This is a genomic window from Streptomyces griseoruber, from assembly GCF_001514205.1.
Classification (GTDB): Bacteria; Actinomycetota; Actinomycetes; order Streptomycetales; family Streptomycetaceae; genus Streptomyces; species Streptomyces griseoruber.
Map to the genome: position 1 here is coordinate 591,300 of NZ_KQ948763.1, position 57,671 is coordinate 648,970.

44 protein-coding genes and 1 pseudogene (1 of these 45 only partly in view) are annotated in these 57,671 nt (G+C 72.8%); 27 read left to right on the top strand and 18 right to left on the bottom strand.

Features of this window, described 5'->3' with window-relative positions; all coding sequences use genetic code 11:
• The first annotated feature begins 13 nt into the window (after nucleotides 1-13).
• From AQJ64_RS02495 to AQJ64_RS02520, 6 genes are all read left to right on the top strand, one after another.
• The gene (locus AQJ64_RS02495) at nucleotides 14-607 is read left to right on the top strand and encodes a hypothetical protein (protein ID WP_059202365.1); all 594 of its coding nucleotides are present in this window, start codon (nucleotides 14-16) and stop codon (nucleotides 605-607) included.
• Nucleotides 608-803: 196 nt separating this feature from the next.
• Nucleotides 804-3,578, top strand: a complete 2,775-nt coding sequence (locus AQJ64_RS02500; protein WP_425315608.1) for a DEAD/DEAH box helicase — start codon at nucleotides 804-806, stop codon at nucleotides 3,576-3,578.
• A complete protein-coding gene (locus AQJ64_RS02505; protein WP_059202367.1) occupies nucleotides 3,578-5,728 on the top strand; it encodes an SWIM zinc finger family protein in 2,151 nt (716 codons plus the stop codon). Before AQJ64_RS02500 ends, AQJ64_RS02505 begins: the two co-directional genes overlap by 1 nt.
• A 171-nt stretch (nucleotides 5,729-5,899) precedes the next feature.
• On the top strand, nucleotides 5,900-7,222 hold the full coding sequence (gene pcaDC, locus AQJ64_RS02510) for a bifunctional 3-oxoadipate enol-lactonase/4-carboxymuconolactone decarboxylase PcaDC (protein WP_055634557.1): 1,323 nt from the start codon (nucleotides 5,900-5,902) through the stop codon (nucleotides 7,220-7,222).
• A 52-nt stretch (nucleotides 7,223-7,274) separates the two neighbouring features.
• Nucleotides 7,275-7,910, top strand: a complete 636-nt coding sequence (locus AQJ64_RS02515) for an MBL fold metallo-hydrolase (RefSeq protein ID WP_055634567.1) — start codon at nucleotides 7,275-7,277, stop codon at nucleotides 7,908-7,910.
• Nucleotides 7,911-7,940: 30 nt separating this feature from the next.
• On the top strand, nucleotides 7,941-8,720 hold the full coding sequence (locus AQJ64_RS02520; protein WP_055634558.1) for an exodeoxyribonuclease III: 780 nt from the start codon (nucleotides 7,941-7,943) through the stop codon (nucleotides 8,718-8,720).
• On the opposite strand, the gene AQJ64_RS02525 is transcribed toward AQJ64_RS02520, so the two are convergent.
• Both AQJ64_RS02525 and AQJ64_RS45200 read right to left on the bottom strand, forming a co-directional pair.
• Nucleotides 8,717-8,953, bottom strand: a complete 237-nt coding sequence (locus AQJ64_RS02525; protein ID WP_055634559.1) for an SGNH/GDSL hydrolase family protein — start codon at nucleotides 8,951-8,953, stop codon at nucleotides 8,717-8,719. The two genes, AQJ64_RS02520 and AQJ64_RS02525, sit on opposite strands and share 4 nt — an antisense overlap.
• A 218-nt stretch (nucleotides 8,954-9,171) precedes the next feature.
• Nucleotides 9,172-9,550: pseudogene (locus AQJ64_RS45200) on the bottom strand (GDSL-type esterase/lipase family protein); the annotation flags it as partial.
• Nucleotides 9,551-9,792: 242 nt separating this feature from the next.
• Between AQJ64_RS45200 and AQJ64_RS02535 the strand changes: the two are divergent.
• Nucleotides 9,793-10,212, top strand: a complete 420-nt coding sequence (locus AQJ64_RS02535) for a DUF6278 family protein (protein WP_055634561.1) — start codon at nucleotides 9,793-9,795, stop codon at nucleotides 10,210-10,212.
• Between the two features lie 280 nt (nucleotides 10,213-10,492).
• Here the strand turns inward: AQJ64_RS02535 and AQJ64_RS02540 are convergent, their stop codons facing one another.
• The gene (locus AQJ64_RS02540; RefSeq protein ID WP_055634562.1) at nucleotides 10,493-12,067 is read right to left on the bottom strand and encodes a CocE/NonD family hydrolase; all 1,575 of its coding nucleotides are present in this window, start codon (nucleotides 12,065-12,067) and stop codon (nucleotides 10,493-10,495) included.
• Nucleotides 12,068-12,147: 80 nt separating this feature from the next.
• Complete coding sequence (locus AQJ64_RS02545; protein ID WP_055634563.1) at nucleotides 12,148-12,894, bottom strand: hypothetical protein; 747 nt, start codon at nucleotides 12,892-12,894, stop codon at nucleotides 12,148-12,150.
• A 143-nt stretch (nucleotides 12,895-13,037) separates the two neighbouring features.
• On the opposite strand from AQJ64_RS02545, the gene ggt reads away from it, so the two are divergent.
• Nucleotides 13,038-14,849: a gamma-glutamyltransferase gene (gene ggt / locus AQJ64_RS02550; RefSeq protein ID WP_206189720.1), complete on the top strand. Its 1,812-nt coding sequence runs from the start codon at nucleotides 13,038-13,040 to the stop codon at nucleotides 14,847-14,849.
• Here ggt and AQJ64_RS02555 read toward each other — a convergent pair.
• Entirely contained in the window at nucleotides 14,844-17,381 is a 2,538-nt protein-coding gene (locus AQJ64_RS02555) for an ATP-dependent Clp protease ATP-binding subunit (RefSeq protein ID WP_055634564.1), read from the bottom strand. The two genes, ggt and AQJ64_RS02555, sit on opposite strands and share 6 nt — an antisense overlap.
• Before the next feature lie 204 nt (nucleotides 17,382-17,585).
• The gene (map, locus tag AQJ64_RS02560) at nucleotides 17,586-18,356 is read right to left on the bottom strand and encodes a type I methionyl aminopeptidase (RefSeq protein ID WP_055634565.1); all 771 of its coding nucleotides are present in this window, start codon (nucleotides 18,354-18,356) and stop codon (nucleotides 17,586-17,588) included.
• Between the two features lie 32 nt (nucleotides 18,357-18,388).
• Between map and AQJ64_RS02565 the strand changes: the two genes are divergently transcribed.
• From AQJ64_RS02565 to AQJ64_RS02605, 9 genes are all read left to right on the top strand, one after another.
• A complete protein-coding gene (locus AQJ64_RS02565; protein ID WP_055634566.1) occupies nucleotides 18,389-18,640 on the top strand; it encodes a helix-turn-helix domain-containing protein in 252 nt (83 codons plus the stop codon).
• 158 nt (nucleotides 18,641-18,798) lie between these two features.
• Nucleotides 18,799-20,412 (top strand): hypothetical protein, encoded by a 1,614-nt coding sequence (locus AQJ64_RS02570; protein ID WP_059202368.1) that lies wholly within the window; start codon nucleotides 18,799-18,801, stop codon nucleotides 20,410-20,412.
• Between the two features lie 179 nt (nucleotides 20,413-20,591).
• Nucleotides 20,592-21,434, top strand: a complete 843-nt coding sequence (locus tag AQJ64_RS02575; RefSeq protein WP_055638343.1) for a nitrilase-related carbon-nitrogen hydrolase — start codon at nucleotides 20,592-20,594, stop codon at nucleotides 21,432-21,434.
• Complete coding sequence (locus tag AQJ64_RS02580; RefSeq protein WP_055638344.1) at nucleotides 21,431-22,714, top strand: aspartate aminotransferase family protein; 1,284 nt, start codon at nucleotides 21,431-21,433, stop codon at nucleotides 22,712-22,714. The genes AQJ64_RS02575 and AQJ64_RS02580 overlap by 4 nt, the downstream gene beginning before the upstream one ends.
• A gap of 57 nt (nucleotides 22,715-22,771) precedes the next feature.
• Nucleotides 22,772-24,355, top strand: coding sequence for a PucR family transcriptional regulator (locus AQJ64_RS02585; RefSeq protein WP_055638345.1), 1,584 nt, complete (start codon nucleotides 22,772-22,774; stop codon nucleotides 24,353-24,355).
• A 191-nt stretch (nucleotides 24,356-24,546) separates the two neighbouring features.
• The gene (locus AQJ64_RS02590) at nucleotides 24,547-25,389 is read left to right on the top strand and encodes a nitrilase-related carbon-nitrogen hydrolase (protein WP_055638346.1); all 843 of its coding nucleotides are present in this window, start codon (nucleotides 24,547-24,549) and stop codon (nucleotides 25,387-25,389) included.
• Between the two features lie 103 nt (nucleotides 25,390-25,492).
• Nucleotides 25,493-26,896 (top strand): dihydropyrimidinase, encoded by a 1,404-nt coding sequence (gene hydA / locus AQJ64_RS02595; RefSeq protein WP_055638347.1) that lies wholly within the window; start codon nucleotides 25,493-25,495, stop codon nucleotides 26,894-26,896.
• An 11-nt stretch (nucleotides 26,897-26,907) separates the two neighbouring features.
• Nucleotides 26,908-27,927, top strand: a complete 1,020-nt coding sequence (locus AQJ64_RS02600) for a TIGR03842 family LLM class F420-dependent oxidoreductase (protein WP_059202369.1) — start codon at nucleotides 26,908-26,910, stop codon at nucleotides 27,925-27,927.
• Between the two features lie 123 nt (nucleotides 27,928-28,050).
• Entirely contained in the window at nucleotides 28,051-29,580 is a 1,530-nt protein-coding gene (locus AQJ64_RS02605; RefSeq protein ID WP_055637072.1) for an NCS1 family nucleobase:cation symporter-1, read from the top strand.
• 95 nt (nucleotides 29,581-29,675) lie between these two features.
• Here AQJ64_RS02605 and AQJ64_RS02610 read toward each other — a convergent pair whose 3' ends face one another.
• Complete coding sequence (locus tag AQJ64_RS02610) at nucleotides 29,676-30,350, bottom strand: hypothetical protein (RefSeq protein ID WP_055637071.1); 675 nt, start codon at nucleotides 30,348-30,350, stop codon at nucleotides 29,676-29,678.
• Nucleotides 30,351-30,565: 215 nt separating this feature from the next.
• Here AQJ64_RS02610 and AQJ64_RS02615 point away from each other — a divergent pair, with 215 nt between their 5' ends.
• From AQJ64_RS02615 to AQJ64_RS02650, 8 genes are all read left to right on the top strand, one after another.
• Nucleotides 30,566-31,831: a DUF3533 domain-containing protein gene (locus tag AQJ64_RS02615; RefSeq protein ID WP_055637070.1), complete on the top strand. Its 1,266-nt coding sequence runs from the start codon at nucleotides 30,566-30,568 to the stop codon at nucleotides 31,829-31,831.
• 29 nt (nucleotides 31,832-31,860) lie between these two features.
• Complete coding sequence (locus AQJ64_RS02620; protein ID WP_059202370.1) at nucleotides 31,861-33,648, top strand: gamma-glutamyltransferase family protein; 1,788 nt, start codon at nucleotides 31,861-31,863, stop codon at nucleotides 33,646-33,648.
• A gap of 106 nt (nucleotides 33,649-33,754) precedes the next feature.
• Entirely contained in the window at nucleotides 33,755-34,630 is an 876-nt protein-coding gene (locus AQJ64_RS02625) for an inositol monophosphatase family protein (RefSeq protein ID WP_055639030.1), read from the top strand.
• 145 nt (nucleotides 34,631-34,775) lie between these two features.
• On the top strand, nucleotides 34,776-36,188 hold the full coding sequence (locus AQJ64_RS02630; protein WP_059202410.1) for a phytoene desaturase family protein: 1,413 nt from the start codon (nucleotides 34,776-34,778) through the stop codon (nucleotides 36,186-36,188).
• Nucleotides 36,189-36,240: 52 nt separating this feature from the next.
• Nucleotides 36,241-36,750: an O-acetyl-ADP-ribose deacetylase gene (locus tag AQJ64_RS02635; protein WP_055637465.1), complete on the top strand. Its 510-nt coding sequence runs from the start codon at nucleotides 36,241-36,243 to the stop codon at nucleotides 36,748-36,750.
• Nucleotides 36,751-36,792: 42 nt separating this feature from the next.
• Complete coding sequence (locus AQJ64_RS02640; protein WP_055637466.1) at nucleotides 36,793-37,065, top strand: helix-turn-helix domain-containing protein; 273 nt, start codon at nucleotides 36,793-36,795, stop codon at nucleotides 37,063-37,065.
• Nucleotides 37,066-37,129: 64 nt separating this feature from the next.
• On the top strand, nucleotides 37,130-38,203 hold the full coding sequence (locus AQJ64_RS02645; RefSeq protein ID WP_055637467.1) for a right-handed parallel beta-helix repeat-containing protein: 1,074 nt from the start codon (nucleotides 37,130-37,132) through the stop codon (nucleotides 38,201-38,203).
• 55 nt (nucleotides 38,204-38,258) lie between these two features.
• Complete coding sequence (locus AQJ64_RS02650) at nucleotides 38,259-39,287, top strand: methyltransferase (protein ID WP_055637468.1); 1,029 nt, start codon at nucleotides 38,259-38,261, stop codon at nucleotides 39,285-39,287.
• Nucleotides 39,288-39,356: 69 nt separating this feature from the next.
• On the opposite strand, the gene AQJ64_RS02655 is transcribed toward AQJ64_RS02650, so the two are convergent.
• The 11 genes from AQJ64_RS02655 to AQJ64_RS02705 form a co-directional block, all read right to left on the bottom strand.
• Nucleotides 39,357-39,689 (bottom strand): TcmI family type II polyketide cyclase, encoded by a 333-nt coding sequence (locus AQJ64_RS02655; RefSeq protein WP_055637469.1) that lies wholly within the window; start codon nucleotides 39,687-39,689, stop codon nucleotides 39,357-39,359.
• 22 nt (nucleotides 39,690-39,711) lie between these two features.
• Complete coding sequence (locus tag AQJ64_RS02660) at nucleotides 39,712-40,191, bottom strand: SRPBCC family protein (RefSeq protein ID WP_055637470.1); 480 nt, start codon at nucleotides 40,189-40,191, stop codon at nucleotides 39,712-39,714.
• 4 nt (nucleotides 40,192-40,195) lie between these two features.
• The gene (locus tag AQJ64_RS02665; protein ID WP_055637471.1) at nucleotides 40,196-40,453 is read right to left on the bottom strand and encodes an acyl carrier protein; all 258 of its coding nucleotides are present in this window, start codon (nucleotides 40,451-40,453) and stop codon (nucleotides 40,196-40,198) included.
• A 34-nt stretch (nucleotides 40,454-40,487) separates the two neighbouring features.
• On the bottom strand, nucleotides 40,488-41,738 hold the full coding sequence (locus AQJ64_RS02670; RefSeq protein ID WP_055637472.1) for a ketosynthase chain-length factor: 1,251 nt from the start codon (nucleotides 41,736-41,738) through the stop codon (nucleotides 40,488-40,490).
• A complete protein-coding gene (locus tag AQJ64_RS02675; RefSeq protein WP_055637473.1) occupies nucleotides 41,738-43,003 on the bottom strand; it encodes a beta-ketoacyl-[acyl-carrier-protein] synthase family protein in 1,266 nt (421 codons plus the stop codon). Before AQJ64_RS02675 ends, AQJ64_RS02670 begins: the two co-directional genes overlap by 1 nt.
• Nucleotides 43,000-43,401, bottom strand: a complete 402-nt coding sequence (locus AQJ64_RS02680; protein ID WP_055637474.1) for a cupin domain-containing protein — start codon at nucleotides 43,399-43,401, stop codon at nucleotides 43,000-43,002. Before AQJ64_RS02680 ends, AQJ64_RS02675 begins: the two co-directional genes overlap by 4 nt.
• Nucleotides 43,402-43,455: 54 nt before the next feature.
• Entirely contained in the window at nucleotides 43,456-44,553 is a 1,098-nt protein-coding gene (locus tag AQJ64_RS02685; protein WP_055637475.1) for a SchA/CurD-like domain-containing protein, read from the bottom strand.
• A 122-nt stretch (nucleotides 44,554-44,675) separates the two neighbouring features.
• The gene (locus AQJ64_RS02690; RefSeq protein WP_055637476.1) at nucleotides 44,676-45,389 is read right to left on the bottom strand and encodes a class F sortase; all 714 of its coding nucleotides are present in this window, start codon (nucleotides 45,387-45,389) and stop codon (nucleotides 44,676-44,678) included.
• Between the two features lie 118 nt (nucleotides 45,390-45,507).
• Nucleotides 45,508-46,077 carry a hypothetical protein gene (locus tag AQJ64_RS02695; RefSeq protein ID WP_055637477.1) on the bottom strand — a complete coding sequence of 190 codons (570 nt, stop codon included), beginning with the start codon at nucleotides 46,075-46,077 and terminating at the stop codon, nucleotides 45,508-45,510.
• A 198-nt stretch (nucleotides 46,078-46,275) separates the two neighbouring features.
• A complete protein-coding gene (locus AQJ64_RS02700; RefSeq protein ID WP_055637478.1) occupies nucleotides 46,276-47,964 on the bottom strand; it encodes an FAD-dependent oxidoreductase in 1,689 nt (562 codons plus the stop codon).
• 219 nt (nucleotides 47,965-48,183) lie between these two features.
• On the bottom strand, nucleotides 48,184-50,034 hold the full coding sequence (locus AQJ64_RS02705) for a M1 family aminopeptidase (protein WP_059202371.1): 1,851 nt from the start codon (nucleotides 50,032-50,034) through the stop codon (nucleotides 48,184-48,186).
• A gap of 313 nt (nucleotides 50,035-50,347) precedes the next feature.
• Between AQJ64_RS02705 and AQJ64_RS02710 the strand changes: the two genes are divergently transcribed.
• Complete coding sequence (locus AQJ64_RS02710) at nucleotides 50,348-54,472, top strand: bifunctional nitrate reductase/sulfite reductase flavoprotein subunit alpha (RefSeq protein ID WP_059202372.1); 4,125 nt, start codon at nucleotides 50,348-50,350, stop codon at nucleotides 54,470-54,472.
• A 118-nt stretch (nucleotides 54,473-54,590) separates the two neighbouring features.
• Nucleotides 54,591-57,671, top strand: partial view of a glycoside hydrolase family 2 TIM barrel-domain containing protein gene (locus tag AQJ64_RS02715; RefSeq protein WP_059202373.1) — the 5' portion only. 834 nt of this gene lie beyond the right edge of the window; the window shows 3,081 of its 3,915 coding nt (coding positions 1-3,081); its start codon is at nucleotides 54,591-54,593; its stop codon lies off the right edge, out of view.

Genomic DNA, 57,671 nt, shown 5'->3' on the forward strand with positions numbered 1-57,671 from the left:
CCAGGGACACCGCATGACCGCCTCGCTGCCCCGCCAGGCGGCGCCGCCCGACGAGCCGCCCCGGCCGCCGGAGGACCGCCGCCATGTGATCCGGCGCAGGGCGCTCACCCTGCTGATCATCGTGCTGCTCATCGGCGTCCCGGCCGGGTACCTGGTGATCTCCGCCAACCAGAGCCGTGACAGCGGCAAGGACAAGGAGGCCAAGTACTCGGCGACCGGCCTGACCGCCGGCTGGCCCTCCAAGGTCCAGCGCCGCCTCTACCAGGTGCCGGTCCCGCACCCGTCCAACCAGGTCGCCTACTACGAGACGAACAACTGGAAGACCAGCCGGCTCTACGTGCAGTTCCAGACCACGCACGCCGGCCTCGACCAGTTCCTCCGGCAGATCGGTGCCGACCGGACCGACCTCGAACAGGGCGACATCACCATCAGCGCCCGCGACCAGGGCATCACGGGCTGGCGGTTCAAGGGGCCGGGCGCCCGCACGGGCCGGTTCTACGGCATGGTCGTCGAGAAGAAGGACCCCACGCCCACCCTCGACGTCGTCGTGAACTACGGCAACCCCGTCTACCCCTTCGTGTACGTCGTCTCGCGCACGGTTCCCTAGGGCCTGCACGCCGCACCCGGTCCCGGCGCCGGGACCGATTGTCAGACCCCGCCCGTAGAGTCGAAGACGAGTGATCCGGGTTGCGGGCGGGAGGTGGACAGTGCGTACGGGCGACAGGGCTCCGGCGGAACAGGCGGGCGTCCCGGTGCGCCTCGCCGCGGTCTTCCTGCCCGCCCCGCTCCCGCGCGAGGGCCGGATGGTCTTCTGGGACCCCACGGCGCCCCCGGACGGCCAGGACGGCTCGGACGGCCAGATCGGCTCGGGCGGCGGGGGAGCGGCCGAGCGGACCGAGCTGACCGTCGTCCGCCCGCACGGCACCACCGTCCGCCGCAAGCAGGTCCCCGCCCTGACCCTGCCGCTGGACCGGGCGCTCCCGCTGCTGGTGCGCGCCCGCCGCGACCCCGCCGCCCACCCCGCCACCGCCTGCTGGGGCGCGGCCGCGCTGCACGCGCTGCGGCTCACCGCCCGGGGCCGTCTGCTCCCCGGTCTGACCCCCTCCGGCCATGACGCCTGGCGGGCCGGCCCCCTGGACCCGGAGGACATCGCGCACCTGCGCGCGATCGCCGCCGCCCTGCCCCACGAGGGGCACGCCGTCCCCCTGCCCGGCCCCGGACCGCTGCGGCTGCCGCAGCCGGAAGCCCTGCTGCGGGCCTTCCTGGACGCCGTCGCCGACACCCTGCCCCGCACCCCGGCAGCGCCGCACGCCGCCGGGAAACCCTTCGCCGACCGCCGGCCCCAGCGGCTGCCCGGAGCACACGACTGGGCGGCGGAGGTCGCCGCCGGCATGGACGCGGGCGTGCGCGTCTCGCTCCGCCTCGACCTGTCCGCGTACGACATGTTCGACGCGTCCGACGACGCCGGGCGGGGGCGTGCCGCCGGTGCCGCGATCGTCCAGGTGCACAGCCTCGCCGACCCCACCCTGGTGACCGACGCGGCGGCCCTGTGGGCGGGCGAGGCGGACACGGCCTTCGGACCCCGCGCGCGTGTGGACGCCGCCCTCGCCGTGCGGCGCGCGGCGCGGGTGTGGCCGCCGCTGGCCCGGCTCGCCGAACAGGACACGCCGGACGTACTGGCCCTGTCCGAGGACGAGTTGGGCGATCTGCTCGGCGTGGCGGCCACCCGGCTCGCGGCGGCCGGGGTCGCCGTGCACTGGCCGAGGGACCTGGCGCAGGACCTCAGCGCGACGGCGGTGGTCCGGCCCGCGCCGGGCTCGGCGACCGACGGCACCGGCTTCTTCGACAGCGAGGAACTGCTTCGGTTCCGCTGGCAGCTGGCGCTCGGCGGCGATCCGCTCAGCGAGGCCGAGATGGACGCGCTGGCCGAGGCCCACCGCCCGGTGGTGCGGCTGCGCGACCAGTGGGTCCTGGTCGACCCGGCGCTGGTCCGCAAGGCCCGCAAACGCGAACTGGGCCTGCTGGACCCGGTGGACGCCCTGTCCGCCGCCCTCACCGGCACCGCCGAGGTCGACGGCGAGAGCGTCGAGGTGGTGCCCGTGGGCGCCCTCGCGGCCCTGCGCGACCGCCTCACGGCCGGGGTGCACCCGGCGGCCCCGCCCCCCGGCCTGCGCGCCACCCTCCGCGACTACCAGCTCCGCGGCCTGGCCTGGCTGGACCTCATGACCTCCCTCGGCCTCGGCGGCTGCCTCGCCGACGACATGGGCCTCGGCAAGACGATCACCGTGATCGCCCTGCATCTGCGACGGGACCGCACCGAACCCACCCTCGTGGTCTGCCCGGCCTCCCTCCTGGGCAACTGGCAGCGCGAGATCACCCGCTTCGCACCCGGCGTCCCCGTCCGCCGCTTCCACGGCCCCGACCGCTCCCTGGCCGACCTGACCGGCGGTTTCGTCCTCACCACGTACGGCACCATGCGCTCCACCGCCGCGGCACTGGCCGCCCAACCGTGGGGCATGGTCGTCGCCGACGAGGCGCAGCACGTGAAGAACCCCTACTCGGCGACGGCGAAGGCGCTGCGCACGATCCCGTCCCCCGCGCGCGTGGCCCTCACCGGTACCCCCGTCGAGAACAACCTCTCCGAACTGTGGGCCCTGCTGGACTGGACGACCCCCGGCCTCCTCGGCCCCCTGAAATCCTTCCGCGCCCGGCACGCGCGCGCGGTGGAGAACGGCGAGGACGCACAGGCGGTGGAGCGGCTCGCCCGCCTGGTCCGCCCGTTCCTCCTGCGCCGCAAGAAGTCCGATCCCGGGATCGTCCCCGAGCTGCCGCCCAAGACCGAGACCGACCATCCGGTGCCGCTCACCCGTGAACAGGCCTCCCTCTACGAGGCGGTGGTGCGCGAGTCGCTGCTCGCCATCGAGACGGCGCAGGGGATCGCGCGCCGGGGTCTGGTGCTGAAGCTGCTGGGCGCGCTGAAGCAGATCTGCGACCACCCCGCGCTGTACCTGAAGGAGGAGACCACCTCCGTCGGTGAACGTCTGGCGGCCCGCTCCGGCAAGCTCGCCCTCCTCGACGAACTGCTGGACACCGTCCTCGCCGAGGACGGCTCGGTGCTCGTCTTCACGCAGTACGTCGGCATGGCCCGGCTGATCACCGCCCACCTCGCCGACCGGGCGATCCCCGTGGACCTGCTCCACGGCGGCACACCGGTCCCGGAGCGCGAGCACATGGTGGACCGCTTCCAGGCCAGCGCCACCCCCGTCCTCGTCCTCTCCCTCAAGGCCGCCGGCACCGGCCTGAACCTCACCCGCGCGGGCCATGTCGTCCACTTCGACCGCTGGTGGAACCCCGCGGTGGAGGAACAGGCCACCGACCGCGCGTACCGTATCGGCCAGACCCAGCCCGTCCAGGTCCACCGCCTCATCACCGAGGGCACGGTCGAGGACCGCATCGCCGAGATGCTCGAGTCCAAGCGGGCGCTGGCCGACGCGGTCCTGGGCTCCGGCGAGTCCGCCCTCACCGAGCTGACCCACCGCGAGCTGACCGACCTGGTGCGACTGCGGAGGGAGGCGTGATGAGCGAGCGAGAGGGCCGAGGGGAGCCGGCGGAGACGTCCGGGGCGGGCGACACGGAGGCCGGGCGGCCGGCCGACGCCGCACGTCGTGCCCTGCGGGCGGCGCGGGAGCGGGGCAGCCGGAGCGAGGCACCGGCGACGGCCACCGCACAGCCGACCGCGGAGCGACCGGCACGGACCCCGGCCGCCCCCCTCGGCCGACCGGCACGCGAGGCCGCCACCCCGGAGGCCACCGAAGCCGGGCCGAGCCCGGCCGCCTCCGCCCCGGCCGCCGTCCCTGCCCCGGGCGTCGGCTCCGGCGTGGGCCCCGGCCCCGTCACGGGCACGGGCACGGCGCATGCGCCCAAGCAGGCCGCCCGTCCCGGGGACATCGCGCGGGAGGCGTTGCGGGCCGCCCGGGCTCAGGCCCGGCGCAACGCGGTCGACCCGGGGGAGACCGACGCCGGGCGGGCTCGGCCGTCGGCCAGGGGCGCCGAACGGCCCGCCACCTCCGACGCCCCGCGACGCCCGAGCCGGCCGAGGGACCTCACCGGCGGTGACGGCAAGGCCCGCGAACGGGCCCGGCTGGTACGGGAGTCGCTCGCCGACGCCTTCCGGATGCCCTCCGACGACCTGCCCCCGTCCACCGCACCGGACCCCCACCCCACCGCCGACCCCCACCCCACCCCGGCAGGCGCCGATGCGTCCCGCCCCGTCCCTGCGCACGAGCCGTCCCCGCCCCCTCCCGCCCCGTCTGCCCCTCCCGCCCCGTCTGCCCCTCCCGCCCCGTCTGCCCCTCCTGTCTCTTCAGCCCTTCCCGCCCCCCTCACCTCGCCCGCCCTCCCCGACCCCCCTCACCCGGCGCCCGCCCCCGTCGCCCCCCGCTCCATGGCCGCCCCCTCCCGTGACGGTGACCACCGGCGTACCTTTCCCGCCTTCCCGCCGCTCCCCGGGCCCGGAGAGGAGGAGTCCCGGTTCGCCGAGACCTGGTGGGGACATGCCTGGGTGGGCGCGCTGGAGGAAGGAGCGCTGGACGTCAAGCGGCTGGCGCGGGGCCGGGGTTACGCCCGGCAGGGGCATGTGGACGCCATCACCGTCACCCCCGGACTCGTCCTCGCGTACGTGCAGGGCAGCCGCCCCCGCCCGTACCGCGTGCAGGTGCGGCTGCGCACCCTCGGGGAGGAGGACTGGGAGCGGTTCCTGGCCGCCGCGGTGGACCGCCCCGCGCACATCGCCGCGCTGCTCGACAAGAAGATGCCGGAGTCCCTCGCCGACTGCGGGGTGCCGCTGCTCCCCGGCCCCGGTGACCTCGAACCGCAGTGCAGCTGCCCCGACCGCGCCCACCCCTGCAAACACGCCGCCGCCCTCTGCTACCAGACCGCGCGTCTGCTGGACGCCGACCCCTTCGTCCTGCTCCTGCTGCGCGGCCGGGGCGAACGCGAGCTGCTGGACGCGCTGTCCCGCCGTAACGCCACCCGCGCGGCCCGGGCCGCCCAGGAGCAGGAACCGGCCATCCTGCCGGGCGTCCGCGCCACGGAGGCGGTGACCCCGGGCGGCCCGGGACGTCACCTGCCGCCGCTGCCCGCCCCCTTGCCCGTCCCACCGCACCCCGAGCAGCCCCCGGCCTACCCCTCCGCGCCGCACGGCCCCGACTCCCTCGCCCTGGACCAGCTCGCCACCGACGCCGCGGCCCGTGCCCACGCCCTGCTCGTCACCGGCCACGACGAGATCGGCGAACTGACCCTGTGGCAGGACGCCGTACGGCTCGCCGCCGCCCGCCCCGGCTCCGGGCTCACCGTCGCCACCCGCGCCCTGTACGCCTCGCTCGCCTCCGCCGCCGGACGCACGCCGTCCGAACTGGCGCGCGCGGTCGCCGCCTGGCGGCAGGGCGGACCGGACGGCCTCACCGTCCTGGAGGAGCCCTGGGACCCGCCGGCGGGCCGTTTCGACCGGGCCCGCCCGCTGCTCCTCGCCGCCGACCTCCCCGCGTTCCGCCCCTGGCGCAACCACCTCACCCACCCCGGCGGCCATGTCCAGCTCCGCTTCGGCCGTGACGGCCTGTGGTATCCGTACGAGTCCGAGCCCGGCCACGACGACTGGTGGCCCCGCGGCACCCCCGACCCCGACCCGGTGGGCGCCCTGACCGGCCTGGGCGGCACCGGGGAGCCGTAGCGAGGCGCACCGTCTGTACGATGCACGCGCACCGTGCCGTGGGCAGCGCACGCCCCGGAGGGTCTTCCCGACGCCGCCACACCGTGGGGACGCTGCCACAAAGTGGGACGGGTTGCACGGGGTTCCGACCCAGGTGCGTGAGAAGCCGTGAGATGTGGGAGCGTGAGTCGGGTGAGTGAGAGTACGTCCAGCACCCTTCAATACCGCTTTGACGGGCCGGAAGACGCCCCGGTCCTGATCCTGGGGCCCTCCCTGGGCACCACCTGGCACATGTGGGACCGTCAGGTCCCCGAACTGGCCCAGCAGTGGCGGATCTTCCGGTACGACCTGCCCGGTCACGGCGGCGCCCCGGCCTACCCGGCCGGCTCCGTGTCCGATCTCGCCGAGCGGCTGCTCGCCACCCTCGACGGGCTCGGGGTGCAGCGCTTCGGCTACGCGGGCTGCGCCTTCGGCGGCGCGGTCGGCGTGGAACTGGCGCTGCGTCACCCGGAGCGGGTCGCCTCGCTCGGGCTGATCGCCGCCTCGCCGAGGTTCGGCACCGCGGACGAGTTCCGCCAGCGCGGCGTGATCGTCCGTACGAACGGGCTCGACCCCATCGCCCGCACCTCGCCCGACCGCTGGTTCACGGCCGGCTTCGCGGCGGCGCAGCCCGCGATCACCGAATGGGCCGTGCAGATGGTGCGCACCACCGACCCCGGCTGCTACATCGCGGCCTGCGAGGCGCTCGCCGCGTTCGACGTCCGCGCCGAACTCGGTCTGATCGGCGTCCCCACACTCGTCCTCGTCGGCTCCGACGACCAGGTGACCGGCCCCGCCGAGGCGCGCACCCTGGTCGCCGGCATCCCCGACGCCCGCCTGGCCGTCGTACCCGGTGCCTCCCATCTGGTCCCGGTGGAGCAGCCCGCGGCCGTCACCGACCTCCTGGTGCGGCACTTCTCCACGGCCTGGCAGCCCGCCTACGAGACCGCGACCGGGCAGACGGCCGTCCCGGGCATCCCCGTCCGCGCGGTGACGACCCAGACCCAGCTCCCGGTCTCGGCCCCGCCGCAGCCGGTGGCCATCGCCGAGATCGCGCCCGCCCCCGTCGAGGAGCCGCCGCAGGTCATGGGCCGTCCGGACCCGTACGACGCCGGGCTGAAGGTGCGCCGCGAGGTCCTCGGGGACGCGCACGTGGACCGGGCGCTGTCCCAGGCCGACGACTTCTCGGGGGACTTCCAGGAGTTCATCACCCGCTACGCCTGGGGCGAGATCTGGGACCGCCCCGGCCTCGACCGGCGTTCCCGCTCCTGTGTCACGCTCACCGCCCTGGTCGCCGGCGGTCACCTCGACGAACTCGCGTTCCACACCCGGGCCGCCCTGCGCAACGGCCTCACCCCCGACGAGATCAAGGAGGTGCTGCTGATGGCTGCGGTCTACTGCGGTGTACCGGCGGCCAACAGCGCCTTCCGGGTGGCCCAGCAGATCATCCGTGAGGAGACCACCCCGGTCGACTGAGCCGCGCCGCCCGCACCGGGAGAGGATGGACCCCATGACGAGCACGACGACCATGAAGCTGACGAAGAAGTCGCACTCCTGCGTCCGTCTGGAGAAGGACGGGCGCACACTCGTCCTCGACCCGGGCGGGTTCAGCGAGGCGGACGCGGCCGTCGGCGCCGAAGCGGTCCTGGTCACGCACGAGCACCCGGACCACTTCGACGAGGGGCGGCTGCGGGCGGCCCTGGACGCGAACCCGGCCGCCGAGATCTGGACCCTGCGCTCGGTCGCGGAGAGGATCTCGGCGGCCTTCCCCGGCCGCGTGCACACCGTCGGCCACGGCGACACCTTCACCGCGGCCGGCTTCGACGTCCAGGTCCACGGTGAACTGCACGCCGTCATCCACCCGGACATCCCGCGCATCACCAACGTCGGCTATCTGATCGACGGCGGCCGCGTCTTCCACCCCGGCGACGCCCTCACCGTCCCCGACCGGGCCGTCGAGACGCTGATGCTCCCGGTCATGGCCCCCTGGAGCAAGATCTCCGAGGTCATCGACTACGTCCGCGAGGTGAAGCCGCAGCGCGCCTACGACATCCACGACGCCCTGCTCACCGACCTCGCCCGCCCCATCTACGACAACCAGATCGGCGCCCTCGGCGGCGCGCCGCACCGGCGGCTGGCGTCCGGGGAGAGCACGGCACTGTGAGTGTCGGTGGTGCCCGGTAGGTTGTGAGGCATGCGCATCGCGACCTGGAACGTCAACTCGATCACCGCCCGCCTGCCGAGGCTGCTGGCCTGGCTGGAGAGCAGCGGCACGGACGTGCTGTGCCTCCAGGAGGCCAAGCTGGCCGAGGAGCAGTTCCCCTTCGACCAGCTGCGCGAGCTGGGCTACGAGGCGACGGTCAACGCCACCGGCCGGTGGAACGGCGTGGCGGTGATCTCCCGCGTCGGCATCGAGGACGTGGTCAAGGGCCTGCCCGGCGACCCCGGCTACGACGGCTCCGTGGAGCCCCGGGCGATCTCCGCGACCTGCGGCCCGGTCCGCGTCTGGTCGGTGTACGTGCCGAACGGCCGCGAGGTGGACCACCCGCACTACGCCTACAAGCTCCAGTGGTTCGAGGCTCTGAAGGCGGCCGTCGCGGGCGACGCGGCGGGCGGCCGCCCGTTCGCCGTCCTCGGCGACTACAACGTGGCGCCGACGGACGACGACGTCTTCGACGTGGCGGCCTTCGAGGGCCTCACCCATGTCACCCCGGCCGAGCGCGCCGCCCTGACCTCCCTGCGCGAGGCCGGTCTGTCCGACGTCGTCCCGCGGCCCCTGAAGTACGACCACCCGTTCACGTACTGGGACTACCGTCAGCTGGCCTTCCCCAAGAACCGCGGCATGCGCATCGACCTGGTCTACGGCAACGAACCGTTCGCGAAGGCCGTCAAGGACTCCTACGTCGACCGCGAGGAGCGCAAGGGCAAGGGCGCCTCCGACCACGCTCCGGTCGTCGTCGACCTCGACGTCTAGGCCGCACGGACGTCCGGCCCGCGCGGCAGCCGCAGGTCCACCGCACCGGCGAGCGCCGCGTACCCCGCGTCCCCGGGATGCAGATGGTCCCCGCTGCCGTCCGCGGCGAGCATCCGCGTGGGGGCGGCGGGGTCGCGCAGGGCGCGGTCGAAGTCGAGGACGCCGTGGAAGGCGCCGGTGGTCCGGAGCCATGCGTTCAGCTGGCCCGCTCGGCCTCCACGGCCGCCGTGCACCCCGCGGAGCCCCCGCAGGCCGCCAGCGAGGCGCCGATCTCCCGTAGCTCGTGTGCTCGCGCCTGGCCTGGCGGTCTCCCGTAGCCCGTGTGCTCGCGCCTGGCCTGGCGGTCTCCCGTAGCTCGTGTGCTCGCGCCTGGCCTGGCGGTCTCCCGTAGCTCGTGTGCTCGCGCCTGGCCTGGCGGTCTCCCGTAGCCCGTGCGCCCGCGCCTGGCCTGGCGGTCTCCCGTAGCCCGTGCGCCCGGCCCGGCGGTCTCCCGTAGCCCCGCGGCCACCTCGACGGCGGTCGTCCCGTCCCGCAGAGCGTTGATGCCCTCGAACACGACCAGCGTGCGGACCGAGGTCTGGGGGAGGACGTCCCGGTCCAGCCGGTGCGGGGCGCCGACCCAGCCGCCGACCAGCGCGATCCCGTCGCCCGGGTAGCGGTCGGCCGTCACCCGGTTCGACGCGATCCCCGCGTTGAGCACCCCGTAGCGCGGCACCACGTCCTGCCGGCGCAGCCGGGCCGCGAGGGCGTCCGGCCAGCGCCGGTTCGCCCCCACCGGTCGACCGGTCGCCGTCGGTGATCGAGTCCCCGAGCAGCACCACCGCACCGGGCTCGGCGGCCCGTGCGGGGGCGAGGAACAGCCCGGAGCCACGAGGGCCAGGGCGACCCCCCACGCGCCTCGGCACACGAACCGATCCCTCCCGCACACCCGTCAGCCGACAGCGCCTCGCGACGGTAGGCGGCGAGCGGGGCCCGGTCAACGCGCCATGCGGGCCCGGGCCGGGGATTCGACCGTACGTACGTGCCAGCGCGCCTGTGGTGCGTACGTCGGTGCGAATGACACGCTGGAGGCATGTACATCCCTTTCCTGGGCAACAAGCGCAAGAAGCACGGTGAAGCGGTCCTGGCCGCCGACCCCGAGGGGGTGGCGGAGCTCCTCTCCGAATGCGAGCTGCTGCGCTCCCAGGCGGCCCGGGCGGGGATCGGACTCGACGACACCGTCGCCTCGTTGGAGGCGCTCGACCAGATGGTGCCGCGCTGGCGCGACGACGAGGAGATCCTGCCCTGGCTCGGCAACGACGCCGGGCTCTACCTGGGCACGGTCATCGTGCGGACCGTGCCCGGCGCCGCCTGGGAGTTCCGGGCGGACGGGCAGCCCGTCGTGCGGCTGGCCTCGGGGCGGGAGTTCGACGTCGTGGACTCCGGGCACGAGTGGGCGGTCAGCGGGGTGCCCGAACTGTCCCAGCTGTACGGCGAGGTGGCCGAGGACTGAGCCCCCGCACCACCGGCATAAGCCCGACGTAAATACGGCTTATGTCCGCTGGGTGCGTGTCGTGTCCTGGGGCGGGACCGCGCTGGATAGTTTCCTCCAAGATTCTCAAGCACTGAAGGGGGCGACTAGGATGGGCCGTTCATCCCCCAGAACCGGGGTCGCGACCGCCGCGGCGGCAGAACCGGGGACGCTGCTGCCAGGTGGTGGGGGACTCTCCGCGGCAATCCGGCCGTAGGGGGCGGAAGTCACAGAGCCCTGCCCGGCCGGCGCCGGTCGCAGATCACTGCTCGCGCAGCGGGACCGACACGTACGACGGATCGGTCGCAGGCGAGGAGAAGGTCAGCCGCGCGCCGGACGGGTTGTGCTCGATGTAGAGCGGGTCGACCGTGTCGACCACCAGGGCCAGCCGATGCCCTGCCGGGACGTCGTAGGCCGTGGAGAACAGCTCCAGGTCGAGGCCGAACGGCTTTCCGGGCGTCGCCCCGTGGAAGGTGTACGGCGCGTGCGAGACCAGCTTGCCGAGGCCGAGCGGCCCCACGTCGTAGAGGTAGGCGACGAGGGTGCCGCTCTCCTCGGTCGGGGTGAGCGTGGTGTGCAACCGGGCGGTGCCGCGCACCTGTTGCGCCGAGGCGTACTTCGGCGACTGCCACACGGCGGCCCAGTACCGGGGGAGCAGGGGGATCGAGGCGACCGGGGGGACCCGCGCCACCTGGTCGAGGATGCTGGAGAGGAACACGATCCCGCCGTCGGCGCCCGAGTCGACGTTCGTGCGGATCGTGGTCGTGCCGGCCAGGGCGATCTTCTCGCGGGTCGCGCCCACCGACTTCCAGTCCGGGTAGCCCTCGTAGCCGTCCGTGGAGCGGGACGTGAGCTGCACCGGCTGCTCGCGGTCGATGCCGTTGTCCACGCCCTTGAGGTAGTGGTCCATCCAGCGCCGGGTGTCCGTCCACACGTCGTTGGGCAGGCCGAACAGGCCGGGGAGTTCGGCCGTCGCGTGGTCGCCGGGGCGCAGTTCCAGCCGCTTGGGTCCGGTCAGCCGCTCGTAGAGGGCGGCGGACTGGTTGGGCGGGAAGATGGTGTCGCCCCAGGCGCCGGCCATCAGGACGGCCGTGCCGTTCTTGTCGAGCCGGTCCAGGTAGCTCGCGGGGGAACGTTTCTTCCCCCAGGCGACGATCTCCTGCTCCTTCGTCAGGTCGGAGTCGTAGAAGGCGGAGAAGATCTCCCGCGACTCCGCGCTCTGCCGGCCGGTGACCGTGCCCACCGTGTCGAGCACGGCGGCCGCCTGGAGGTGCTGGGTGCGGCCGGAGTGGATCGAGTCGATCAGATCGCCCCAGCCGCTGAGTGAGGCGACGGCCCTGACGCGCGGGTCGTGCGCGGCGGCCAGCAGGCTGATGCCCGCACCGTAGGAGACGCCCGCCATGCCGATGTGCCCCGGGTCCGCCGGGGTGTTGGCGAGCGCCCAGTCGACGACCTTCGAGGCGTCGGCGACATCGCGCGGACCGGCCACGTCGATCTCGCCCCCGGACTGCCAGAACCCGCGCACGTTGTAGGCGAGCACGACATACCCGTCGTCGGCGAGCCGCTGCGCCTGGGCGAGGTACTGCACCTGCGGGAAGCCCCAGCTGGTGGGGAGCACGATCAGCGGGTATCGGCGGGTGTCGTCGGCGCCGGCCGGGGTGATCACGTTGGCCTTCAGGACCGTGCCGCCGTCCCCGGCGATGTCGACGTACCGGACCGGGCTCGTGGCGGCCTGCGCGGCTGGGGCGTGGGCCAGGACGCCGGCGGCGACCAGGGAGGCGGAGACGGCGCCGACGGCGGTCGTGCGCAGGGCCCTACGGTGCGGTCGTCGTCCCACGGGTCACTCCTCGGCATACGTCCGTGCAAAGTGACCCGACGGTAACCGGGTGGCCTTACCGGAAGTAACCCGTCAGTAAGTTACGTGGCGGTAACGATCGGTTCGGCGGGCAGCGGCGTCTGGGCCGCCCGGGTCACGTCCTCGACCAGCTCGACCACATCGGGGCCGTACGCCTGCGAGTTGACGACCTTCAGGAGCAGGACGAAGGAGTTGCCGCCGTGCTTGCGGGCCAGCCGCTCGTGGTGCCGGACGAGATACCGGGTGGCGGCCTGGTTGTTGATGGCGCGCTGCCCGCAGAACAGGAACACCGGCCGCGCCTCCCGCCGCCGACCCGCCGTCAGCCGGGCCAGCAGCACGTACTCGGTGACGCCCGCGTCCATCCGGTACAGCTCGGTGCCGATCCGGAACGCCAGGCGGTCCGGGCCCGGCTCCCGGTCGGTGTTGACCCGCACCCCGGGCAGCATCGCCTGGAGATGGGCGGCCATCCGCCGGTTGGACCCCGGGCCGCCCACACAGAACTCCGTCCGCTCCCCGAACCCCTGCCGGGCCGCGTCCTGGGTGACCACCTCGGCGCCCGCCCCGCAGTCCTTGATCAGCGCGGCGAGTTCCAGCAGCGCGAACACGTCGTGGCGGTGCACCGCGAGATCCGGGCCGCCCGCGTCGCGGTTGACGACGAGCAGGCACTCGGAGTGCTCCGGCAGCCCGAAGAACGCCTGCTTGCGCCGGAGTTTCCGGCGCCACAGGTAGGTCCGCGCCACCCAGCCGAGCGCGGCACTCAGGCCGGTCGCGATGACCCCCAGGGCGATGTTGCGCACGTCGTCGTTCATGGGCGCGCATGGTAGCGGGCGGACATGCCTTGGACGTACCCGTGTTCGAGGTGTGGCAGTCGTATGACAGTGCCCGGAAGGCGCCTGTCGAGGCCCCCCGAATCTGGCTACGCTGCGCGGACGGTTCCCGACTGGAGGTACGGATGCGTCGCTCTGTCGCGCGGAAACTGTCGGTCCTGGCGGTCTCGGCCGCCGTGGTCACGGTGGGGGCCGCAGCGCCGCCCGCCACCGGGAGAACGACCCCTGCGAAGGTTCCCGTCGCCGTCGGCTACGGCGGTGCCGTCGCCAGCGTCGACGCGGACGCCTCCGCCGCCGGTATCGAGGTGCTCAGGAAGGGCGGCAACGCCGTCGACGCGGCCGTCGCCACCGCCGCCGCCCTCGGCGTCACCGAGCCCTACTCCTCCGGCATCGGCGGAGGCGGCTACTTCGTCTACTACGACGCCAAGTCCCGTACGGTGCACACCATCGACGGCCGGGAGACCGCGCCGCTGACCGCCGACTCGGGCCTGTTCCTGGAGAACGGCGCGCCACTCGCCTTCGCCGACGCCGTCACCAGCGGGCTGAGCGTCGGCACCCCGGGCACCCCCGCCACCTGGGCGACCGCGCTGGACCGGTGGGGCAGCAGGAAGCTCGGTTCGGTCCTGAAGCCCGCCGAGCGCATCGCCCGCGGGGGGTTCACCGTCGACGACACCTTCCGCTCCCAGACCGCCGCCAACGAGACCCGCTTCCGCTACTTCCCGGACACCGCGAAGCTGTTCCTGCCCGGGGGGCAACTCCCCGTCGTCGGCTCCACGTTCAAGAACCCCGACCTCGCCCGGACCTACGCCGAACTCGGCCGCGAGGGCGTCTCCGCGATCTACAAGGGCGACCTCGGCGAGGACATCGTCGACACCGTCAACCACCCGCCCGTGGACCCGGCCTCGGGGTGGAAGGCACGCCCCGGCAAACTGACCGCGAACGACCTCGCCGCCTACCGCGCCAAGCTCCAGGCGCCCACCAGGACGACGTACCGCGGCCTCGGCGTCTACTCCATCGCCCCCTCCTCCTCCGGCGGCACCACCGTCGGCGAGGCCCTCAACATCCTGGAGAACACGGACCTTTCGAAGGCGAGCGAGGTCCAGTACCTGCACCACTACATCGAGGCCAGCCGGATCGCGTTCGCCGACCGGGGGCGCTGGGTCGGCGACCCCGCCTTCGAGGACGTGCCGACGAAGCAGCTGCTGTCGCAGCGGTACGCCGACTCGCGCGCCTGCCTCATCAAGGACGACGCGGTGCTCACCAGCCCCGTCGCACCCGGCGACCCGCGCCACCCGGCCGCCTGCGGCACCGGGGGCACGGCGGCGCCGACGACGTACGAGGGTGAGAACACCACCCATCTGACGGTGGCCGACAAGTGGGGGAACGTCGTCTCCTACACCCTCACCATCGAGCAGACCGGCGGCAGCGCGATCACCGTCCCCGGCCGGGGCTTCATCCTCAACAACGAGCTGACGGACTTCTCCTTCGCCCCCGCCAACCCGGCCGTGCACGACCCGAACCTGCCGGGCCCGGGCAAACGGCCGCGCTCGTCGATCTCGCCGACGATCGTCCTCGACCGGCACAACCGGCCCGTCGTGGCGCTCGGTTCGCCCGGCGGGGCCACCATCATCACCACCGTGCTGCAGACCCTCACCGAGTTCCTCGACCGGGGCCTGCCGCTCGTCGACGCGATCGCCGCGCCGCGCGTCAGCCAGCGCAACGCGGCCCAGACGGACATGGAACCCGCCCTCTACAACGACACCGGTGCGGACAGCCTCCGCTCGCAACTGGAGGCCATCGGGCACTCGTTCAGGCTGAACGCCGAGATCGGCGCGGCGACCGGGGTGCAGCGGCTGCCCGGCGGGAAGTGGCTGGCCGCCGCCGAGACCGTACGGCGCGGCGGCGGCTCGGCCCAGGTCGTGCGCCCCGCGTCATAGCTCCGGGGCGGGGACGGGCGGCTCGGTGCGGAACGCGAGCTGCCCGTCCTCGACCTCCACCCGCACCCGGTCTCCGTCCTTGACCCGGCCGTCGAGCAGCAGCCGCGAGAGCCGGTTGTCCACCTCGCGCTGGATCGTGCGGCGCAACGGCCGTGCCCCGTACTCGGGTTGGTAACCGCGCTCGGCCAGCCAGTCCACCGCCCCGGCCGCGAACTCCACACCGATGCCCTGCGCGTGCAGCAGCTGCCGGGTCTTCTCCAGCAACAGGTCGGTGATCTGACGCAGTTGGTCGCCGGTGAGCCGGTGGAAGACCACGATCTCGTCGATGCGGTTGAGGAACTCCGGCCGGAAGTGCTCCCGCAGCGGCCGCAGGATCTGCTCCCGCCGCGCCTCCTCGTCCGCCTCGGTGCCACCCGGTCCGAAGCCGATGCCGGCGCCGCGCCGGTCGATCGCCTCCGAGCCCAGGTTGCTCGTCATCACGATCACCGTGTTGGTGAAGTCGACGGTACGGCCCTGGGAGTCGGTCAGCCGTCCGTCGTCGAGGACCTGGAGCAGGATGTTGAAGACGTCCGGGTGCGCCTTCTCCACCTCGTCGAGCAGCAGCAGCGAGTACGGGTGCCGGCGCACCACCTCGGTGAGCTGCCCGGCCTCCTCGTGACCGACGTACCCGGGCGGGGCGCCCACCAGCCGGCTGACGGTGTGCCGCTCCTGGTACTCGCTCATGTCGAGCCGGACCATCCGCTCCTCGCTGCCGAACAGGACCTCCGCGAGCGCGCGGGCCAGCTCGGTCTTGCCGACCCCGGTCGGGCCGAGGAAGAGGAAGCTGCCGATCGGCCGGTCCGGGCTCGACAGCCCCGCGCGCGAGCGCAGCACCGCGTCCGAGACGACCCGTACGGCCTCCTCCTGGCCCACCACCCGCTCGTGCAGATGCTCCTCCAGCCCGAGCAGCCGGTCCTTCTCCTCCTGGGTGAGGCTCGCGACCGGGATGCCGGTCTGCCGGGACACCACCTCGGCGACGGCCTCCGCGGTGACCTCCAGGTCCAGACCCTCGTCGGCCGCCTCCTCGCCGGTCTCGTCCGCGATCCGCTGCTTCAGGTCGACGATACGGTCCCGCAGCTGGGTGGCCAGCTCGTACTGCTCGTCCGCCACCGCCTGGTCCTTGTCGCGGGCGAGCTGCTCGGCCTCGCGCTCCATGGCCCGTACGTCCGTGCCCTTCGTCCGGACGCCCAGACGCACCCGGGCCCCGGCCTGGTCGATCAGGTCGATCGCCTTGTCGGGCAGCCGGCGGTCGGTGAGATAGCGGTCCGACAGCTCCACGGCCGCCACCAGCGCCTCGTCGGTGTAGCGGACCTGGTGATGGGCCTCGTAGCGGTCACGCAGCCCGCGCAGGATCTCGATCGTGTCCGGCACGGTCGGCTCGGGCACCAGGATCGGCTGGAAGCGACGGGCGAGCGCCGCGTCCTTCTCGATCCGCCGGTACTCCTCCAGCGTCGTCGCGCCCACGATGTGCAGCTCGCCGCGCGCCAGCGCCGGCTTGAGGATGTTCCCGGCGTCCATCGAGCCGCCCTCGCCGCCGCCGCCCGCGCCGACCACCGTGTGCAGCTCGTCGATGAACACGATCAGCTGGTCGGAGTGGCCGCGGATCTCGCCCACGATGCTGTTCAGGCGCTCCTCGAAGTCGCCCCGGAAGCGGGTGCCCGCGACCACCCCGGTCAGGTCCAGGGCGACCACCCGGCGGCCGTCCAGCACGTCCGGCACGTCCCCGTCCGCGATGCGCTGCGCGAGCCCCTCCACCACGGCGGTCTTGCCGACGCCCGCGTCCCCGATCAGCACCGGGTTGTTCTTGCCGCGCCGGGACAGCACCTCGATGGTCTGCTCGATCTCGTCGTCCCGCCCGATCACCGGGTCGATCCGGCCCTGGCGGGCCAGCTCGGTGATGTCCCGGCCGTACTTGTCCAGGGTGGGGGTGCCGGTGGGGCGCTGCCGCTCGGGGTGCGCCTGCGCGGTCTCCGTGGCCTCCGGCGGCAGCCCGGCGGGGGCGAACCGGGCCGCGTTCAGGATGTGCCCGGCCGCCGAGTCCGGGTTCGCGGCGAGGGCGCTGAGCACATGCTCGGGGCCGATGTACCCCGCCCCGCGGGACCGGGCCAGGTCGTGCGCGTCCAGCAGGGCCCGCTTGGCGGCCGGGGTGAGGGACAGCGAGGTCGGCGGGGGCGTCTCGCCCGGCGGGTGCTGCACCGGCCCCGACCGCTTGTCGATCTCCGTCGCCAGCGAGTCGGGGTCCGCGCCGGCCCGGCTGAGCAGGCTCCGGGTCGGCTCCGCGGCGAGGGCCGCGCGCAGCAGGTGCTCGGTGTCCAGGTCACGGCTGCCGTGCTCGGCGGCGTACTGGGCCGCGCCCTGGACCAGCTCCCGGGCCGGCTGGCTCAGCAGCTGGCCGATGTTGATCTGGCGCGGGCCGGGGCGGGGGCCGCCGAAGAAGCGGGCCAGGAATTCACCGAAGGGGTCGCCCTCCGGGCCGATGTAGCCGCTGGTCATGGCGTTCCGTTCGATCGACGTGCGTGGCCGGGCGGACGGGTGCCCTGGCCGTGCCGGGCTACACCACGATTGCACGTTCCGAATGGCGCGGCATGTCCTGGCTGCCTGGTGCGGTAAGGCGTGTGCGGGGTGTGGGTGGTTGCTCGCGCCCACGCGGCGGCGCCGCGGATGTCAGGGCCCCGCGCCCCGTGAGGCCGGCTGCGGTCACCGCCTCTCTGTCAGGACCCTCGGGCCTTCCTCCGTGATGGCCACCGTGTGTTCCGTGTGGGCGGCTCTCGAGCCGTCGTTCGTGCGCAGGGTCCAGCCGTCGGGGGCCGCGTGCCAGTCGTCGCGGCCGCTCGCGATGAGCATGGGCTCGATGGCGATCGCCATGCCGGCGCGCAGGCGCAGGCCCCGGCCGGGGCGGCCCTCGTTGGGGACCCCGGGGTCCTCGTGCATGTGGCGGCCGATGCCGTGGCCGCCGAAGCCGTCGGGGACGCCGTAGCCGCCCGTGCGGCAGACCGTGCCGATCGCGTGGGCGATGTCGCCGATGCGGTTGCCGGGGACCGCCGCCGCGATGCCGGCCGCCAGGGCCCGCTCCGCCGTCTCGATCAGCCGGACGTCCGCCGGGCGCGCCCGGCCCACGGTGAAGCTGATCGCCGAGTCGCCGACCCAGCCGCCCAGCCGTGCCCCGCAGTCGATGGAGACGAGGTCGCCGTCGCGCAGCCGGTGGCCGGTGGGGATGCCGTGCACGATCGCGTCGTTCACGGAGGCGCAGATCACCGCCGGGAACGGGGTCGGCGCGAAGGACGGGCGGTAGCCGAGGAAGGGGGAGTCCGCGCCCGCCTCCCGCAGGACGCCGCGGGCCACCTCGTCCAGCTCCAGCAGGGAGACGCCCACGCCGGCCGCCTCGCGCACCGCCATCAGGGTCCGCGCGACGACCTGGCCGGCTTCGTACATGGCGTCGATCGACGCCCGGGTCTTGAGTTCCACCATGCCAATTACTATACCGGTATTAGAATGACGGCATGGTGCGTAACCCGTTGACCCCCGAAGAGCGCGAGCGCGGCGAGCGGCTCGGACGGTTGCTGCGTGAGGCGCGCGGCGGCCGGAGCATGGCCGAGATCGCGGCGAGCGCGGGTATCTCCGCCGAGACCCTCCGCAAGATCGAGACCGGACGGGCGCCGACCCCGGCGTTCTTCACGGTCGCCGCGCTGGCCGTCGCGCTGGGGCTGTCCATGGACGAGCTGGCCGGGCGGTGTGCGTTGGCCGGGGTGTGACACCGGCGCGAACTCGGCCGGGGCGAGGGCTCTTTCCGGCCAAGGTCGCGCCGGGCGCCCCCCCCCCGCGTCCGCTTTGAAAACTCGTCGTAGCCCGGCTGTAACACAGCTGGTGTTTTCTACGAACCGGAGTGTTCCGGTCGGGCGGGAGCTGTGCGATGGGTGTGGATCAACTCCCGGTCCGGGTGCGGGAGTTCGCGAACTACCTGAACGGGCTGCTGGCGCGCCTCGATCAGGGGGCCGGCTGGTGCGCGGTGTTCTGGCAGCGCGATCCCGACGGAATGCAGGCCTGTCTCGACGGGCGTGAGGTGCCGCCCTGGGACGTCGTGGAAGCCCTGCTCCAGGACCTCGCCGCCGCGTACGGCACCCCGGCCGCCGCCCAGGAGGCCGAGCGCGCACGATCCCTGCACGCCGCCGCGCTCACCGCGTACGACGCCCGGCCCGGCGGCCGTGAGGCACTCGGCGACCGGCTCGACGTGATGCTCCGCGAACAGCGCTACGCCGCCGAACGCCAGGCCGAGTTGGGGCGTCTGCTCGGCGCCGCGGCCACCCGGGAGGACGCCGAGGCCATCCGCCTCGACCTCGCCTGGGCCCACGACGACCACGAACGCGCCCTCGCGCGCTGCGCCGAACTCCGTCACCGGATGACCGAGTGGGAGCGCCGGGCGGGGGAGGGGCGGATCACCGACGCCCATCCGGTACGCCGGCCGCCGACCGTGTACGGGACCGCACCGGCCTACGGGAACGGGAGCGGGAGCGGGCGCGAGGCGCAGGGCGGCCCTGCGGTCTCCGGGAACAGGACCGCGGGCGGCCCCGCGGCGGGACCCGGCGGGCACGCGCGCGGAGCCGAGACGGTGTCGGTACCCGGCGGCCACCTGCGGGCCGAGACGGTGCCGGCGCCGGGGTCTTCGGGGTACGGCGCCGCCGGGCCGGCTGCCGGTTCCCCCTCCGCCCCCGCCCCGGCCTCCGCCTCCGTGTCCGACCCGGCCCCGCGGAGCGCGCCGGTCGTCCCCGGGCCGGAGCCCGAGAAGGGCCCCAAGCAGCGCAAGCGGCGGCGGGGCGGTGCGCGGTTCGCCGGGATGGCCGAGGAGGAGGACGCCGCCGTCGTCGTACCCCCGACCGCCGGGCCCGGGGCACCCGAGCCCGCTCCCGCCGCCCGGCGGACGCTGCGGGGCGCCCGGTTCGCCGGGGCGGCCGAGCGGGCGGAGCGGCGGGAGGAACCGCAGCGGGAGCCGCTGGACGCCGAGGCACGGCGGGAGACCGTGCGGGCGGTGGAACGGCTGGTGGGGCTGCGCGGGGAGGGCCGCAGCGGCGAGGCGCACGCGCTGCTCGTCGAGCTGGCGTACTGGCCGGCCGCCCGGATCCCGCTGCTCGCCGCCGAGCTCCAGCGCGCCGGGCTGAGCGCCGACTGGACCACCCTGCTCTGGGAGGCCGCCTCGCTGCCCGCCGACCGGCTGGTGGAGGCCGCGGACGCCCTGGTCGCGGTGGGGCGCACGGCCGACGGCGAGCAGATCCTGCGGCAGGGCGTCGCCCGCCCGGCCGAGGAGATCGGACAGGCCGTCCTCGGGCTGCACACCGACGGCCGCCGCCGTGAGGTTCGGGCCCTGCTCGACGCCTACGTCCGCGTCCGCACCCCGGAGGAGGCCGCCCGCAGCGCCGCCCCCGACCCCCAGGCCCTCGTCCCGCTGCTCCTGGAGGCCGCCCGGGGCGTCTCGGAACAACGCGGCTGGGACCTGGTCCACGCCCTGCGGGTGGCCGGCTTCACCGCCTGACGGGGAGCGCGCCGTACGCCGTACGCCTCCCGGCTCACCCACGTGAGTGTGAAACGCGATCGACTCCGCGGGTTAACGACGATGGTCTTGGCAAGCCCCTCCCGGAGGCTTACGTTCGTCCCTCTACGACCTTCGTCTACGGGCGTAGAGGCTCTGACGTCCCGTCGAAGGAGCAGCTCATGACCGACGTCGTACGTGCCGCACTGGTCCAGGCCACCTGGACCGGCGACACCGGGTCCATGGTGGCGAAACACGAGGAGCACGCCCGCGAGGCGGCCCGGCAGGGTGCCCGGGTGATCGGGTTCCAGGAGGTCTTCAACGCCCCCTACTTCTGCCAGGTGCAGGAGCCCGAGCACTACCGCTGGGCCGAGCCGGTGCCGGACGGGCCGACCGTGCGTCGTATGCAGGACCTCGCGCGCGAGACGGGCATGGTGATCGTCGTCCCCGTGTTCGAGGTCGAGCAGAGCGGTTTCTACTACAACACCGCCGCCGTGATCGACGCCGACGGCTCCTACCTCGGCAAGTACCGCAAGCACCACATCCCGCAGGTCAAGGGCTTCTGGGAGAAGTACTACTTCCGGCCGGGCAACCTCGGCTGGCCCGTCTTCGACACCGCCGTGGGCCGGATCGGCGTGTACATCTGCTACGACCGCCACTTCCCCGAGGGCTGGCGGCAGCTCGGCATCAACGGCGCCCAGCTCGTCTACAACCCCTCCGCCACCCACCGGGGCCTGTCCAGCCATCTGTGGCAGCTGGAGCAGCCCGCCGCGGCCGTCGCCAACGAGTACTTCGTCGCCGCGATCAACCGTGTGGGAGTGGAGGAGTACGGGGACAACGATTTCTACGGGACGTCGTACTTCGTCGACCCGCGAGGGCAGTTCGTGGGCGAGGTCGCGAGCGACAGGAGCGAGGAACTCGTCGTCCGCGACCTGGACTTCGACCTGATCGAACAGGTGCGGCAGCAGTGGGCCTTCTACCGCGACCGCCGCCCCGACGCCTACGAAGGGCTGGTACAGCCGTGAGCGACCTGTACGCGCGTCACCGGAGCGTCCTGCCGGACTGGCTGGCGCTCTACTACGAGGAACCCCTGGAGATCACCCACGGCGAGGGGCGGCACGTCTGGGGCGCCGACGGCACGAAGTACCTCGACTTCTTCGGCGGCATCCTGACGACCATGACCGCCCACGCCCTGCCCGAGGTGACCAAGGCGGTCAGCGAGCAGGCCGGCCGGATCGTCCACTCCTCCACGCTGTACCTCAACCGCCCGATGGTCGAACTCGCCGAGCGGATCGCCCAGCTCAGCGGCGTCCCGGACGCCCGCGTCTTCTTCACCACCTCCGGCACCGAGGCCAACGACACCGCCCTGCTGCTCGCCACGGCGTACCGGCGCAGCAACACGATCCTGGCGATGCGCAACAGCTACCACGGCCGCTCCTTCAGCGCCGTCGGCATCACCGGCAACCGCGGCTGGTCCCCGACCTCGCTGTCCCCGCTCCAGACGCTGTACGTGCACGGCGGGGTGCGCGGCCGCGGCCCGTTCGCCGCGATGGACGACGAGGCGTACATCGCGGCCTGTGTCGACGACCTCCAGGACCTCCTCGGCCACACCCGCCCGCCGGCCGCGCTGATCGCCGAGCCCATCCAGGGCGTCGGCGGCTTCACCTCGCCCCCCGACGGCCTGTACGCGGCCTTCCGGGACGTGCTGCACGAGCGGGGCATCCTGTGGATCGCCGACGAGGTCCAGACCGGCTGGGGCCGTACCGGCGACCACTTCTGGGGCTGGCAGGCGCACGGGCAGAGCGGCCCGCCCGACATCGTCACCTTCGCCAAGGGCATCGGCAACGGCTCCTCCATCGGCGGCGTGATCGCCCGCGCCGAGATCATGAACTGCCTGGACGCCAACAGCATCTCCACCTTCGGCGGCACCCAGCTCACCATGGCCGCCGGCCTCGCCAACCTCACCTACCTCCTGGAACACGACCTCCAGGGCAACGCCCGGCGCGTCGGCGGTCTGCTCATCGAGCGGCTGCGGTCCGTCGCCGCCCAGGACCCCGGCGTACGGGAGGTGCGCGGGCGCGGCCTGATGATCGGTGTCGAGCTGACGAAACCCGGCACCGACCGGGCCGACCCGGAGCGGGCGTCCGCCGTGCTGGAGGCGGCCCGCACGGGCGGCCTGCTGATCGGCAAGGGCGGCGGACACGACACCAGCGCCCTCAGGATCGCCCCGCCGCTGTCCCTGACCGTCGCGGAGGCCGAGGAGGGCGCCGCGATCCTCGAGAGCGCGCTGAGGAGCACGCAGTAGCAGCGGCGCCCGCCGCGCAGTCCCGGCACCGCGCCGGTCGAGCAAGGGAACACCGCCATGACCACCACCCTGGAGACCTGGGGCCCCGTCGAGCCCCTGGAACCCGCCCTGTCGGTCCGTCAGGTCCTGTCCCTGGAACGCGTCCTGGCCGGGGACCCCGAGGTGGTGGCCGGCGCGGACCGGCTCGACCGGCCGGTGCGCTGGGTGCACGTCGCCGAGGCCCCCGACGTCGGCGTGATGCTCAGCGGCGGCGAGATGGTCCTCACCACCGGGGTCCTGCTCGCCGGGGACGAGACCGCCCAGGCCGAGTACATCCGGTCCCTGCACCGCGCCGAGGCCGCCGCCGTGGTCCTCGGCCTGGGGCGCGCCTTCCCCGCCCCGCCCGACGCCATGCGGCGCGCCGCCGAGCGGTGCGGGCTGCCCCTGGTCGTCCTGCACCGGCCGTTCCCGTTCGCCGAGCTGACCGAGGAGGTCCAGTCCCGGCTGGTACGCCGCAAGTTCGCCGCCGTCAGCCTCTCGGAGGCCGTACGGACCGCCCTGACCGGGCTGATGACCGCCGGGGCGCCGCTGCAACGCCTGCTCGACGAGATCGCCCACCACACCGGCTGCCCCGTCGTGGTCACCAACCTCGCCCACCGGGTGCTGGCCACCGGCGGGGAGCGGTCGGCGGTCGACGACGTGCTGCGGGACTGGGAACGCATCGCCCGGCAGGCCGGCGGCAGCGAGGGCGACGGCTGGATCCGCGCCGAACTGGGCGGCCGCGGCGAACGCTGGGGCGAGATCATGCTCTGCGGCTACCGCGGCGACACCGCCGGCGGCCGCCTGCTCGCCGACCGGGCCGCCGAGGCCCTCGTCCTGCACCGCATGCTCGGCGGCGCCTCCGCCCACACCTGGGAGGAGCAGTCCGCACAGAGCCTGCTCACCGACCTCGCCTCCGGCGTCGTACCGGCACGGCAGCTGCTGCCCCGGGCCCGCGCGGCCGGACTGCCCGTCAACCGGCGCAGCTTCGTCCCCCTCGTCGTCCGCGACGGCGACCCCGCCCAGCTCGACCGCATGCTGCGGCTGCTGGGCCTGCCCGGGCTGGTCGCGGAACTCGCCGACGGGGCCACCGCCGTGCTGCTCAGCCTCGCCCGCGACCAGGACGCCGAGGCCCTCGCCGCGCACTTCGCGGCCCGGCTGCGCACCGAGTCCGGCGAGGCCCGCACCGTCGTCGCCTCGGCCGGACCGCGCACCCTCTGGGAGGAGGTCCCGGCCGGGCTGCGCGAGGCCCAGCACGTCGCCGACGCCGTCGCCGACTCCTCGGCCGCCCTCGACCTGCCGCCCGTCGTCCGCCTCAGGGACGTCCATCTGCGCGGCCTGATCCGGCTGCTGCGCGACGACCCGCACGTCCAGGCCTTCGCCGAGCGCGAGCTGGACGGACTGCTCTGCGCGGCCGGCGACGACCTCCTCGCCGTCCTGCGCACCTATCTCGCCACCGGCCGCAACAAGTCCCGCACCGCCCAGCTCCACCATGTCTCCCGGCCGGCCCTCTACCGCCGCCTGGAGGCGATACAGGCCCGGCTCGGGGTGGACCTGGACGACTTCGAACAGGCCGCCTCGGTGCATATCGCCCTGCTCGCGCACGACGCCCAGCAAGCCTGACCCACAGTCCCCAGGGGCCCCGGGCAACAGCCCCGAAACATGGAACGACCTGCGAAAACGGCGGTGAAACATGGGACTTGACGGACGTGACACGGTGGCACGCCCAGCTCCCCCAGACGTGACACCGTGCAACTCAAAGCGGGCTCGCCGGCTTTCTAAGGTCCTCTCACACCGAGTGACCGGAGGTCCCGATGAGCAGAGTGATCCGCGCCGCCGTGTTCCAGACGGCCTGGACCGGCGACAAGGAATCGATGATCCAGGTACACGAGCAGGCGGTCCGCGACGCGGCCGCGCAGGGTGCTCAGGTCCTGTGCTTCCAGGAGCTGTTCTACGGGCCGTACTTCTGCCAGGTGCAGGACCCGCAGTTCTACGAGTACGCCGAGCAGATCCCGGACGGCCCGATCGTCCAGCGCTTCCAGGCGCTCGCCCGGGAACTGGGCATCGTCCTGGTGCTCCCGATGTACGAGGAGGAGCAGCCGGGCGTCCTCTACAACACCGCCGCGGTGATCGACGCCGACGGCTCCTACCTCGGCAAGTACCGCAAGCACCACATCCCGCAGGTCAAGGGCTTCTGGGAGAAGTTCTACTTCCGCCCCGGGAACGCGGGCTGGCCCGTCTTCGACACCGCCGTGGGCAAGATCGGCGTGTACATCTGCTACGACCGCCACTTCCCCGAGGGCTGGCGGGCGCTCGGCCTCGCGGGCGCCGAGATCGTCTTCAACCCGTCGGCCACCTCCCGCGGTCTGTCCTCCTACCTCTGGCAGCTGGAGCAGCCGGCGGCGGCCGTCGCCAACGAGTACTTCGTCGGCGCGATCAACCGGGTCGGCACCGAGGAACTCGGCGACAACGACTTCTACGGGACCTCCTACTTCGTGGACCCGGAGGCCCAGTTCGTCGGCGAGGTCGCCAGCGACAAGGAGACCGAACTCGTCGTCCGCGACCTGGACATGGCCAAGCTCCGCGAGGTCCGCGACCGCTGGCAGTTCTACCGCGACCGCCGCCCGGAGGCGTACGGCCCGCTGACGGCCCCGTGACCGATGCAGCTCCCCGCGCCGGTGTCCTTTCAGGGGCGCGGGGAACTGCGCGACCAGCCCCCACCGTCCCGCATCCGACCGACTACCTCTCCGGAGCCGGAACATGAGCAGCCGTAAAATCATCCGCGGCGGTCTCGTCATCACCGCATCCGACGAGATCCACGCCGACGTCCTGATCGAGGACGGCCGCATCGCCGCCCTCGCCGCCTCCGGCACCCCGGCCGCCGAGGCCTGGACCGACGGGCAGGTCATCGACGCCACCGGGAAGTACGTCATCCCGGGCGGGGTCGACGCCCACACCCACATGGAGCTGCCGTTCGGCGGCACCTTCGCCTCCGACACCTTCGAGACCGGCACCCGGGCCGCCGCCTGGGGCGGTACGACCACGATCGTCGACTTCGCGGTGCAGAGCGTCGGCCACACCCTGCGCGACGGCCTGGACGCCTGGCACGCCAAGGCGGAGGGCAACTGCGCGATCGACTACGGCTTCCACATGATCGTCTCCGATGTGAACGAGGAGACGCTCAAGGAGATGGACCACCTGGTGGAGGAGGGCGTCACCTCCTTCAAGCAGTTCATGGCCTACCCGGGGGTCTTCTACAGCGACGACGGCCAGATCCTGCGCGCCATGCAGCGCTCGGCCGACAACGGCGGCCTGATCATGATGCACGCCGAGAACGGCATCGCGATCGACGTCCTGGTGGAGCAGGCGCTGGCGCGCGGGGAGACGGATCCGAGGTACCACGGCGAGGTCCGCAAGGCCCTGCTGGAGGCCGAGGCCACCCATCGGGCGATCAAGCTCGCGCAGGTCGCCGGCGCGCCCCTGTACGTGGTGCACGTCTCGGCGATGGAGGCCGTCGCCGAGCTGGCCCGGGCCCGCGACGAGGGGCTGAACGTCTTCGGCGAGACCTGCCCGCAGTATCTGTTCCTGTCGACGGACAACCTCGCCGAGCCGGACTTCGAGGGCGCGAAGTACGTGTGCAGCACCCCGCTGCGGCCCAGGGAGCACCAGGCCAAGCTGTGGCAGGGCCTGCGCACCAACGACCTCCAGGTGGTCTCCACGGACCACTGCCCGTTCTGCTTCGTGGGCCAGAAGGAGCTGGGGCGCGGGGACTTCTCCAAGATCCCCAACGGTCTGCCGGGCGTCGAGAACCGGATGGACCTGCTCCACCAGGCCGTCGTCGACGGGCACATCTCGCGCCGCCGCTGGATCGAGATCGCCTGTGCCACCCCGGCCCGGATGTTCGGCATGTACCCGAAGAAGGGCACCATCGCCCCCGGCGCCGACGCGGACGTCGTGATCTACGACCCGCACACCGAGCAGACCGTCTCCGCCGAGACCCACCACATGAACGTCGACTACTCGGCGTACGAGGGCAAGCGCCTCACCGGCCGGGTCGAGACGGTCCTGTCGCGGGGCGAACTCGTCATCACCGGGCGGGAGTACACCGGACGCGCGGGTCACGGCGTCTACACCCCGCGCTCCACCTGTCAATACCTCACCTAGGAAGGGTGCCCATGGACTTCGGACTCGTCCTGCAGACCGACCCGCCGGCCTCGAAGGTCGTCGAGCTGATGCAACGCGCGGAGGAGAACGGCTTCACCTACGGCTGGACCTTCGACTCCGCCGTGCTGTGGCAGGAACCGTTCGTGATCTACAGCCAGATCCTGGCCGGCACCAGCAGGTTGACCGTCGGGCCGATGGTGACCAACCCGGGCACCCGCACCTGGGAGGTCACCGCCTCCACCTTCGCCACCCTCAACGACATGTTCGGCAACCGCACGGTCTGCGGTATCGGCCGCGGCGACTCCGCGATGCGGGTGGCGGGCCGCGCCCCGAACACCCTCGCCCGGATCAGCGAGGCCATGAAGGTCATCCGCGCCCTCGGCTCGGGCCAGGAGGCGGACCTCGGCGGCACGGTGGTCAGGTTCCCCTGGATCAAGGAGGGCGCGGAGCTTCCCGTCTGGATGGCCGCGTACGGGCCGAAGGCGCTGAAGATGACCGGCGAGGAGGCCGACGGGTTCATCCTCCAGCTCTCCGACCTGTACCTCACCGAGTACATGGTGAAGGCGGTCAAGGACGCGGCCGTCGCCGCCGGGCGCGACCCCGACGACGTCAAGATCTGCGTGGCCGCCCCCGCCTACGTCACCGACGACGACTCGCCCGAGGCGCTCGCCCACGCCCGCGACCAGTGCCGCTGGTTCGGCGGCATGGTCGGCAACCACGTCGCCGACCTGGTGTCCAAGTACGGTGCGCACTCCTCCCGGGTCCCCGAGGAACTCACCGACTACATCAAGGCCCGCGAGGGGTACGACTACTCCCACCACGGCCGCAGCGACAACCCCGACACCGCGTTCGTGCCCGACGAGATCGTCGACCGGTTCTGTGTCATCGGACCCGTCGAGAAGCACATCGAGAAGCTGAACGCCCTGCGCGAACTGGGCGTCGACCAGTTCGCCGTCTACGACATGCACGACGCGCGCGAGAAGGTCATCGACGCGTACGGCAGCACGGTCATCCCCGCCGTCAACGGCTGACCCCGCAACCGAGCACCTCCCCATCCCCCCACTCCAGTTCTCCCCTCCTCCACCGTCCTGGAGGAGGGGGCCGGAGACCCGCACGGCCTTTCCGGATCCGCCCCTCGTTTGATTGGCCTGCCCATGACCGACACCGCTCCCACGGCCATACCCGTGTCCGATCAAGTCACCCTCCCCGACGGGCGCGTGGAGTTCGCCCCGGGTGCCCCGCCGCCCAGCGGCCCCTACGCCAACGAGGACCTGCTGCCGGTTCCCGTCGAGAAGCGCACCTGGACCACGTACAACTTCTCCGCGCTGTGGGTCGGCATGGCCCACAACACGGCGTCGTGGACGCTCGCCTCCGGTCTGATCGCCGTCGGCATGGACTGGAAGCAGGCGGTGTTCACCATCGCCCTGGCCAATGTGATCGTGCTGGTCCCGATGCTGCTCACCGGGCACGCCGGACCGAAGTACGGCATCCCCTTCCCGGTCTTCGCGCGCGCCTCCTTCGGTATCCGCGGCGCCAACCTCCCCGCCGTCGTCCGGGCGTTGGTGGCCTGCGGCTGGTTCGGGATCCAGACCTGGATCGGCGGCGAGGCGATCTACTTCCTCGCCGGGAAGCTGATCGGCAACGGCTGGAGCGACGCCGGGACGATCGGCGGCCACCCCTGGACCATGTGGCTGTCGTTCGCGATCTTCTGGGCGATCCAGGTCGCCATCATCTACCGGGGCATGGAGACCATCCGCCGCTTCGAGAACTGGGCGGCGCCCTTCGTCATCGTCGGCGCGCTGGTCATGCTGATCTGGATGAGCAACAAGGCGGGCGGCTTCGGCCCGCTGCTCGACCAGCCGTCCAAGCTCGGCTGGGGCGGCGACTTCTGGAAGCTGTTCTGGCCGTCCCTCATGGGCATGATCGGCTTCTGGTCCACGCTGTCGCTGAACATCCCGGACTTCACCCGCTACGGCAAGTCCCAGAAGGCGCAGACCTGGGGCCAGGCGCTCGGTCTGCCCACGACCATGACGCTGTTCGCGCTGCTGTCGGTGCTGGTCACCTCCGGCTCGCAGGCCGTCTACGGCGAGACGATCTGGGACCCGGTCCAGCTCGCCGCCAAGACCGACAACGTCTTCGGGCTGCTGTTCGCGCTGGTGACCGTGCTGGTGGCGACCCTGTCGGTGAACATCGCGGCCAACCTGGTCTCGCCCGCGTTCGACTTCTCCAACGTGGCGCCGCGCAGGATCAGCTTCCGTACCGGCGCCCTCGCCACCTGTGTCATCGGGGTGCTGATCTTCCCCTGGAAGCTGTACTCCGACCCGCAGGGCTACATCTTCACCTGGCTCGGTCTGGTCGGCGGTCTGCTCGGCACGGTCGCCGGCATCCTCATCGCCGACTACTGGATCCTGCGCCGCGGCAGGCTCGACCTGAGCGACCTGTACCGGGCGGGCGGCCGCTACTGGTACGACGGCGGCTGGAACTGGCCCGCCGTGGTGGCCTTCCTGACGGGCGGCGTCCTCGCGATCGGCGGCGCCAGCTTCGAGCCGATCATCGACGGCCGGCCCATCGCGGCCCTCGAGCCCCTCGCCGACTACGGCTGGGCGGTCGGCCTCGGCACCTCGACCCTGGTGTACCTGGTCCTGATGACCGTCACCGGACGACGGGAGCGGAGCGCGGCCTGACCTGCGGCGCACGGCAACACGGAAACACGGCCACACGGCGACGGCCGGAGGATCCCGTCCGGGACTCCTCCGGCCGTCGCCGGGGCACGGGTCGCTCAGCCGGCGCTCTTCAGGAGCGCCGCCACGGCCTCCTTCGCCGCCTTGATCGCCCCCGTGTTGATCACGTCCGTGCCGGGGGCCTTCTTCGACTCGAAGTCACTGCCGTTGTAGGTGACGACGACCAGCGCGTTGGAGACCCGGGCGATGACGGTGCCCTCCCGGGTCTGCTGCTTGTCCTCCGTGGTCAGGTTCACCACCGAGTACCCGGCGTCGCCGAGGCCCGGCACATCGCCGCCGCCGCTCTTCTCCTTCAGCCGGTCCGCGTACGACGACCGCGCCGCGTCGTCCGAGTCCGTGATCTCGAAGGAGATGTCGAGCCAGCGGTAGTCGAACCCCTTGAGCGCGTTCCAGGAGCAGGTGCGGCGCAGCCTGGTGTCCGTGGAGGGGATCTCCTTGCCGGCCGTCTTGGCGCCCGGCACCAGCGAGGTGATCGTCTTGGCGGCCACGCTCGTGCACGGCGCGAGCGCGGCGTCGTACGTCTTGGACGCGGCGGTGTCGGACGAGCCGCCGTCGGCGGACTTCTTCTCGGACTGGGTCTGCTGGGTGTCCTTGGCCGCGGAGTCCTGGGCGTCGGCGTCCGGACCGGACGTCATCGCCCAGCCCGCGCAGGCCAGCACGACCACCGGGGTCAGACGGGCGGTGAGGGCGAGCGGCAGTGGGAGAGAACGCACGGCGCACTTTCGTGGGGGACGGTGCGGACAGCAGTCCGCAGTGCGGACAAGGACGCCAGTGTCACACGACTCCCTGTGGGGCGGAAGGGAAAACTCGCAGCGTGCGCGCGCGGTGACGAAGGGGCACGAGAAGACGCGCCCCTCCTGACATATCGTCGGATTTTTCGGGTGTGCGGGGATAAATTGGCACCACGACCAGTCACCTACGGAGAGCCATGCCCGAATCCGCCGCCCCCGAGGCCCGCGCCCTCACCCTGCTGGGCCGCCCCAAGCTGTGGCTGCTGCCCACGGTCCTGACCGGACTGCTCGCCCTGCTCCTGTCCCTCCTCTACATGGGCGGCATCGTCAACCCCAACGGCGACCTGCGCGACCTGCCCGTCGCCCTGGTCAACAGCGACACGGGCGCGCCGCCCGCCGGGCAGCGGCAGAACCTGGGCACCCAGGTCGCCGCCGCCGTCGCCGCCGACACCGCGGGCGGCTCGGTCGACTGGCGCCTCCTCAGCCGCGCCGAGGCGCAGGACGAACTGGACTCCGGGAAGGTGTACGGCGCGCTCGTCATCCCCGCGGACTTCACCGACTCCCTCACCGCGCTCACCACCACCCACGCCACCGTGCGGCCCACGCTCACCACCCTCACCAACCCCGGCAAGGGCAGCCTCGGCTCCTCCCTGGCGAGCCAGATCACCACCAAGGCCGCCCACCAGGTCTCCCTGACCATCGGCAAGCGGCTCACCGCCGCCGCCCCCGCCGCCGACTCCACGACCGCGCTGCTGCTCGCCGACCCCGTGAACGTCGTCACCCGGGTCGGGCACCCCATCGGCACCCACAGCGGTCTCGGCCTGACCGCCTTCTACTACACCCTGCTGCTCGTCCTCGCCGGCTTCATGGGCGGCAACGTCATCAGCAACGGCGTGGACACCGCCCTCGGTTACGCCGACAACGAGATCGGCCCCTGGCACACCCGCCGCCCCACCGTGCCGATCGACCGCACCCAGACCCTGCTGCTGAAGATGGCGATGACCGCCGGCATCACCCTCGTCAGCGTCTCCCTGGTGATGCTCGCCTGCGTGGCCGTCCTGGACATGGACGCCTCACACCTGCCGCTGCTGTGGATCTACTCCTACTGCGCGACCCTCGCGGTCGGCCTCGGCGTCCAGGCCATCAACGCGGCCTTCGGCGGCATCGGCCAGCTGGTGTCCATGTTCGTCTTCATCGTCCTCGGCCTGCCGTCCTCCGGTGCCACCGTCCCCCTCCAGGCGGTGCCCGACTTCTACCGCTTCCTTTCGCACTTCGAGCCCATGCGGCAGCTCAGCGACGGGGTCCGCGCCATCCTCTTCTTCGACGCGCGCGGCGACGCCGGACTGACCCGCTCCTGGATCATGATCGCGATCGGTACGGCCCTCGCCCTCGTCTTCGGCTTCGCGATGACCCGCTACTACGACCGCAAGGGCCACAAACGCCTCACCCCGCAGCCCGCTTGACGCACTCCCCGGCTGGACAGCCTGGAGAGATGAGCTTCACCACGCGGCCCACCCTCCAGGGCACCTTCGGCATGGTGTCGTCCACGCACTGGCTGGCCTCGCAGTCCGCGATGGCCGTCCTCGAGGACGGCGGCAACGCCTTCGACGCCGCCGTCGCCGGGGCGTTCGTCCTGCACGTCGTCGAACCGCACCTCAACGGCCCCGCCGGCGAGGTCCCGATCCTGCTCGCCCCGGCCGGCGGCGAGGTGCGGGTGCTGTGCGGGCAGGGCGTGGCACCGGCGGGCGCGACGGTCGCCCACCACCGGGGCCTCGGCCTGGACCTCGTCCCCGGCACCGGCCCGCTGGCCGCCGCCGTGCCCGGCGCGTTCGACGCCTGGATGGTCCTGCTGCGCGACCACGGCACCAAGGACCTCGCCGATGTCCTGAAGTACGCCGTCGGGTACGCCGAGCACGGGCACGCGCCCGTGGAGAACCTCGGCGCCGCCGTCGAGACGGTACGGGAACTGTTCGAGACGGAGTGGACCTCGTCGGCGGAGGTGTACCTGACCGGCGGCCGGGCGCCCCGGCCCGGCGCGCTCTTGCGCAACCCCGCCCTCGCCGCCACCTGGCAGCGGCTCCTCGCCGGGACCGCCGGGGCCGGGGGCCGCGAGGCGCGCATCGAGGCCGCGCGGGAGGTGTGGCGCACCGGCTTCATCGCCGAAGCGCTCGTCCGCCAGGCCGCCCGGCCCACCCTGGACACCAGCGGCGCCCACCACACCGGCACCCTCACCGCAGCCGACCTCGCCGGCTGGTCCGCGACCTACGAGACACCGGCGACGTACGACTGGAACGGCTGGACCCTGTGCAAGGCCGGCCCCTGGAGCCAGGGCCCGGTCTTCCTCCAGCAGCTCGCCCTGCTCCCGCCCGAACTGCCCGCGTACGGCTCCGCGGAGTACGTCCATCTGCTGGTCGAGGGCTGCAAGCTCGCCATGGCCGACCGCGAGGCCTGGTACGGCGACGCGGCCGAGGTCCCGCTGACCGACCTGCTCTCGGACGGCTACAACGCGGGGCGCCGCGCACTCGTCGGGGACAAGGCGTCCTACGAGCTGCGGCCGGGCAGCCCGGGCGGACGCGTCGCGCGGCTGAGCACGCACGCGTACACCGTCGTGGGCGACCGACCCGGCCATGACACGCCGGGGGCGGGGGAGCCGACGGTCGGGGCGGACGGGCTCACCCGGGGCGACACCTGCCACCTCGACGTCGTCGACCGCTGGGGCAACATGGTCGCGGCCACGCCCAGCGGCGGCTGGCTCCAGTCCAACCCGGTCGTCCCGGAGCTGGGCTTCCCGCTCGGCACACGGTTGCAGATGACCTGGCTGGAGGAGGGCCTGCCGAACTCCCTCACCCCCGGCCGCCGCCCCCGCACCACCCTCACCCCCTCCCTGGCCCTGCGCGACGGGGTGCCGGTGCTGGCCTTCGGCACCCCCGGCGGCGATCAGCAGGACCAGTGGCAGCTGCACTTCTTCCTCGCCGTCGCCCACCACGCGCGCGTGCGCGGCGGCCTCGACCTCCAGGGCGCGATCGACGCCCCGAACTGGCACAACGACTCCTTCCCGGGCTCCTTCTACCCGCGCGGCATGCGGCCCGGCAGTGTCACCGTCGAGTCGCGGACGCCGGCCGAGGTGGTGGAGGGGCTGCGGCGGCGCGGCCATGACGTGACCGTCGGCGCGCCCTGGTCCGAGGGCCGGCTGTGCGCCGTCGCCCGTGACCCGGCGACCGGGATCCTGTCGGCGGCGGCGAACCCGCGGGGGATGCAGGGGTACGCGGTGGGCCGCTGACGCCGGAGATGCTCCGGTGCGGGCCGCACCGGTTCTTCATCCCGATTCCGCCCGGAGTGCACCGGCGGGGTGGGGATTGTCAGTGGGGCGTGCTCTCATGGGAGGCATGATCGAAGACAAGGAACCCAGCGACGGCATGAACGGCATCGACGAGTTCCTCGCCCGTCACTCGGCCGACGTGGAGGAAGCGGTCCGCAAGGCCGCCGCGGCCGAGATCATGCCCCGCTTCCGGCAGCTCGCCGACCACGAGGTCGACCAGAAGAGCGGCCCCCACGACCTGGTGACCGACGCCGACCGGGGCGCCGAGCTGTTCCTCACCGGTGCCCTCGGCGCCCTGCTGCCCGGCTCGGTCGTCGTCGGTGAGGAGGCGGTCCACGCCGACCCGGCGTCGTACGGGGCCATACAGGGCGACGCGCCGGTGTGGATCGTCGACCCGGTCGACGGCACCCGCCAGTTCGTGCGCGGCGAGGAGGGCTTCTGCACCCTGGTCGCCCTCGCCCACCGCGGCGTCCTCCTCGCCTCCTGGACCTACGCCCCGGCCCGCGACCAGCTCGCCACCGCGGTGCGCGGCGGCGGCGCCTTCCTCGACGGCGAGCGGCTGTTCGCCGGACGGCCCGCCCCCGGCCGCGACCTGGTGGTGGCCACCTCCCACCCGGACTACACCACCGACGACCAGAAGCGCGCCCTGCTCGCCCTGCGCACGGACGGCGTGGCACCCCGCCCCTGCGGATCGGCCGGCCTGGAGTATCTCGCCCTGGCCCGGGGCGAGTTGGACGCGACCGCCTTCTCCTGGGAGGCGGCCTGGGACCACGCGGCCGGACTGCTGCTGGTCGAGGAGGCGGGCGGCGCCCACCTGACCCTCAGCGGCATGCCGTTCCGTATCACCGGGGGCAACTCCCTGCCCTTCACCGCCGCCCGCGACGCGGCCACGGCCCGCCGTGTGGCGGACCTGCTGGCGAGCGGACCGGCCACGACGGGCTGACCGCGGCGCCGGGGGCCCCGCGCATCGGGCTCGCGGCCGGCGGCGGGTGCCCTTCGGCGGGCTGTCGTACCCCCGGCATATCCTGATCCCGGAGGCCGCCGGGCTGCGGAGGCCGCCCGCTGACGAAGGGGTCGAAGTGCCGTCGATGCTCGATGCGGTCGTGGTGGGGGCGGGGCCCAACGGGCTCACCGCCGCAGTGGAGCTGGCCAGACGCGGCTTCTCCGTGGCGCTGTTCGAGGCGCGCGACACCGTGGGCGGGGGATGCCGCACCGAGGAACTCACCCTCCCCGGCTTCCGCCACGACCCCTGTGCCGCCGCCCACCCCCTCGGCATCAACTCACCGGCGTTCCGCGCCCTGCCCCTCCAGCGCTACGGCCTTCAGTGGCTGCACGCCGAACTGCCCATGGCGCACCCGTTCCCCGACGGCACCGCCGCCGTGCTGTCCCGCTCGGTCGCCGAGACCGCCGCCTCCTTCGGTCCGCGCGACGCGGGCACCTACCGCCGGCTCGTCGAGCCGTTCCTGCCCCACTGGGACACCCTCGTCCGCGACTTCATGTCGCTCCCGCTCACCGCGCTCCCGCGCGACCCGGTCACCCTGGCCCGGTTCGGCCTGGCCGGCCTGCCCCCCTCCACCTGGCTGATGCGCCGCTTCCGCGACGAACCGGCCAGGACCCTCTTCGCCGGACTCGTCGCCCATGTCATGGCCCCGCTCGGCGGCCTCGCCACCGGCGCCGTCGGCCTGGTCTTCGCCCTCGCCGCGCACGCCCGCGGCTGGCCGGTGGCCCGCGGCGGCTCCCAGGCGATCTCCGACGCCCTCGCCGCCTACCTCGAGGACCTCGGCGGCAGCGTCCACACCGACTACGAGGTCAAGCGCCTCGACGACCTGCCCCCGGCCCGCGCCTACGTCTTCGACACCACCCCCACCGCCCTCGCCCGTATCGCCGGCTTCGGCAGCCACTACGCACGCTTCCGCTACGGCGCCGCCGCCTTCAAGATCGACTACGCGCTCGACGGACCGGTCCCCTGGACCGCGCCCGAGGCACGGCTGGCCGGGACCGTGCAGATCGGCGCCGACAGCACCGAGATCCGCACCGCCCTGCGCGCCGCGTCCCAGGAGGGCCGGGCACCCGAGCGCCCCTTCCTGATCACGGTCCAGCCCGGCGTCGCCGACCCCACCCGCGCCCCGGCCGGCAAGCAGGTGTTCTGGGCCTACGGGCATGTGCCCAACGGCTGGACCGGCGACCTCACCGACGCCGTCGAACGCCAGCTGGAGCGGTTCGCCCCGGGATTCCGCGACCGCGTCCTCGCCCGCGCGATCGCCGGCCCGGCCGAACTCGCCGCCCGCAACGCCAACTACGTCGGCGGCGACATCGCCTCCGGCGCCGCCACCGGCCTCCAGCTCCTGCTGCGCCCCAAGCTCTCCCTGCGCCCGTACGCCACCCCGCACCCGGCCGTGTTCCTCTGTTCCTCGTCCACCCCGCCGGGCCCCGGCGTCCACGGCATGTCGGGCCACAACGCGGCGAAGGCCGTGTGGCGCAGGCTGCGCGCCCAGCCCTGACACCCGGGTGAAAAGGGCGGGCCGACCGGGGGGCCGGTTGATATACACAGCCATGACCCTCATCACGCTCGTCCAGGGCGACATCACCGGCCAGTCCGTGGACGCCCTCGTCAACGCGGCCAACTCCTCGCTCCTCGGCGGCGGCGGTGTCGACGGCGCCATCCACCGCCGGGGCGGCCCCGAGATCCTCGCCGAATGCCGGCGTCTGCGCGCCTCGCGGTACGGCAGGGGCCTGCCCACCGGCCAGGCGGTCGCCACCACGGCCGGCGAGCTGGACGCCCGCTGGGTCATCCACACCGTGGGCCCGGTCTGGCGGACGGGCGGCGGCGATGCCGCGCTTCTCGCCTCCTGCTACCGGGAGTCTCTGCGGGTGGCCGACGAGTTGGGCGCGCGGACGGTCGCCTTCCCGGCGATCTCGACCGGTGTGTACCGGTGGCCGATGGAGGACGCGGCTCGTGTTGCGGTGCAGACCGTGCGGAGCACACCGACAGCGGTCGAAGAGGTGCGGTTCGTCCTCTTCGACGACCGGGCGTACGACGCTTTCGTCCGGCAACTCGGCTGAGGGAACCACGGTGGGGCGAACCGGTCGGAGCTGACCGGCGGCGTGCAGGCACAGCGCCACGAGGCCGTCGAACTCCTCCTCACCGCCGCCCCCGGCGTCCGCGTCATCCTCGCCGCTCACCACCTCTTCATCCACCGCAACCCGCTGCCGCGACGCCTCGACCGCGCGCAACGGCTGCTGCCCCGCCCCCTCGCGGAGAACAGCGTCCACGTCGCCGTGGCCCTGGAGATCACACGGTGGCGGGCGTCGGCTTCGGTGCCCTTCTCGCACCACGGTTCCCCTCGCGGTGGAGACGGCGCGCGCCACACCGGGTGAGATGACACGCCGCCGGGAGGCCCAAGACACGGCTTCCGAAGAATTCGTGCATATCTTATGAAATATGACGAAATGCCATGTTCTCTACCTGGCGTGCACCGCCGCGATCGTCGGGACGGGGCTCGGTGCCGCCCCGGCGGCCGCCGGGCACCCCCACCACGTGACCCATGTGGTCCGGCAGGGACAATCCATCCAGAAGGCGGTGGACGCCGCCGCCCCCGGTGACACCGTGTACGTGACCGCCGGGACCTACCGCGAGAGCGTCACCGTCGCCACCGACGGGGTGACCCTGGCCGGCGGCCCCCGCGCCGTGCTGCGACCGGCCCCGGTCAAGAAGAAGGCCGTCGGCACCTGTGCCGCCGACGGCAACGGCATCTGTGTGACCGGCACCAAGGACCACAAGGTCAAGAACGTCACCGTCGCCGGACTGACCGTCACCGGCTTCACCAGGAACGGCGTGTACGCCACGGCCACCGACAAGCTGACCGTACGTCAGGTCACGGCCGAGAAGAACGGCGTCTGGGGCATCGCCACCGAGGCCTCCGAGCGCACGGTGCTGCGCGGCAACACCGCCCGCGACAACGGCGACGCCGGACTGTTCCTCGCCAACACCGTCAAGGAGGAGCAGGGTGCCACGGACACCCGGGGCACACAGGTTCTGGGCAACCGGCTGGAGGGCAACCGGATCGGTGTCACCGTCCGCCGGCTGCGCGACCTCACCGTCGCCCGCAACCAGATGACCGGCAACTGCGCGGCCGTCTTCGTCGTCGGCGACGAGAACAAGCCGAAGGCCGGCCGCGTCACCGTCCGCGACAACCGCATCGTCGCCAACAACAAGTCCTGCCCGAAGACCGCCCGGCTCGACGCCCTCCAGGGCACCGGCATCGTCCTGACCGGCGCCGAGGACAGTGTGATCACCCGCAACGTGATCCGCGACAACGCCGGCACCTCCTCGCTGTCCGGCGGCATCGTCCTGCTGAAGAGCTTCGTGGGCACCACCAGCGACCGGAACCGGATCAGTGACAACACACTGTCCGGCAACTCCCCGGCCGACCTCGTCGTCACCGACACCGAGGGCAAGGGCAACACCTTCGAGCGCAACTCCTGCAAGGCCTCCAAGCCCGCGGGTCTGTGCTGACGGGACACCCCGAGAGCACGAACAGGTCCATCAAGAAGAGGAAGGAAGGCGGCACATGACGACTGCTCAAAGCGCACCGCCCCCACCCATGCGGCTGCGGGAGCTCGTGTTCGGGGCGGCATGTGCCGCCGCCCTGCGTGCCTCGGCCCGGCTCGGCGTCGCCGACGCCCTCGGCGAGGCCCCCATGACCGTGGAGGACCTCGCCGCCGCGGTGAAGACCGAGCCGAAGCCGCTGCGCCGGCTGCTGCGCGCCCTGTCCTGCTACGGAGTCTTCGCCGAGTGCCCCGACGGCATGTTCACCCACACCGACATGTCCCGGCTGCTGCGCGAGGACGACCCGCACAGCCTGCGCAACATCGCCCTGTGGTGCACCGAACCCTGGACCTGGGACGCCTGGCCCAAGCTGGACGAGGCGGTGCGCACCGGCCACAACGTCGTGGAGGACCTCTACGGCAAGGAGTTCTTCACCTACCTCAACGAGGACGCCCCCGAGTCGGCCGAGGTCTTCAACCGGGCCATGACCACCTCCAGCGAGCAGTCGGCACGGGAGGTCGCCGCCCTGCTCGACCTGTCCGGCGCCGCCTCGGTCGCCGACATCGGCGGCGGCCAGGGCCATGTGGTGGCCAGCCTGCTCGACAAGTACCCGGCGATGCGGGGCACCCTGCTCGACCTGCCCCGGGTGGTCGACAACGCCGTACCCCGGCTGCGCGAGGGCGGCGACCTCGCGGACCGCGCCCGGATCGTCCCCGGTGACGTCCGCAAGGCCGTCCCCGTCAAGGCCGACGTCTACGTCATCAAGAACATCCTGGAGTGGGACGACGACTCCACCGCCAGGACCCTCGCCAACGTCATCGGGGCGGGCGGCCCCGGCACCCGGGTCGTCGTCATCGAGAACCTCGTCGACGACACCCCCTCCATGCGGTTCAGCACCGCCATGGACCTGCTGCTGCTCCTCAACGTCGGCGGGGCGAAGCACACCACCGAGAGCATGGTGAGCCGGCTCACCGAGGCGGGCCTGGTCATCGACGACATCCGGCCCGTCAACCCCTATCTGCACGCCTTCGACTGCCACGTACCGGACTGACGTCCCCGAACCACCGGTCGCCGGGTCCGCAGCGTCGCGGACCCGGCGACCGGTGACACCGGCGCGGACTCAGCCGGCCGGTTCGCGCTCCCAGAGGTAGAAGCGCTGCGCCATGGCGTCCTTCGGGGAACGCCAGGTCTCGGGGTCGTACGCGCTGACGTACGCCGTCAGCCGCTCGCTGACGTCCCGGAACTCGGGATGGTTCGTCACCTTGGCGATGGCCGGGCCGGGGTCGCGCTCCGACTCGATCAGATGCAGGTACACGTCGCCGAACTGGAAGAGGCTGCGCCGGACGACCCCGACGAGACGCGGCAGCTCTCCCCGGTCCGACTCCTCGAACACCTGGGCGATGCCGGGGGCGGAGCCCGGGGCCATACGGGCGACGATCAGGGCTTGGTGCATGGGGGAGTGTCCTCCGTCCGGCTCAGTCGGTCAGGCCCGGAGTGGTGCCGCGCTCCGCGGCGGCCTTCTCGATGCGGTCCCGGATCAGGGCCAGCTGGACCTTGGAGTTCCGGTTGATGTTGTCGGTCATCCACGCGTCGTCGACCGGCGCGTCCGGCTTCATCGCGAAGTCCTGCGTCCAGATCATCCGCACCCCGGCCGGCACCTCCTCGTACCGCCAGTGGATGTCCATGTGGGCGAACGGCCCCGTCTCCACCCGGCGGGCGCGGACGGTGAGCGTCTCACGGTTCGGCTCGCGCTCGGAGACCCAGCTCCAGACCTTGCCGTTGTCGTCCGGGTGCATGGTCAGCCGGAAGGTCGTCTTCCGGCCCTCGCGGGAGAGGATCTCCACGGACGCGTACTCGCTGAACAGCCGCGGCCAGTTCTCCAGGTCGTTGGTCATGTCCCAGACCAGGTCCAGCGGAGCGCCGATCGTGATCTCGTTCTGTGTGTGTCCGGTCATGGCGTCACGCCCCCGCCGGCAGCGCGCTGTTGACCCGGTCGAGGAACTCCCGGGGCGTCCGGCAGGCCTCCATGTCCAGGTCCAGGGGCGTGCCGAAGCGGTTCTCCAGCTCGCCCACGATGCCGAGCATGCCGAGCGAGTCGATGCCCAGCTCGCCGAACTCGCCGTCCGCGTGCTCCTTGAGCCGCTCCGGCGTCACGGTGATCCCGGCGGCCTTCTTCATCAGGCCGGCGAGTTCGTCCAGGGTGATGCGGTCACTCATGCGATACCTCTCCTTCGTGCTGTGCCGCGCCCCGCTACGAGGCGTGGTCGGCGCCGTGCCGCAGCACCAGCGCCGAGTTCGACCCCATGAGGCCCCGGCTGAGGACCAGCGCCGTACGCATCTGTGCGGCACGGGCGCGTCCGGTCACCAGGTCGAGGTCATGGCAGATGTCGAAGACATGGGGGGTGGGCGGGATCAGACCGTGCTCCATCGCCAGCACCGCGGCCGCCGTGTCCAGCACCGGTGCCCCGCCGAAGGCCCGGCCGATACCGGTCTTCGGCGCCGTCACCGGCACCCTGCGGCCGTGCGCGCCGAGCGCGTCGGCGATCGCCAGTGCCTCCGCCCGGTCCGCCTCCGGCACACCGAGGGCGTCGGCGAAGACCACGTCGATCTCCTCCGGGGCACAGCCCGCCTCGTCCAGGGCGCCCCGGATGGCCTGGGCGAGCCCCTCGCGGGACTCCGCCCAGCGGGCGGCGCCGGTGAACGTCGCCGCGTGCCCGTCCAGCGTGGCCCGCACCCGGGCCCCCCGCTCCCGCGCCGAGGCCTGCGCCTCCACGACGAGCATGGCGCCGCCCTCGGCGGGTACGAACCCGCACGCCGAGGCGGTGAACGGACGGTAGGCGCGGTCCGGTTCCGCCACGGTGCTCAGCGCGTCGTAACCGAGCTGGCAGACCATCGAGTACGGGGCGAGCGGGGCCTCGGTCGAGCCGGTCACCAGCACATCGGTGCCGCGCCGCACCGCCCGCGCCGCGTGCGCGAGGGCGTCCAGGCCGCCCGCCTCGTCCGAGGCGACCACCGAGCAGGGCCCCTTGAAGCCGCGGCGGATGGAGATCTGGCCGGTGCTCGCCGCGTAGAACCAGGCGATCGACTGGTACGGCCCGACGAACCGGCTGCCCTTGCCCCACAGCTGCTGGAGCTCGCGCTGCCCGAACTCGCCGCCGCCGCTGGCGGCCGCGGTGACCACGCCCACCGAGTAGGGGGCCTCGGCGGTGTCGGCCTGGCCGAGCCCGGCGTCGTCCAGCGCGAGATCGGCGGCGGCCATCGCGAAGTGCGTGAACCGGTCCGTCTGGACGAGGAAACGCTCCTCCACGGTGGCCGCCGCGTCGAAGTCCCGGACCTCGCCGGCCACCCGCAGCGGCAGGTGCTCGCACCCTTCGCGGGTGACCCGGTCCAGGACGCTGATGCCTTCCTGCGTGGCCTTCCAGAAGGCCTGGGTGCTGGTTCCGTTCGGCGCGACGACACCGATTCCGGTGACGGCCGCGCGCCGTGGACGCGGTTCGCTCATCATGTCCTCTCCCTCGGCCGGGTCAGGACCACCGCGGACTGGAACCCGCCGAACCCGCTGCCCACGGAGAGCACGCTGTTCAGTGTCCGTTCGCGCGCGACCCGCGGCACGTAGTCGAGGTCGCACTCGGGGTCGGGGGTCTCGTAGTTCGCGGTGGGCGGTACCACCTGGTGGGCCATGGCCAGGACACAGGCGACGACCTCGATCGCGCCGATCGCGCCGAGCGAGTGACCCACCATCGACTTGATGGAGCTCATGGGGGTGGCGTACGCGTGCTGCCCCAGGGCCCGCTTCACGGCGGCCGTCTCATGACGGTCGTTCTGCAGGGTGCCCGACCCGTGCGCGTTGACGTAGTCGATGGCCGTGGGGTCGAGCCGGGCGTGGTCGAGGGCGAAGTCGATCGCCCGGGCCATCTCCAGGCCTTCCTTGGTCAGGCCCGTCATGTGGTACGCGTTGCCGAAGGTGGCGTAGCCGCCCAGCTCGCAGTACACCCGCGCACCACGGGCCTTGGCGTGTTCCAGCTCCTCCAGGACGAGGACGGCGCCGCCCTCGCCCATCACGAAGCCGTTGCGGTCGGCGTCGAAGGGGCGGGAGGCGTGGGCGGGGTCGTCGTTGTTCGGCGACGTCGCCTTGATCGCGTCGAAGCAGGCCATGGTGATCGGGGAGATCGGCGAGTCCGACGCGCCGGCTATGCAGACGTCGGCCCGGCCCTCCTCGATCGTGTGGAAGGCGTACCCGACGGCGTCCAGCCCCGAGGTGCAGCCGGTGGAGACGGTCTGCACCGGGCCGCGCGCCTCGAACCGCTCGGCCACGGTGGCCGCGAGCGTGGCGGGCGTGAACGCGCGGTGCAGTTCCGGCTCCGCGCGCCCCTGGTCGACGTCCCAGCGCTGTCCGTGATGGCTGACCAGGACGTAGTCGTGCTCCAGCCGGGTGGTGCCGCCGACCGCGGTGCCCAGCGACACCCCGACCCGCCAGGGGTTCTCCCGGGCGAGGTCGAGGCCCGCGTCGCGCACCGCCTCCTCCCCGGCGACCAGCGCGAACTGTATGTACCGGTCGCTGCGGGCGACCTCCTCGGCGGCCAGCCCCGAGGCCGCCGGGTCGAAGTCGCACTCGGCGGCGATCCGCGACCTGAGGCCGGCCGGATCGAAGAAGGTGATGCCCCGGGTCGCGGTCCGCCCGTGCGAGAGCAGGTCCCAGAACGCCGGTGCGCCGATGCCGCCGGGTGCGACCACGCCTATGCCGGTGACCGCCACCCGCCTGCTCATGAGACGACCTCGGCGGTCTCCTCGGTGTCGACGTGACCGAGCGGCGGGCTCGGGGCCAGCGGCCCCAGGTGGAAGACGATCCGCGCCTCCACCTTGCCGACATTGCGGAAGCGGTGCTTCATGTGCATGGGGATCAGCAGGCCCTGCTCCGGCTGGAGCGGGACGGGCTCGCCGTCCAGGTCGACCTCCAGCTGTCCGCACAGGACGTACACGAACTCCTCGGAGTACGGGTGGTAGTGCTCGCCGATGCGGTCGCCGGGCTGGATGAGGGCCACGCCCATGAAACCGCTGGTGGAGCCGACCGTGGCCGGGGTGAGCATGGCGCGCAGGTCGCCGCCGCGCCGGGTGTTGGGCTCGACCTCGCTGAGATCCACGACTCTGGGACGGGAATTGATCACGACGTTGCTCCGATCGTGTGCTGTGCTGTGCCGAAGGGCGGGTGCGGGGACGGATCAGGCGCCGGGCGAGCGGCGGTCGGTGACGAGGGCCATCCGGGTGGGCCCGGCGGCACCCTTGGCGGCGCGGCCGTCCAGCAGCCGCTTCAGCTCGGCCGCCTTCGGGGACAGCGCGGGGTCGTCGGCGCGGACACCGTGCCGTACGTCCACCAGGCGCACCACGACGTCGTCGCGCTGGAAGATCGTGCTGCTCAGCACCGGGCACTTCGGGTCGTCCGCGGCCGCCTCGTCCTGCTCGGCCAGCAGCCGGGCCAGCTCCAGGCCGTGGCCGGCCTTCGCCGGGTAGTACAGGGCGTGCCGCTCGGCCTTCGGGTCCTCCTGGTCCGCCGCCACGTGATGGACGGCGGGCAGCGCCGCCCGGGTGAAGAAGACCCGCGCGGAGTCCGGGTCGTCGAGGTCCCGGTCCTGCTCCAGATACGGGTTGATGGCCTCTTCGACGGCCCGCACCTCGGGCTGCCGGGCGACATGGCGCAGCGCGGCCATCAGGTCGCCCCGCACCTCGACGGCCCGCACCACCCGGTTGCCGTGCATGAACAGGGACGTACGGCACAGCCGGGTGGTCTCGTCGACCTTCGGCTCGGGCGAGGCGTAGTCGGCGAGGATCTTCGCCACGGCCTCCTCGCTGCCGGGCTTCACGGTGAAGGTGAGCGCGTGCCGGATCACGCCGTCCCCCATCCGGGGCGCCGTCTGCAGGCTGCGCGCGGTGGCCGACGCCGGGCCACCGGTCTCCCGTACGACGTGGAAGCGCAGGCTGCGGGTGTCGCGGACACAGCTGTGCAGCGGCTTGACCATCTCCACGTGCTCCTCGCTGTTCACCCAGGTGAGGAACGGCGGGGCGCTCTCCCACTCGCTGGTGATCAGCCACTGGGAGGGGTTCTCGATCGACTGGCAGAGCTGGTCGCTGACATGGCCGGGGACGGAGGCGACCTGGTTGCAGAGCTGCTCGTAGGCCTCCAGGAACTGCTGCTGGGCGCCGTCGTGGACGTCCACGAGCAGAACGACCCGGAGCCGGGAGCCGTCGAACACGGACTGGGAGACCCGCTGCGACACACGGCGGGTCAGCGGGGCGGAGGCGGGAGCGGACGTGGTGGTCATGCGGGGCACATCTCCTTCGTGGTGGGCGTGACTCGATCGTGGGCCGCTCCCTGCGGGCGCGCGATTCGGTGGGGACTACGCGGGTGACCGCTCACCCCTGGGGGTGAAGGTTCGGTGACGGATCATCGGAGATGGGCGAAGACGACCAGGTTGTCCTCGTAGTCCTTGGCCGAGTGGTCGTAGGTGCCGGCGCAGGTGATGAGCCGGGCCTCGGCCCGGGGCGTGTCGGCGTAGACCCGCTCGCTGGGGAAGTCGTCCTTGGCGAACGTCTCGGTGTCGTCGACCTCGAAGTGCGCGACGCTCCGGTCCGCGCGCACGACGTCGAAGACATCGCCCTTCTTCAGGTACTGCAACCCGACGAAGACGGCGGCGGAGGTCTTGGTGTCCACGTGACCGGCGATGATCGCGGTGCCCGTCTCGCCGGGGGAGGGGCCGGCGGCGTGCCATCCGACGAGGTTGGTGTCGTTCGGGGGCGGGGCCTGGAGCTGGCCCTCGGCGTTGAGGGAGAGGTCCGTGAAGGGGGCGTCGACCGAGATCCGGGGGATGCGCAGCCGGACCGGCCGGGAGCGGGGCAGATGCCGGCCCACCGGCCGGCCGGCGCCCGCGGCGGCGGGGGCGGAGGACCGCGGCGGCGCCGAGGAGGGCGAGGTCCCGGGGACCTGGGGTGCCTGCCGGGCCTGCGGCGGGACCGAGGAGGAGCCGGAGGACGACGCGTCGTTGCCGCCGATCAGGCTCACCGCCAGGATCAGCAGCGCCACGGCGCACAGCACGGTCAGCGTCGAGCGGGACTCCTGGCCGTCCGGCTCGTCGGCGGGGGAGGGAGGGGGGACTGCCATCGGGTAACACCTCGGACAGGGCAGGTCTGCGGAGCGGACGGGGCGGGGCCGGGAACCGGCCGGGCGGCCGCCACACGATGCACCGGTGGCGGCCGCGGCTCTATCGCGTCCGGCATGGTCAGGCCAGGCCGTGTGCCGACTTCTTGCGGCGCACGCCGTACAGACCGGCTCCGGCGACCGCGAGGACGGCCAGACCGCCCGCGGTCACGCCAGGCGCGGCCAGGGCACCACCGCCGGTGTGCACACCGCCGTGGGGCTTGTCCTTGCCGCTCCAGGAGTCCTCACCGTCCTCCTTGCTCCAGGAGGAGTCGTCCTTGCTCCAGGAGCTCTCCTTCGACGAGTCGTCCTTGCTCCAGGACTCCTCCTTGGAGCCGTCCTCCTTGCTCCACTCCTTGGCGCCCTTCTCGTGGCCGTCGGTCACGAGGGTCAGGGCGCCGCCGCCGGTGTGCACGCCGCCGTGCGGCTTGCCGTAGTCCTTGTCGTGCTCCTTGCCGGAGTCCTCCTCCTTGCTCCACGAGGAGTCGTCCTTGCTGTAGCCGGAGTCCTCCTTCGTCGACGACTCGTCCTTCTTGCTGTAGGACGAGTCGCCCTTCTCCCAGTCGCCGTCGGCCGCGTAGGCGCCGGGCGCGGTGAGGGCGAGGACGGCCGAGGCCGCCGCGCTGGCCAGGATGATGCGAGCAGAACGCATGTGCGGGGATCCTTCCTTCCGCCATGACCGGGCAGCTGGTGCTTCGTCAGCTGAGATGAACCGGCCCTGACGTGATCCACCGTCAGTCACGTCGGCGCCCCCCACCACTCGGGGCGGTCACGCGGGTGAACGGGCCCCGCCAAAAGAGTCGGCCGGCAGCACGGGGGCTGCCGGCCGGGGTCGTGCGGGGGGCGTGGGTCAGGGCAAGGACAGTACGGTGCCCAGCACCTGACGCAGCGTCGACTGGGGATCGGGGACCGGACCGAAGGAGCGCCAGGCGACGAATCCGTCCGGCCGGACGAGGACGGCGCCGCCGGGGCCGACGCCGTGCGCGGCGCGCCAGTCGGTGCCCGCGGGGCCTTCCAGCGGGGTCAGGTCGGCGTCGCGCGCGGCGCCCACCCGGTACGGGGCCAGCGGGATCGCCTCCCGGTCGGCGAGGCGGGCGGCGGCCTCCTGCCAGGCGCCCGGCTCACCGACCGCGCCGTCGTCGTCGGCGTCGCTGAGCAGCACCAGGGTGCGCTCGTACAGGTCGAGCGTGGAGATCCGCTCGCCCGCGCGCCGTACCCACAGATGGGGTGCCCTGCTGCCGGGCTCCCCGGTCAGGGAGAGCCCGTCCGGGACGACGGGGGTCGCCGGGTCGGCGCCGGCCACGGCGCCTCGCGGATAGCGGTAGCCGAGGGCCACGTTCAGGATGCCGCGCTGCGGTCCGCCGGCGCCGGCGCCGGGCGGCGGGGCGAAGCCGGGGTGGCTGTGCTCGGCCGAGCGGGCGGCGGCGCGGGCGCTGGTGGCCTCCGCGACCGGCCGGCGCTCGGCGTCGTAGGTGTCGAGGAGCCCGTCGCCCGCCCAGCCGTCCAGCACCGCGGCCAGCTTCCAGGCGAGGTTGTGGGCGTCCTGGATCCCGGTGTTGGAGCCGAACGCGCCGGTGGGGGACATCTCGTGCGCCGAGTCGCCGGCCAGGAAGACCCGCCCCGACCGGTAGGCGCGGGTCACCCGCTGGGCGGCGTGCCAGGGCGCCTTGCCGGTGATCTCCACGTCCAGGTCGGGGACCCCGACCGCCCGGCGGATGTGCTCGATGCACCGTTCGTCGGTGAACTCCTCCATCGTCTCGCCGTGTTCGGGGTGCCAGGGGGCGTGGAAGACCCAGTTCTCACGGTTGTCCACGGGCAGCAGCGCGCCGTCGGCGTCCGGCTCGGTCAGGTAGCAGACGATGAAGCGGCGCTCGCCCACCACCTCGGCGAGCCGGCGGGAGCGGAACGTCATGCTGATGTTGTGGAACAGGTCGCCGGGACCGCTCTGGCCGATGCCGAGCGCCTCCCGCACGGGGCTGCGCGGGCCGTCGGCGGCGACCAGGTAGTCGGCGCGGATCGTGGTGTGCTCGCCGGTGTCCCGGCTCTTGACCAGCGCGGTGACGCCCTGGCCGTCGGCGTCGAACGAGATCAGCTCGGTGTGGAAGCGCAGGTCGCCGCCGAGCGCGGCGGCCCGGTCGAGCAGGACGGGCTCGAGGTCGTTCTGGCTGCACAGGCACCAGGCGCTCGGACTGAACCGGGCCAGGCCGCCGCCCGGGTCGATGTCCTTGAACAGCCACTCGCCGGCGTCGCCGACCAGGGTGGGTGTCTGCAGGATGCCGTGGTTGTCGGCCAGCGTCGCCGCGGCCTCGTGGATCCCCGGTTCGGCTCCGGCCACCCGGAACAGCTCCATCGTGCGGACGTTGTTGCCGCGGCCGCGCGGATGGACGGAGGTGCCGGCGTGGCGCTCCACCAGGGTGTGCCGCACCCCCAGCCGGCCCAGGAACAGGGACGTCGACAGGCCCACCAGGGAACCGCCGACGATGAGCACCGGGACCTTGTGGACCTTCTCGCCGGCTCCGCCGGCTGTCTTGTTCGTCATTCCGTCGTCATTCCTCCATCACTCACTCGCCTCCGGGCACCATGTCCGCCGACTCCACCGGAATGGGGCCGCGGTCTTCATGCATTGCCCCGCACGGCGGACACCGCCTCGGCCCGCAGCCGCTTCACCCGCTTGACCCACCCGATTCACCGTGCTGACACCCGCACAGGCGAACGGGTGACGCCGCACCGGCGCCACCCGTGACGAACCGCCGCCCGCTCAGCCCTCGATGCGGTGCGTGCTCCAGAACGAGGTGAGGTCCGTGGTCGTGGCGGCCTGCGCGGCCGCCTTGAACTCGGCCGTGGTCGACACGCCGTACCAGTGCGAAGTGGCGTAGCTCTTCAGCAGGTTGGCCATCGCCGTGTCCCCGATGAGCCGCCGCAGGTCGTGCAGGGCGCACTTGCCGTAGGTGTAGACGACGGTGCCGTACCGGGAGGAGTGGGCGTCCCAGTAGGCCATCGAGTTGGTGATCTTCTCGGCGGACGACGCCCACGAGACACTGTTCCAGCAGTTCGTGCCGGTGCTGCCCAGCGCCAGGTCGGTGGCGTAGTCGGTGAACGACTCGTCCAGCCAGGGGCTGTTGTACTCGTCGTCGCCGACGATGCCGTACCACCACTGGTGGCCGATCTCATGGGTGAGCGCGGTGGTGCTGACCAGGTCGAGGACGAATCCGGGGTACTCCATCCCGCCGAACCAGAAGTTGTTGTCGATGACGGCGTCCAGTTCGCCGTACGGGTACGCCCCGAAGCGGGCCGCGTGCGCGTCGACCGCGGTCCTGGCGGTGCTGAGCATCGACTGGGCGTTGGCGGAGCTGATGCCGGAGACCGAGTAGACGTTGATCGGTGTGCCGGCGGTGGACGTGCCGGAGATCTTGCTGAAGGGTCCGGCCGCCCAGGCGAAGTCACGGACCTGGGTGGCGGTGGCCGTGGTGACGGTACGTCCGCTGGAGCCGGCGGTGTCGACGGAGGTGCCGGTGGCCGGGACCAGCAGGGTGGTCGGGTGGTCGAGGGTCACCTTGAAGTCGGCGGCCAGGGAGTAGAAGGACTCGCCGTTGTTGGTGTACGGGTCCAGGTGCCAGCCCGCGCCGTCCTTGACCGCGAGCACGGGCAGCGCGTTGCCGATGAAGCTGAAGGAGCCGTCGTAGCCGAACCGGTCCGCGCCGCTGGGCACCGAGATGCCCAGGTCGAAGCCGATGGTGGCGCTCTGGCCCTGGGCGAGCGGCGTGGGCAGGGTGATCGGCAGGGCGGTGCAGGAGACCGCGAGGGCGCCGGCCGTGCCGCCGGTGACGTTGGTGACGGTGATCGGCGGCGCGGAGCAGGTGCCGTGGTAGTTGTCCCACAGTCGCAGGTAGACCTCGCTCAGCGCGGTGGCGGAGGCGTTGGTGAAGGTCGCGCTCTCGTGCCCGGTCCACACCGTGCCGGCGGTGTTGCTGCTGAGACTGACGGTGTACGCGGGTGCGGCGGGCGTCCGGGTCGAGTCGGCGGGCGGGGTGGTCGCGTCGGAGGTGTCCAGGGCGATGTCGTCGAGGACGAAGCTCGACTGGAGGCTGGAGTCCTCGGTGCCGGTGAAGGCCAGGGCGACGGTCTGGCCCGCGAACGCGGACACGTCGAACGACTTCTGGACGTACCCGGTGTTCTTGTCGAGGTTCGAGAAGGTCGCGAGGGTCGTCGAGCCGATCTTGGCGGTGAGCTTGTCGTAGGCGGTGGAGGACGTCGTCTCGGCGGTGTCGATGTGCAGCCAGAAGGTGAGGGTGGCCTTCGCGCAGCCGGACGGGACGGTGACGCTCTGCGAGAGCGTGTCGGTGTGCGTGCCGCCGGTGCCGTCCAGCCACGCGTAGTACCCGCCGCCGTGCGCGCTCTGGCCGGTGCGGTTGGTGACGACGGTGGTCGAGGACTGGGTCCAGGAGGTGGCACCGCTCTCGAAGCCGCCGTTGGCGACGACCTGGGAGGGGGTGCAGGCCTCGGCCGCCGCGGGGGCGGCGCTCGCCGGGGCGGCGGGCAGGACGAGGGCGGCCGTCGCGGCGAGGGCGAGTGCGCTCGCGGCGAGGGCCGTGCGGGGGGTGGGTCTCACACGTGGCTCCTTCAGGGTGTCCGGTGGGGAAGAGCGGCGGTGTGCGACGGGTGGGGGAAGCCTGACAGATTTGACGAGTCCATGCCACAGCGGCACGGCAAAGGAATCTCACAGCCGGCGGCCGTTTCACCGGCCGGACGACGCATCTCACACCCCGCAAAGCCCCGCTCACACCCGCCCCGCCCCCGCTGTGCGCCACCCTTAACTCCCGGCGCCGCATCCGGGAGACACCTGCGTAATGCACACTTCGTACCGTCGACAAGGCCCCCACCAGGGCCGTTCACCAGAACGCGGCAGAACGAAAGGGGCGCCCGTGGCCGTGCCGGACCCGCGGACCGACAGCGCGACGAAGGTGCGCACGGTCTGCTCGTACTGCGGTGTCGGCTGCGGCATGGTCCTCGACATCGGCCGCGGCCCCGACGGACGCCGTACGATCCTGAAGGCGTCCGGCGACAAGGAGCACCCGGCGAACGCCGGCCGGCTCTGCACCAAGGGCGCCACCACCGCCGACCTGCTCGCCGCCCCCGGCCGTCTCACCACCGCCCTGGTCCGCGCCGACCGGGGCGAGGAGGCCGAGCCCGCCCCCGTGGCGGCGGCCGTCGCCGAGACCGCGCGCCGGCTGCGGGGAATCGTCGACGAGCACGGCCCCGACGCGGTCGCCCTCTATGTCTCCGGCCAGATGAGCCTGGAGGCCCAGTACCTCGCGAACAAGCTCACCAAGGGCTATCTGCGCACCAACAACATCGAGTCGAACTCCCGGCTGTGCATGGCGAGCGCCGGCACCGGCTACAAGCTGTCCCTCGGCGCCGACGGCCCGCCCGGTTCGTACGAGGACCTCGACCGGGCGGACGTGTTCCTCGTCATCGGCTCCAACATGGCCGACTGCCACCCCATCCTCTTCCTGCGCATGATGGACCGGGTCAAGGCGGGCGCGAAACTGATCGTCGTCGACCCCCGGCGCACCGCCACCGCCGCCAAGGCCGACCTGTTCCTCCAGGTCAGGCCGGGTACCGACCTCGCCCTCCTCAACGGACTGCTGCACCTGCTGAACGACAACGGCCACACCGACCCCGAGTTCACCGCCGCGTACACCGAGGGCTGGGAGGCGATGGAGGAGTTCCTCGCCGACTACCCGCCCGCCACCGTCGCGCGGCTCACCGGCATCCCCGAGGCCGACCTGCGCGAGGCGGCCCGGCTGATCGGCGAGGCGGGGGAGTGGACCAGTTGCTGGACCATGGGCCTCAACCAGTCCACGCACGGCACCTGGAACACCAACGCCCTTATCAACCTGCACCTCGCCACCGGGAAGATCTGCCGCCCCGGCAGCGGCCCGTTCTCCCTCACCGGCCAGCCCAACGCCATGGGCGGCCGCGAGATGGGCTACATGGGACCGGGGCTGCCCGGCCAGCGTTCCGTCCTCGTCGACGCCGACCGCGCCTTCACCGAGGAGGTGTGGGGCCTCGCGCCCGGCACGATCCGCGCCGACGGCGTCGGCAAGGGCACGATCGAGCTGTTCCGGAAGATGGCCGACGGCGAGATCAAGGCCTGCTGGATCATCTGCACCAACCCGGTCGCCTCCGTCGCCAACCGCAGGACCGTCATCGAGGGACTGGAGGCCGCCGAGTTCGTCGTCGCCCAGGACGTCTTCGCCGACACCGAGACCAACGCGTACGCCGACGTCGTGCTGCCCGCCGCGCTGTGGACCGAGGCCGAGGGCGTCCTCATCAACAGCGAGCGCAACCTCACCCTCGCCCGCCCCGCCGCCGACCCGCCCGGCGAGGCCACCGCCGACTGGCGCCTGATCGCCGACGTCGCCCGCGCGATGGGCCACGAGGACGGCTTCTCGTACACGAGCGCGGAGGAGATCTTCGAGGAGATCAAGCGCTTCCACAACCCGCAGACCGGCTACGACCTGCGGGGCGTGACCTACGACCGGCTCCGCGAGACCCCGGTCCAGTGGCCCGCCGCCACCCCCGACGGCCCCGCCCGCAATCCCGTCCGGTACGTGAACCCCGACGGCACCCTCACCTTCGCCACCCCCTCCGGCCGCGCCGTCTTCCACGCCCGCCCGCATCTCGACCCGGCCGAGATGCCGGACGACGACTACCCGTTCGTCCTGAACACCGGCCGCCTCCAGCACCAGTGGCACACCCTCACCAAGACCGCCAGGGTCGCCAAGCTCAACAGACTCGACCCCGGCCCGTTCGTCGAGGTGCACCCCGAGGACGCGGCCGCGCTCGGCCTCGCCGACGGCGACTCCGTCGAGGTCGCCTCGCGGCGCGGCCGGGCCGTGCTGCCCGCCGTCGTCACCGACCGGGTGCTGCCCGGGTCCTGCTTCGCGCCGTTCCACTGGAACGACCTGTTCGGCGAGTACCTCAGCGTCAACGCCGTGACCAGCGACGCCGTCGACCCGCTCTCCTTCCAGCCGGAGCTGAAGGTGTGCGCGGTGTCCCTGACGAAGGTGTCGACCCCGGTGAGCGTGTCCGCCCCGCTGAGCGCGCCGGCGCCGGTGCTCGTCCCCACCGCGGTACGGCCCGCCTCCGACGCCGCTTCCGTCTTCGGCCTGGAGCCCACCCCGCCGCCGGTCCTCACCGAAGACGAACGCCGGTACCTGGTCGGCTTCCTCGCGGGCATCCCGGCCGGCGCCCCCGGCGTGCCCGTCCTGCCGCCGGACGCCCCGTTCAGCCCGGACCACGCCCTGTGGGTCAACGGCACCCTCGCCGGCATGTACTCCCGCGCCGCGACCGCACCGCTGCCCGAGGAGCGCCCCGGGCGCCAGGTGGTGATCCTGTGGGCCTCGCAGACCGGCAACGCCGAGGAGTTCGCCGCCACCACCGCCGAGCGCCTCACCGCGGGCGGCCACGCCCCCTCCCTCGTCGCCATGGACGAGGCCGACCCGGCCGCCCTGCCCGCGGGCGCCGACCTGCTGCTGATCACCAGCACCTTCGGCGACGGCGACGCCCCCGACAACGGCGCCGGCTTCTGGGACGGCCTCGACGCGCTGGACACCGGCCGCCTGGAGGGGCGCCGCTACGCCGTCCTGGCCTTCGGGGACTCCGCCTACGACGACTTCTGCGGGCACGGGAGGCGCCTCGACCGCCGTATGGACGAACTGGGCGCGGTACGGCTCGCCCCGCGCACCGACTGCGAACCCGACTACGAGCCGCAGGCCGAGGTCTGGCTGGACCAGGTACTCACGGCACTGAAGGAGGCCACCGAGCACGGGGGCGCGGCCTCCTCCGTGGCCGCCCCCGCCGTCCCGGCACCCGTCCGCGCACCGGTCCCGGCCCCGGCGCCCGCCCCGCCCCGCGCGAAGCGCCCCACCCCCGTCACCGCCCGCCTCGCCGGGAACCGGCTACTCAGCGGGCCCGGTTCCGGCAAGGAGGTCCGCCGCTTCACCTTCGACACCCGCGGCGGCGAGACCCCCCTGGTGTACGAGGCGGGCGACGCCCTCGGCGTACGGCCCCTCAACTCCCCGGCGCTGGTCGAGGAGTGGCTGGCCGTCACCGGTCTGGACGCGGAGGCGGCCGTACAGGTGGCCGGTGCCGGTGAGGTCGCCCTCGGGGAGGCCCTGCTGCGGCACCTCGACATCACCCGGATCACCCCCTCCCTGCTGCGTTTCACCGCCGATCGCGCCCGCGACCCGCGCGAGCTGCGCAAGCTGCTGCGGCCGGACAACAAGGGGGAGCTGGCGAAGTGGTCCTGGGGCCGGCAGGCCGTCGACGTGGCCGCCGAGTTCGGGATCCGGGCCGGTGCCCAGGAGTGGTCCGAGGCGCTGGGCCGCCTCCAGCCACGCCTGTACTCGATCTCCAGCAGCCCGCTGACCGACCCCCACCTGGTCTCGCTGACCGTCTCCGTGGTGCGTTACGAGAACCTCGCCGGCCGTCCCCGCCAGGGCGTCTGCTCGCCGTTCCTCGCCGACGCCGCCCCGGACACCGAGGTCCCGGTGCATGTCCAGCGCTCCCCGCACTTCCGCCCGCCGGCCGACCCGAACACCCCGATGGTGATGGTCGGCCCCGGCACCGGAGTGGCGCCCTTCGTGGGCTTCCTCCAGGAGCGCCGGGCCCGTGGCCACCGGGCCCCCAACTGGCTGTTCTTCGGTGAACAGCGCCGGTCCACCGACTTCTACTACGAGGAGGAGCTCACCGCCCTGCTCGCCGACGGCGGCCTCGCCCGCCTCGACACCGCCTTCTCCCGCGACCAGCGCGCCAAGGTGTACGTGCAGGACCGGATGCGTGAGCACGGCTCCCACCTGTGGTCCTGGCTCCAGGACGGCGCCCACTTCTACGTCTGCGGCGACGCCTCCCGGATGGCCAAGGACGTCGACCAGGCGCTGCGCGACATCGCCGTCGTGCACGGCGGACTGGGCGAGGCGGAGGCCGCGGCGTATGTCAAGCAGCTCGCCTCGGACAAGCGGTACGTGCGGGACGTGTACTGAGCGGTGAAATCCGGCCAGAACGGCGCGCCCCTGTTCGGTTTATCAACACTATCCGACAAGATCTGACGCACCCTCCGTCCGTGCAGCCGCACGGGTCCCCCAGAGGAAGGTCGTGGTCATGTCGCACCCGCACGCGTCGCCCATGGACCGGCCGGACCGCCCCGAGCGGGTGGCCGTCAGCCGTCGCCGTCTGCTCGAGGGATCGGCCGCCGTCCTCGGCGCCCTCGCCCTGTCGGCCCCGGCCGGCACCCACCGCGCCGCCGCCGCGGGCGCCGTCGTGGACAACCCCGAGTGGAACGGCCGCATCGACGTCTTCCGGCTCGGCACCGAGGCCCCGCACACCACCCTCATGCCGTACGCCGACCTCGCCCAGGCCCTCGCCGCCGACCGCACCCGCTCCCCCTACCGGCTGAGCCTCGACGGCACCTGGAAGTTCGCCCACGCCGACCGGCCCGACGACCGCGACCCCGACTTCCACCGCACCGACCTCGACGACAGCGGCTGGGCGACCCTTCCGGTCCCCTCCGCCTGGCAGCTGCACGGATACGACCGCCCCGTCTACGTCAACATCACCTACCCCTGGTGGGGCCCCAACGGCCTCGGCGAGGACGCGCAGCCCCCCGCCGCCCCCACCCGCCACAACCCCGTCGGCCAGTACCGCCGCACCTTCACCGTCCCGCGCGGCTGGGCGGGACGGCGCACCTTCCTCCACTTCGAGGGCGTCAAGTCCGCCCACTACGTCTGGATCAACGGCCAACTGGCCGGCTACCACGAGGACTCCTACACCCCCGCCGAGTACGACATCACCCCGTACCTGAGACCCGGCACCAACCAGATCGCCGTGGAGGTCTACCGCTACTCCGACGGCGACTGGCTGGAGGACCAGGACATGATCCGGCTGAGCGGCATCTTCCGCTCGGTGTACCTCTACTCCACCCCCGCCGTGCACCTGCGCGACTTCCGCCTCGACACCCCGCTCGGCGACGGGCACACGACGGCCGCGCTGGCGGTCACCGCGAGCGTGCGCGACTACGGCGGCCGGGGCGCCGGCCGGTACGCCGTCGAGACCCAGCTCTACGACGCCGCCGGGCACCCGGTGTGGTCCCGGCCGCTGCGGCAGGCCGTCGACCTCGGCGCCGGCGAGGAGCGGACCGTACAGGCCGAGAAGGCCGTGCCCGCGCCGCGCCTGTGGTCGGCCGAGCACCCGTACCTCTACACCGCCGTGCTCCGGCTGCGCGACCCGGCCGGCCGGGTGACGGAGACCCTCTCCCACCGCGTCGGCCTGCGCGAGTTCGTCCTGAAGGACGGGCTGATGCGCATCAACGGCAGGCCCGTCTCCCTGCGCGGCACCAACCGGCACGAGATGCACCCGGTGCACGGCTCCGCCCTCACCCGCGCGGACCTCGTCGAGGACATCAGGCTGATCAAACGCCTCAACATCAACACCGTCCGCACCTCCCACTACCCCAACAACCCGCTGTGGCTGGAACTCGCCGACGAGTACGGCCTCTACCTCGTCGACGAGACCAACCTCGAGACCCACGGCATCCGCGGCCAGTACCCCGGCGACCACCCCGAATGGACCGCGGCCTGTGTGGCCCGCGCCCAGAACATGGTCCACCGCGACAAGAACCACGCCTCGGTCGTCATCTGGTCCCTGGGCAACGAGGCCGGCGGCGGCAGCACCTTCACCGCCATGCACGACTGGATCCGCTCCTACGACACCACCCGAGTCATCCAGTACGAGGGCGACGACCGCCCCGGCATCAGCGACATCCGCTCCGAGATGTACGACACCCCCGCCCGCGTCGAGGCCCGGGCGAAGGACACCGCCGACACCCGGCCGTACGTGATGATCGAGTACGCCCACTCGATGGGGAACTCCACCGGCAACCTCACCAAGTACTGGGACCTGATCCGCGGCCACGACGTCCTCCAGGGCGGCTGGATCTGGGACTTCGCCGACCAGGCCCTGAGCTGGCCCACCCCCGTCCGCACCCTGTTCACCGAGTCCGGGCCCGCCGCGCTGACCGGCGAGATCGTCAACCCCAGCGGAGGCTTCAGCCGCGACAAGGGCGTCTTCGGCGCCACGGTCTTCGCCCGCGACCCGGGTCTGGACCTCACCGGCTCCCTCACCCTGGAGGCCTGGGTCACCCCGCACGTGACCGGCTACCACCAGCCGATCCTGGTCAAGGGCGACACCCACTACTCCCTCAAGCAGTCGGGCCGCACCCTGGAGTTCTTCATCCACGGCAGCGGCCAGTGGATCAGCGCGAGCTGGGCGGTCCCCGACGACTGGACCGGCCGCGAACACCATGTCGCGGGCGTCTACGACGCCGACGCCGGCACCCTCACCCTCCATGTCGACGGGTCGGTCCGGGCCACCCGCACCACCACCGTGCGCCCCGCCGTCAACACCGCGCCCCTGTCCCTGGGCACCGACGTCGACAACGCGACCCGGGAGTTCAGCGGCACGATCCGCGCCGCCCGCGTGCACGCCCGTGCGCTGACCGCCGCCGAACTCGCCTCCGACGACCGCGGACCCGGCGACGACGGCGTACGGTTCTGGTTCGACGCCGCCACGGTAGAGGTCACCGAGAAGCGGCCCCGCGAGAAGACCTTCATGGCCTACGGCGGCGACTGGGGCGACAACCCCAACGACGGCGCGTTCTCCGGGGACGGCATCGTGCTGGCCGACCGCGGCCTCACCGGAAAGTCCGCCCAGGTCAAACGCGTCTACCAGGCCGTCCACGCCCGCCCCGCGACCGGCGACCGGCTGGCCCCCGGCGACCCCGTCACCCTCACCAACGAGTACCTCTTCACCGACCTCCGCGACTTCGACGGCCACTGGGAGCTGCTCGCCGACGGCGTGGCGGTGCAGCGCGGCCGACTGAGCCGCGACCGGCTGAAGCTGGCCCCGCTGTCCGCCAAGGACATCACCGTGCCCTTCGCCCCGCCGCGCGACCCCGCGCCCGGGACGGAGTACTTCCTGAACCTGTCCTTCACCACCCGCGAGGCCACCCGGTGGGCCGAGGCCGGCTTCGAAGTGGCCCGGCAGCAGATCCCGGTCGACGCCGGCGGCCCCGCCGTCACCCCCGTGCCCCTGGCCGGCGTCCCCGCCCTCACCCACGAGGACGGCGCCACGTCCGTCACCGTCACCGGCAAGGACTTCTCCGTCACCGTCGACAAGCGGACCGGC

What these genes read in the sequence shown, in the direction of transcription:
- AQJ64_RS02690 (WP_055637476.1), bottom strand. Translation starts at nt 45,389, where the DNA reads ATGGCAGTCCCCCCTCCCTCCCCCGCCGACGAGCCGGACGGCCAGGAG.
- AQJ64_RS02565 (WP_055634566.1), top strand. Translation starts at nt 18,389, where the DNA reads ATGGTGCGTAACCCGTTGACCCCCGAAGAGCGCGAGCGCGGCGAGCGG.
- AQJ64_RS02570 (WP_059202368.1), top strand. Translation starts at nt 18,799, where the DNA reads ATGGGTGTGGATCAACTCCCGGTCCGGGTGCGGGAGTTCGCGAACTAC.
- AQJ64_RS02585 (WP_055638345.1), top strand. Translation starts at nt 22,772, where the DNA reads ATGACCACCACCCTGGAGACCTGGGGCCCCGTCGAGCCCCTGGAACCC.
- AQJ64_RS02625 (WP_055639030.1), top strand. Translation starts at nt 33,755, where the DNA reads ATGATCGAAGACAAGGAACCCAGCGACGGCATGAACGGCATCGACGAG.
- AQJ64_RS02675 (WP_055637473.1), bottom strand. Translation starts at nt 43,003, where the DNA reads ATGAGCAGGCGGGTGGCGGTCACCGGCATAGGCGTGGTCGCACCCGGC.
- AQJ64_RS02500 (WP_425315608.1), top strand. Translation starts at nt 804, where the DNA reads ATGGTCTTCTGGGACCCCACGGCGCCCCCGGACGGCCAGGACGGCTCG.
- AQJ64_RS02650 (WP_055637468.1), top strand. Translation starts at nt 38,259, where the DNA reads ATGACGACTGCTCAAAGCGCACCGCCCCCACCCATGCGGCTGCGGGAG.
- AQJ64_RS02620 (WP_059202370.1), top strand. Translation starts at nt 31,861, where the DNA reads ATGAGCTTCACCACGCGGCCCACCCTCCAGGGCACCTTCGGCATGGTG.
- AQJ64_RS02495 (WP_059202365.1), top strand. Translation starts at nt 14, where the DNA reads ATGACCGCCTCGCTGCCCCGCCAGGCGGCGCCGCCCGACGAGCCGCCC.
- AQJ64_RS02575 (WP_055638343.1), top strand. Translation starts at nt 20,592, where the DNA reads ATGACCGACGTCGTACGTGCCGCACTGGTCCAGGCCACCTGGACCGGC.
- hydA (WP_055638347.1), top strand. Translation starts at nt 25,493, where the DNA reads ATGAGCAGCCGTAAAATCATCCGCGGCGGTCTCGTCATCACCGCATCC.
- AQJ64_RS02685 (WP_055637475.1), bottom strand. Translation starts at nt 44,553, where the DNA reads ATGACCACCACGTCCGCTCCCGCCTCCGCCCCGCTGACCCGCCGTGTG.
- AQJ64_RS02700 (WP_055637478.1), bottom strand. Translation starts at nt 47,964, where the DNA reads ATGACGAACAAGACAGCCGGCGGAGCCGGCGAGAAGGTCCACAAGGTC.
- AQJ64_RS02600 (WP_059202369.1), top strand. Translation starts at nt 26,908, where the DNA reads ATGGACTTCGGACTCGTCCTGCAGACCGACCCGCCGGCCTCGAAGGTC.
- AQJ64_RS02615 (WP_055637070.1), top strand. Translation starts at nt 30,566, where the DNA reads ATGCCCGAATCCGCCGCCCCCGAGGCCCGCGCCCTCACCCTGCTGGGC.
- AQJ64_RS02520 (WP_055634558.1), top strand. Translation starts at nt 7,941, where the DNA reads ATGCGCATCGCGACCTGGAACGTCAACTCGATCACCGCCCGCCTGCCG.
- AQJ64_RS02515 (WP_055634567.1), top strand. Translation starts at nt 7,275, where the DNA reads ATGAAGCTGACGAAGAAGTCGCACTCCTGCGTCCGTCTGGAGAAGGAC.
- AQJ64_RS02655 (WP_055637469.1), bottom strand. Translation starts at nt 39,689, where the DNA reads ATGCACCAAGCCCTGATCGTCGCCCGTATGGCCCCGGGCTCCGCCCCC.
- AQJ64_RS02635 (WP_055637465.1), top strand. Translation starts at nt 36,241, where the DNA reads ATGACCCTCATCACGCTCGTCCAGGGCGACATCACCGGCCAGTCCGTG.
- AQJ64_RS02545 (WP_055634563.1), bottom strand. Translation starts at nt 12,894, where the DNA reads ATGAACGACGACGTGCGCAACATCGCCCTGGGGGTCATCGCGACCGGC.
- AQJ64_RS02505 (WP_059202367.1), top strand. Translation starts at nt 3,578, where the DNA reads ATGAGCGAGCGAGAGGGCCGAGGGGAGCCGGCGGAGACGTCCGGGGCG.
- AQJ64_RS02535 (WP_055634561.1), top strand. Translation starts at nt 9,793, where the DNA reads ATGTACATCCCTTTCCTGGGCAACAAGCGCAAGAAGCACGGTGAAGCG.
- AQJ64_RS02660 (WP_055637470.1), bottom strand. Translation starts at nt 40,191, where the DNA reads ATGACCGGACACACACAGAACGAGATCACGATCGGCGCTCCGCTGGAC.
- AQJ64_RS02695 (WP_055637477.1), bottom strand. Translation starts at nt 46,077, where the DNA reads ATGCGTTCTGCTCGCATCATCCTGGCCAGCGCGGCGGCCTCGGCCGTC.
- AQJ64_RS02605 (WP_055637072.1), top strand. Translation starts at nt 28,051, where the DNA reads ATGACCGACACCGCTCCCACGGCCATACCCGTGTCCGATCAAGTCACC.
- AQJ64_RS02665 (WP_055637471.1), bottom strand. Translation starts at nt 40,453, where the DNA reads ATGAGTGACCGCATCACCCTGGACGAACTCGCCGGCCTGATGAAGAAG.
- AQJ64_RS02590 (WP_055638346.1), top strand. Translation starts at nt 24,547, where the DNA reads ATGAGCAGAGTGATCCGCGCCGCCGTGTTCCAGACGGCCTGGACCGGC.
- map (WP_055634565.1), bottom strand. Translation starts at nt 18,356, where the DNA reads ATGGTGGAACTCAAGACCCGGGCGTCGATCGACGCCATGTACGAAGCC.
- AQJ64_RS02645 (WP_055637467.1), top strand. Translation starts at nt 37,130, where the DNA reads ATGACGAAATGCCATGTTCTCTACCTGGCGTGCACCGCCGCGATCGTC.
- AQJ64_RS02670 (WP_055637472.1), bottom strand. Translation starts at nt 41,738, where the DNA reads ATGAGCGAACCGCGTCCACGGCGCGCGGCCGTCACCGGAATCGGTGTC.
- AQJ64_RS02555 (WP_055634564.1), bottom strand. Translation starts at nt 17,381, where the DNA reads ATGACCAGCGGCTACATCGGCCCGGAGGGCGACCCCTTCGGTGAATTC.
- AQJ64_RS02630 (WP_059202410.1), top strand. Translation starts at nt 34,776, where the DNA reads ATGCTCGATGCGGTCGTGGTGGGGGCGGGGCCCAACGGGCTCACCGCC.
- ggt (WP_206189720.1), top strand. Translation starts at nt 13,038, where the DNA reads ATGCGTCGCTCTGTCGCGCGGAAACTGTCGGTCCTGGCGGTCTCGGCC.